Here is a 57671-nt window from a genome sequence, read left to right as displayed (position 1 = left end):
AGCCTATGCCGCCTACCAATATTGGAAACACCAGTAACTATGTCAGGAGCGAAAATACACAAGCTTGTAGGATGCCTAATGGCATAACGATTTTAGATTTTAGATTTAGGTCTAGGGTGCGTCCGGGATAAAATTTGCTCGGTGTAAAGTTTATTTGCGCCTACCTACCTACTTAGGAGAATTCTGCCAATTAAACCAGCCTCTCTTTCGGAATCCCGCTCTAGCAGCCGCCAAATGTGCTAACGTACAATCAAAAATCCCCAAATTTCAACTATCGGGAGATAGATAACTGTGTCCGCTCAAGCACCTCCAACTCCCCATTACAAATGGTTTAGCTGCATATCTAGCACTGTTTTCAGCGCATTGTGCCTGTTGCCTCTTTTGGGCGCTGCGGGATACGCCCAAACTCCCCAAAATAGACCCATCAAAATCGGCGTAGTGCAGCGGTTTGGTACCAAAGCAACCGACAAACTGACGCTGAAAGCATTACCGGGCGACAGCTTAACTTTGCGTTACAAAACTCCTCAAGGCATAGAAACCAAAACTGCTGCTAGCGTCAAGTTAGAAATAGCCCCGAAACCTCTGGAATCGCCCTTAGTAGAAGAACGAGTTGTTCTGAGCTCCCACCGCAGTTTCGAGAGTGCAGAAGATAGCGCCAATCAGTGGCGCGCCCAGGGAATTGAGGTAGAAATTGCTCAACCTTTTCGCTGGCAAGTTTGGGCAAAAAGAGATGTTTACAACTCTCCTTTGGTGCGGCGCTGGCTGTTGCAAAGTTTGCAAGCTCAAGGGAACACAACAGCTTTTTTGGATTCCAAAGTTTTAAAACAAATACCCCAGGCATTTTGGGTTTTAAACGGCTTTCGTTTCAACCGCAATGAGTTGGATGTGACGGCCGGGAAAAATGTGATTGAGGTATTGGAACAAACCACCCAAGAGGCGACAGCTATTGAACCAGAAAAAGCAATTCAACAAACTCACCGTTATGGCGGCAGTTTGCACCTGCAAAAAAATGCTTACGGCACTTATACTTTGGTAAATAAAGTGCTGACCGAAACTTATTTGCGGGGTGTTGTTCCTCACGAAATTGGGGCTTTTTCGCCTTACGCTTCGATTGTCGCTCAAACTATTTTAGCGAGAACCTACGCCCTGAGAAATTTGCGCCGGTTTGCTGTGGATAATTATGAGTTGTGCGCTGATGTTAACTGTCAAGTTTATAAGGGTTTGACGGAGGTTTACCCGCAAAGTGATAAGGCGATCGCCCAAACGAGCGGTTTGGTGCTAACTTACGAAAATCAGCTAGTAGACGCGCTCTATTCCGCGTCTAGCGGCGGCGTGACAGCCTCTTTTAACGATGTGTGGGAGGGCGCGGAACGTCCATATTTGCGATCGATCGTCGATTCGCCTAATAATATTTGGGATTTGTCCAAGCAGAGTTTGTCTGACGAAAACAATTTCCGCCGCTTTATCAGTTTGCAAAAAGGGTTTAATGAGGAAAAACAAGACACTTTTCGGTGGCGCGAACCTGCTTCTTTGACAGCGATTGGTGGATTTCTCAAACAGTATCTTCAGAAGAAACAGCACCCGCTGGCTAATTTGAAAACTGTCACTCAGGTGGAAGTTGTGGAAAGGTCGCCCGCAGGTCGAGTTTTGAAAATGAAGGTTCAAACTGACTTGGGCCCTATCGATATCAACAAAGACGAGATTCGCAATGCTTTTTACCCGCCGATTAGCACGCTTTTTTACCTAGAACCAATTTACAATCCAGACAAAACTCTCAACGGTTATGCTTTTGTCGGAGGCGGTTTCGGGCACGGGGTGGGAATGAGTCAGACTGGTTCTTACAATTTGGCTAATTTGGGCTGGAATGGATCTCAAATTCTGGGCTTTTATTTTCCCGGCGCTCAAGTTGTGCCGCTCAGCGATAACATTACATTTTGGCAACCATAAAATTAAACTCCCAAAATTCAGTGAGGACTTGCGTAAAAACTATCGAATGCAAGCAGGAGCAATGCAATCTCAATCCCGGATTTTTCCGAATCTTTAGCGCAAGTCCTAAAATTTTGAGATTTTAGATTTTAGATTCTAGACAGGATTTTACGAGTTAACTAAAATCTGCTATCTAAAATCTAAAATTATTCGGTCAGCTATCGCCTCAAACTGCTATTAATCAATAGCTTGGAGTTAGAGCAGATGACTGACGGCCCCCTTTTTAGTACAGCTCTTCTTCTTTGTGAGTTTCTATCGTACAGTCAGACTGGGGATAGGCGACGCAGGTGAGGATCATTCCGGCCTCGATTTGGTCGTCGTCCAAGAAAGATTGGTCGGATTGGTCAATTGTGCCTGATATCAGTTTGCCGGCGCAGGTGGAGCAAGCTCCAGCGCGACAAGAGTAGGGGAGGTCTAGTCCTGCTTCTTCCGCAGCATCGAGAATGTAAGTATCGTCCTCAACGTCAATGGTCGTGTTAAGTCCTTCGGCTTCGCTGATGAGGGTAACTTTGTAAGTTGCCATGCACTAAATCCTCTCAAAAATTCAACAAGATTGATAATTTTTCCTAATGCAACCTTCAAGGCTCTATGAGCTTTGAGGTTAGGCATTAGGTTCGTTCCCTCTATGATAGTAGGGGATAGAAGCCCGGTTGCAACACTCATTTACAAAAAATTTGAATCGGATTAGTTATCACTTTTTTTAATTTCATCTTTATTACTTATACCTACTAAAGTCGGCGATTTAAATCATCGGCACTACACAAACAAAGTCCGCGCAACGCGAGACTAAATATCAGTCGTAAAACTTTTAGATTTTAGACTTGGGATTCTAGATTGGTTTCACAGTTAATCTAAAATCTGCCATCTAAAATCTAAAATTATTTGGTCAGCTATCTGCTCAAAGAGTTACGAATTTCTAGCTGGGAGTGACAGACTGATACTTTTAATCCAGACAATCTCCGACAACCTGAGAGAATCCAAATATAGCACACTCGTCAGACAGGTCTGAGAGTATGGTGGTATCCCACAAAGCTTTAAGGAAAATCCCTAAAGCGCTACTCAAACGAGGTGTTTTCTAACCACAGTTGGGGCCTTTAAAAATTTTAGAGCCACCTAACTTTTATGGCTCTCACCGTATTTTGCACAAATCAAGGAGGTGTATTCTTCACTGGTTTTGACCAACCTCGAACCGCAAGGATTACAGAGATGCTCTCACGCCAAAGCTTGAGAGAAGTGAGAGAAAGTCCAAGTCATCATTACTGATGGTGTTATGCAGGCTACTTCAGTCTACACCAATTGTCATGAGTATTAAGTAAAAGTCTAGGAAAATATCATCCTAGTAATTGCTCCTAGGGGATTGTTTCAGTCTTAGATACAGAAACCCGGTTTCTTAACATAATTGCCGTATTTCAGCTTAATTCTGGAAACGAGCAACCGGGTTTCTTAAGGTATCGCGCGGAGCGTCCTTTTTTAGTACAGCTCTTCTTCTTTGTGAGTTTCGATCGTACAGTCAGACTGGGGATAGGCGACGCAGGTGAGGACAAATCCGGCCTCTAGTTGGTCGTCATCTAAGAAAGATTGGTCGGATTGGTCAACTTTGCCTGCTGTGATTTTGCCGGCGCAGGTGGAGCAAGCTCCAGCGCGGCAAGAGTAGGGAAGGTCGAGTCCTGCTTCTTCAGCAGCATCAAGAATGTAAGTATCGTCATCAACGTCAATGGTCTGGTTAATTCCTTCGGCTTCGCTGATGAGGGTAACTTTGTAAGTCGCCATGCACTAATCCTCTCAAAAATTCAACAAGATTGATAATTTTTCCTAATGCAACCTTCAAGGCTCTATTAGCTTTGAGGTTAGCTCTTAGGTTTGTTCCCTCTATGATAGTAGGGGAAAGAAGCAAGGTTGCAACACTTATTTACAAAAAATTTGAATGGGATTAGTTATAACTTTTTCTAATTTCATCTTTATTACTTATACCTATGTTGGGTTCAGCCTTGTGATACTGTTGCCGCAAGACTTGCGCTAAACCACCGGGTTTCTAGGAAAAATCCTATTTTGAGCCCTACAGCACAAAAACCGGGTTGTTGGTATGCCGTGTGTCGATCGAGTTTCAGCAAGACTGGCTGCAAGGCAAGTCCCTGCCGGCGTTGAAATGTATAGTTAGAATCGCATCAAGACTTGGGTGTTGAAGGCTCGATCGAATAAATCGCACCACAACCACAGCTTAAAATCGGGGCGATAGAACCCTAAAGCCCTGCACCGCAAGTCTGTAACTATCTAAAATCTTAAATCTCAAATCCCATGACTAATATTGATACTCGCTTTGGTTTTTCGGTTAATTCTCCAATTCGCGTGGGGATTGTGGGTACTGGTTTTGCCGCTAAGTTGAGGGCGGAGACAATTCAAGCTGATGGGCGATCGAACTTGGTAGCAGTTGCGGGCCACTCCCCGGATAAAACCGCAGCATTTTGTCAAAGGTTCGGGGCAGAAGCTGCGGTTTCCTGGCGCAAGCTAGTAGAAAGAGACGATTTGGATTTGGTAATTGTGTGTACGGTGAACCAGGATCACGGGGCGATCGTCCTGGCCGCGCTCGAAAATGACAAGCACGTTGTGGTGGAATATCCTCTATCTTTAGACGTATCTGAAGCCGAAAGGGCGATCGAACTTGCCACCCAAAAGCAAAAACTCCTCCACATCGAACACATCGAACTGTTAGGCGGTTTGCACCAAGCCATCAAAGAATCTTTGCCATTAGTCGGTAAAGTTTTTTACGCCCGCTACATTACTATTACTCCTCAACATCCAGCGCCACAGCGGTGGACTTATCAACATTCCCTCTTTGGCTTTCCGTTAGTTGGTGCAATTTCGCGACTGCACCGATTTACCGATTTGTTCGGGGAAGTGGCAAGCGTTAACTGTCAAGCTCAATTTTGGGACAGTCAGCCGGATTTCTACAAAGCTTGTTTGTGCAATGCACAGTTGCGCTTTGCCAATGGCCTTGTCGCTGAAGCTGTTTATGGAAAAGGAGAGACTTTTTGGCAGTCGGAAAACATTTTCACCATCTACGGAGAAGCAGGAACGCTGGTTTTCACTCCCGAATCCGGTCAATTAATTCAGGGAGAAAATCGCCGGAACCTCAAAGTAGGAACGCGGCGCGGTTTGTTTGCCAAAGACACCGATATGGTGTTGGAATCTTTGTCAAAGGGTACACCTTTGTACGTGGATAAGGCTAGTAGCTTGTACGCTTTGAAGGTGGCCGATGCTGCGAGGCGATCGAGCGAGAGTCGGCAAAATGTGGTTCTTGTAAATTCGTAAAAAGCTAGCGAGAACAAGGTTATTTAATTGGCGGAATAATCCAATATAATTAAGATTTTGCACCCTTCTCAATTACCTATTTAGTAACGGGCCATAGAGCTTGTTACACAATAAAATTCCTTCTTTGTGGAACAGGGCCGAAAGCGTGTTATTGAGAAGGGTGCAAGATTTGAGATACAGCGGTTTCCGCTGTTATGAGGTACACTAAAATATCATTGTTGTAGTCAAACCTAATGCAAGCGTATTCTCTCGCTCTCCGGCAAAAAATAGTCAAGGCTCATGGGGCAGAAAAGATGTCAACCGAGGAAAGTAGCTACTAGATTTGGGGTCAGTAAAAGTTTAGTCCAAAACTGGTGAATCTTCAAAAAACCGAGGCTAATTTACAGCCGAAACAGAGAGGCAAACCGCAATTGAGTCATCTGACAAATGCCGAACTATTCGTCAAAGCACTGGTGGCCAACCATCCAGATGGCACTGGGGTAGAGTTGTGTGAAGTATTTGCTCATCAGACTGGAAATTGGGTGAGCAGAACGGCCATGTGTCGGTATTTGCAAAAGTTAGGATTAAATCGTAAAAAAAACATTGTATAGTAGCCAAGGCGCAACAGAAATAGTCCAAAAATTAAGAGTAGAATATTGGGAAACGCTCAAACATATTGAGCCAGACAACCTGGTATTTTTGGATGAAACTGGGATTCTACGCTCGCTTGACCAGAACTCATGCCCGTTCGCAACCGGGGACAATAGTATCCTTATTTAAACCATTTTATCGAGTCGCAAAGATTACAGCTATAGGTGCAATTAGTATCAACAAAATGCGGGCAGTAATTACAATAAATGATTTAATGGATGGAGCAGCATTAGCCGTATTCATTGATAAATCTTTGTGTCCTGAATTATGGGCAGGAGCAGTAGTAGTGAAGCATAATTTACCGCTGATAAACTAGCATCAATTGTACCATTGATTGAAGCTGTAGGCGCGAGTGTTATTTATTTATCTCCTTACTCGCGCCTATTTTAACCCTATTGAACTCTGGTGGTCAAAACTCAAATTTTTTGGCCGAGATTCGCTCCAAATAACGCATCTATGATTGATACAATAATAGCAGTTGCCCTCAATTTAATAAATCCTCAACCTTTAATAAATTGGGAAAGCAAGCTGTTGCTATTGTACCTCATAACAGCGGGAAGCGCTGTATCTGGATGAGACATTAGTGCGGTTTAGTCTAGTGTCCGGCGAGTAAAGAAAGCGATCGCCCAAACAAATCCTTTTTTAGGAAAAATGACCGCGATCGCCTATTTCCTCCCCATAGTTTCTCCCACTTAATTTAGGCAGACCAAGCTTCGCGAAAGTCAGCATAGAGGGTCAATCCACCATCAATATAGAGCGTTTGTCCCGTAATGTAAGCCGCTTCATCTGATGCGAGAAAGGCAACAGATGCCGCCATTTCCTCCGATGTGCCTGCCCGTCCCATTGGGATATGGCTTTCGACTACTGCCTTTTGTTCTGGATTGTCAGTCCAGCTTTCATTAATCGGTGTAATTGTTGCACCGGGCGCAATAGCATTGACGCGGATGCCTCGGTTTGCGTATTCCAACGCTAGGGTTTTAGTCAGATTTCCCATGCCGCCTTTGCTGATGGAATAGCTGATATACATCGGGCGGGGGATGATTTCATGCACACTGGAAATATTGATAATCACCCCAGGGCGCTGCTGCTCTAACAGATGCTTAATGGTTTCCCGCGCACAGAGATATGCACCTCGCAAATTGACGGCAATTATGCGATCGAATTCATCGGTTGGCACTTCATGGGATGCGCTTTCTGTTTGAATCCCAGCATTATTAATCAGGATATCCAGACTACCAAATTTATCAATAACAGTATTCACCATACGAAGGATGTCGTCTTCTTTGGAGACATCTCCCTGAACTAATAGCGTTTCAACCCCGCATTCCGATGCTTGTCCACAGGCTTTTTGCAGAGCTATTTCTTCAGTATCTTCTGCCTCTTCTAAGCTTTTGCGATAGTTAACGGCAATGTTGCAACCTTCTTGAGCGAGACGAATGGCGATCGCCTGCCCAATGCCTGAACTCGCTCCAGTAATGAGTGCGTTTTTTCCCTTTAAACCTTTCATAATTTCTCTCCCAGAGATTCAAAAAAAAATGTTGTAATCGAAACCTCAAGCCAACTAGCTTCAACATCAACCAGAAGGTTGTTGTGTCTTTCCCCCAGGTATTTTATCAATATCCAGGAGGCTGATTATTACGCCTGCGATCGGGATCGACAGAAAAACTCTGACCAATCCAGCGACTCGCAGCCCCACTAATAGCGCAAAGAACATAATGACTGGATTTATATTAATGGAGCCTTGCATAATACGGGGCATGAGTAAGTTTTCTTCAACCTGCTGTAAGACAATGCAACCCACTCAAACTTTCAAGCTGAGCAGAATTCCTTGAGGCAGAATAATCAGGCAGATGAGGCTAATCTCAATCGTTGCGCCAATACCGGGAATCAGGTCAAATGCGCCTGCCACTGCAGCCATGAGCCGTGCATAGGGAATATCCAGCCAAATAAACACCAGAAAGGTAGAAAGGCCGAAGAAGAGTGATAATAGCAACCTACCCCAAAAGAAACCCAAAAAATTCTTTTGAACTGCCCTGGTCAAATCATCGCGTAAGCCGGGTGGAAATAGCCTCATTATCAGATTCCATAGTAGTCTACCATCTAGCAGCGTAAAGAAGCCAACCACCGCAATCACAATCACATCTAGCAAGTTGAATAACACATTTTGCTGGAACAACCCCTGCCACTGATGCCGAGGGCTTGTTCGCGCAGTTGTGTCTCAAAGGTGCTGAAATCGACTGTAATATTGCGCTTTTGCAGAAACGATTGGAGTGTTTCCAACAGTGCGATCGCCGAGACTAAAAATTGAGGAGCCTGTTCCAATAACTGCTGTGCTTGGGAAATGATAGCTAGTCCTAACGTTGCCATTAACCCACCTAGAATCAACGAGGCAAGTAAAAACACCAGCACAACCGCTACTTAACGAGGGATGAAACGAGATACAAATTTGACTGGAGAGTTCAGCACAAAGGCGAGAATGGCTGCAAAAATAGAAACAATCAGAACCGTTTCAAAATAGGCCAACACCTGCACGATCGCCCAGCCAAGCGTCCATAGTAGCAGGTAGCGAATGAGTGGAGGATTGTTCAGGTGTTCCCACATCCGATTGGTGTTAATTTTTGGATTGTCAATTACAGCCTGTCAACCTCTCCACCCTTCTTCATCGGCCTGATTCATACCAATTTAATGTGAAGTTGCACATATCTCGCTCCCCCTCGCATACCCCCTACTCCCCCTGATTGTTGGGGGACGAAAGATCGGAATCTTGTCCCCCCTTTGTAGGGGCGGTGCCAAGAGTGCCCGCCCTCTTGGCTAGGGGGGATCGGATTCTACGGAGCCTCATAAAAAATTGGTATAAAGGTTTTGCTATACCTTATTGATTTGATTTATGCTTACCTAATTATTGAAGTTTCCCTACAATCAGACCGACAAGCACAATCAGACCTAATGCTCTACGAAAGTAATTAACTCCTTGAAATAATTCTTCCCAAGCCCAAGTAAACAAAGAGCCAAAGGCTACTAGCTCCAACCCTAAATTAATTTTACCTGTTGTAACAATGAGCGTTAATAAACTAGCTACAATCCCGACACTCAGTGGTAGATTTGGCATCTGAGCTATAACAATTTGGCCTTCGCTGTCGCGGAATGTGCGATCGAACAATGTGTTTTCCATGATTTTCTCGTGTCAATGTAATAAATAGAACCAGGTTAACATTCAATACTGCGGGCATTTTTGGCAACGATACTACAAGCTTTACAGGGCAAGGCTCATAAAAAAGTCAAATTAAATGCAAGTCAGGAGTGGAGATGACATTGATTTAATTATCTGCTGGGGCTCAAAGTATTTAGAAAATCAGCCATTCCGCCCTATAAAAAATGTCCGCACTCTTGAACAGTTAAAGATTTGAGTTAGGCTTGATAAAGTTGGGTTTTTTGATTTCTAATCATAAATTTATTCTGTTGATTTTTTCCCGCCTTCTAAAATTTTTTGCGTTGAATGGTTGTACGGTAGTTTTATAGTAAAATTAAAGAATTTAAATATCCTCTCTCGCTTGGCAGAGTTTAGATTAGAATATTATCTATAATTGGACAGACATAATCGTTTGTCTACTATCGCATCGAGAGCGCTCGACCTGATGCTCAAATCAAAGGTCAGCAATTCACAGCTCTAAACCTTTTCGTGAAGCAGGCTTTAATCTCAGTTAGCAGTGCAGTAATTTCTGTTTGCAGAGCTTGAATAGATTTTGTACCCGCTATTTCTGCTCGATCGCTCTGGGCATCCTGACTCACAAAAAATGTAGCCAGCGTTGCTCTCAAATAACCGCATAGCGCGATCGCACACAACGCCAGCAAAAAACAAAGCACCCGCCCTTGGGCTGTTTTCCGAAAGTCATCAGAGCCGATCGTGCTCATCAACATTCCCGTCAACCACAGCGCAGTGCCATAGTCATTAATGCCACCAGTACCATTAGGAAGTTCGCGCTCAAACGCATAAATTCCAGCCACTCAATTATGGGGACGATCGCTATCAGTTCAGAACCCGCATTTTGAAGCTAGTCCAGGCTTCCGGTGATTCAGCAGACGCACCATACAACCGCTATGTTTAAGCCGTCAAGATAGTAAAAAAGTCCTGCTTATTTACCATTTTTTTGACCAAATGGATCGAAACCAGCAACTTCTGCCAGCGTATAAAGTGGCCGGCCCTTCACCTCCTCATAAATCCGCCCTATATACTGGCCCAAAATCCCAATACTGACCAACTGCACCGCACCCAAAAAGAAAACCGCCATAATCACAATTGTCAAACCAGTTAATGCCGAGCCCGCAGAGAAAAGACGCCAATACAAAACCAAAAAAGCCATCAAAACAGACACGAAAGCCGAAAACAAACCCAAATAAATCGACAGTTGCAGAGGGACTTTTGAAAAAGATACTAAACCATTCATCGCCAAACTTAAAGATTTTCTGAAGGTATACTTAACCTCGCCTGCAAAGCGCGGATCGCGTTCAAACTTAACCGCCGTTTGTTTAAAACCAATCCAAGCCCGCAGTCCCCGAATGTAACGATTGCGTTCTGGCATGGCGTTGAGTACATCCACCACGCACCTATCCATCAAACAAAAATCTCCGGTATCTATCGGAATATCAACATCAGCAAGATGGCGCAAGATGCGATAATACATATAAGCCGGCAACCGCTTAAACCAACCTTCTTGACGGCGTTGAGTGCGTTGAGCGTAAACAACTTGATAGCCCTGCCGCCACTGTTCTACCATATCTATAATTAGCTCTGGCGGGTCTTGCAAATCGCCGTCCATGATGACTACAACTTGACCTCTAGAAAAGTTTAAACCTGCAGTTACAGCTATTTGATGACCGAAATTGCGGGCAAAACTGAGGTAACAAATTCGCGAGTCTTTTTCGTGCAATTCTCGCAAAAGTTCGAGAGAGCGATCGCGGCTACCATCATTGATTAAAATTAATTCTACTGGGCCGTCCATTCGATCCATCACGGCACTAATTCGCCGATACAATTCAGCGAGATTTTCTTCTTCGTTATAGATAGGAATTACCAAGGAATACTTAGGTGTATCGTTCATTGCAGTTTCTGTTTAAAAATCGGCTTGCTTTTCAACCGTTAAATCAAAAGTTTCTTTTTCCCCCAACACGCTGGCTGCTTCACGAGAGAGGTTCGACAGGTAATTTCCCTCTTTGAGCCAGACAACAGCAGCCCACAACATAGCCGCGTACCAAAACTTATCTATTTTCTTAAATCCGAAAAATAAAAGATACCATAAGACTGACGCACAGCGAAAACATCTGTTATCATAGATGTTTAGTTCAGACTATAAAAATAACAATCATAACCCATAGATTCAAAATTGCATGACAAATTCCAATTATCTTTGGCAAGCAAATCAAGACTTAAGCGAAGCTTGTCTGCAACATCCCTTTGTCAGAGGCATTGCTGACGGCAGCCTCCCCCAAAATAGTTTTGCATATTACGTTGCACAAGACGCATTTTTTCTGGGAGCCTTCGCTCGCGCTTACAGTATCGCTGCGGCAAAAGCACCCGACTGGGAGGGGTTTGAAATTCTCCACAATCTCGGCAGCGGTGTTTTAGAAGAACTTCGGTTGCATCAAGGATATGCAGACAAATGGGGTGTAAATTTGCAAGAGGCAAAACCGGGAATTGCTACCCGCCGCTACACAGATTTTTTATTAGCGACAGCCTGGGGAAGCGGTGTCGGTTTGACAGTAGCCGCGATGACTCCTTGCTTGCGGTTGTATGCTTTTTTGGGACAGCAGCTAGCTAAACCTAATATACCGGAACACGCCTTTAGCGACTGGATTTCCACCTATAGCAGCCCGGATTTTGAGATTTTAGCAAAACGGCTGGAAAGTTTAGTCGATCGCTACGCAGAAGCTACGCCGGAAGTAGAAGCAACCTATCACTACGCCATGTTGTGCGAAAGAGACTTTTTTCAGGCAGCTTGGGAAATAGAGTAAATTAAGTTTGGGCAAAAGATATTAAGAGCGATCGCCCCTAAGCTACCCACAGCCAACTAGCAAACCTCACGGAAAAGCGCAGCAGAAATATACCAAACAATCCCATCAACCCGTAACCCCAACGAGGTCTAGCCGCCAATAACAAGCCAAGACCTATTGACAGCGGCACAATACCGTAAGCGTAGCGCTCTACAGACTGTAAAGCTCCCGAAGTAACCAGCAGGGCCAAAGAGCAAAAACCGAAGCAAAGGATGGTAATGCTCAACCTTTTTCGTAAATACCACAACAAATAGCAACCGCCAAAAACCATCCCAACTTTAGTAGCAGCGTACAAACTGAAACTGAAAAACTCCTTAAATATCTCCAACCAAGTAGGCTGAACCCATGCTTTTTGGATGTGAATAAATGCTAAAGGATCTTCCAAATTAATAGCACAGTATAAAATAAATGAAAAGAACCCGATCGCGCTAGCAAAACCAGCAGCATAAGCGAGGGGAGGTCTTTTTTCCCTCCAAGCTGTCAGCAAAAAAGTAGGTATCAGGGCTACTCCTGGCCCTCTAGTAGCAGTCGTCAAAGCTCCCCAAAAAGCCGCCCAAATATACTCGCCCCTCTCAAAAGCTCGTAAAGCCGATGCTGTCAGGAACAAAAACAATCCTTCTGTATACATGACAGTGCAAAATAGTGAGAACGGACACCAAGCTAACACAGCAGTTGTCCACTTCGCTGCACCAGCATCGTATCGCTCCTCTACCCAAAAGTACACCAGCACTAAGGCAGCCAAAAACGCCAAAGAGTTGATTAATACCCCTGCTGCGTCGGCTCGCATTCCGAGGGTCATCAGCCCCCGAATTAGTAAGGGAAAAAGCGGATAGAAGGCAACGGAGTGCTGCTGCCCGTCATTTGCATAGCTGTAGCCTAAATGAGCGATTTGGGTGTACCATTTACCGTCCCAGTGCGAAAACAGTTCCCAGCCGCTTTTGGGAAGGAAGCCACTGACTAAACCCAGAACCGGCCAATTGTACACTGGTGGCTCCTTGCAGACTAAAGGGGCAATTACCTGCATCCCGATCGCAATTATCGATCGGCTCAGAAACCACATAGCAATTACAAAAATTAACCCGTCCCTGCTTTTCGAGCGCGGACGGTGCGGAATTACTTCTAGCCCTAAATCAGTATTTGTCATTGCTCAAACAGCGAAAGACTGTAGATTTAAAATTAAAGTATAGTCCGCTGCCGAGCGATCGCCAAATATATACGTAAGTACAGCCGTACTGCTAATTTTAACGTCCGAGTTTATTGGGAATCCCTTCGCAGCCGCCGGGAATAGTCTCTCTAGACTTCGATCCGCACCAAGCGCAGCAGTAATAGCGCTGATCCTCCGACAGCCGCTTGACACCGGTGAAATCAGCGCGTTCAACTACAGCGCCGGTATGTTCGCCCGTTTGATAGTTGGGAAATTCGGTACGGCTGCGGGGAGATGCAGTTTGTGCCGAGCCGTAGAATAGTGCGGCGGCTCTCATGTCGGCGCGAGCGAGATTGGCGTCGTACAATACAGCGCGCGAGAGGTTGGCTTTCACTAAATCGCACTTGCTGAGATTGGCGCGGACGAGGTTGGCTTCGCTCAAATCCGTCCACCGCAAATCAGTGCCAGCCAGGTCAGCACCCGCTAACATGACATTGAGATCGATAACGCGGATACCGTGATCTCTATCTTCAGCGTAGCCGCCGTCGCCGTCAAGGATGGGGCGGCCTAAAAGCCGATCGCGCTTCAGCGGAGTAACCAATCTCGACTGCGACAAAAACCGCAGAATTTTAGCTTTACCTTCAGCATCTACACTGCTCATAATCGCAGCGGTGCGGCCTTCTGCGATCGCCCTTTCCTGCGGCCAGTCTTCCAAAAACCCTTGTTCGTCAAGGGCTAAGTCCGAAACCCCTTGAAAATAAGCATCGATCGTTTGCTGCTGCGTAATTCGATTTTGCTGAATCGTCAAATCTTTCGAGATCACGTACTGCCGCCAAGCCACGTAAACGCCCAAAATAGCGATCAAAATTTGGCCCAAAGCGCCGATCAGCTCGCCGAGAGCGCCGATGGCGTCCCAGTTGATTTGGATGTTGCGGCTTCCCGGTTCAGTATTACTACCGCTAAGCATCAGCAAGCCCACAATCCCAGCTAAAAGCCCGAAGCAGGCGACGATCAGAGTGCGCCAAGTCGGCGGAATTACCTGCGCCCAGATTTTGCCCCAACTCGGCCACATCAGCCGCAGCGATATGCCGATCGCACCGACAGCGCCCATTAAGCCCAGCCAAATGTTGTCATTGGCGAGCCCAAAAATCATCGCTGCGATCAACCCCAGCGTCAGCACCGATCCCGACTTCTCAGTAGTCGTTTGTTCCGGCTGCTGCGGCAAAAACACCTTGCGAGTTGGAGGCGGCGGCACCGGTTTTTCGGGTTCAGCAGTAGCGACGATTGTCCCTGATTCTGGTGGCACAGTAGGGTTCGCACCGTTCTGACTTTCTACAGTCACGTTAGACTCAGGGCGATTGGGTTGAGAAGAGTTGTTTTCTGGTGTCATGCGTTGAGGCAAATTCTAATTTTAGCCGGTCACTAAAACGATTTTAACTAACCTAGCAGTATTCTAGATAATATTACAATATAAATCTCCACTAATTACCCTCAAAGAGGTAACATACTATGGCCCTGGTACTTCCCAATCTGCAAGCAAAACAAAGGGGTCAAGTTCTTACAACAATCGCCGTCACGAATCGCATCGATCTAGTTATGGCTGAACGGGGATTTATTTCTGCGGAGGAAGTTCGATCTGTTACCCTCGATAACGTTGTTGTCGATACCGGAGCAACTCTGCTTTCCTTGCCAACTCCCCTTATTAGCCAACTAGGTTTAAGACAAGTAGGAGAAAGAGATGTAGAAACATCGGCTGGCATCACAAAAAGTCGAATTTTGGCAGGCGCTCAAATTATTGTAGAGGGGAGAGAAGGCAGATTTGATGGTTTAGAATTGCCCGAAGGCGTTTCTGCTGTTTTGTTGGGCGTGATTCCAATGGAAGAATTAGGATTAGAACCAGATTTGAAAAATCAACGGCTGCGAGTATTGCCGATGAACAATCAGCAAACATATTTGATGGGTTAGTCGATCGGCGTTTACCGTAGCACAAACCTCTGGCCTGTGATTCCTATTATGTCCCGTCAATCGATTTTAGATTTTAGATTTTAGATTTTAGATTTTAGAATTGAAGCATTGACTTGCGCGAGATAAATACGTTCGGCAAGTTTCATCGGCTACAGGTTTTTTATTTCTGGGTACTGAGTCTGCGAAGGAATGAATCCGGGGGCTTATATCCTGGATATTTTCGGTCAATTAGCCGCCCTCAAAAATGTTTGTAATGAGGAATTTAGTCCTCAAAGTTATATGACGACTTTAGTCCTGACTACAAACTAATTTTATTTCGTTGGTAGTGAGGACATAATATCATGGGGTCTTAATTTTTATTAATACAAAGAAACTGGGTCTTTGGGTAGAGGTAAGTTTTGGGCGCTACATCTAGCGAGCCAAATAAGCCTTGAGCAAATACACGCCAACCGTCCCAAACATCAAAACAACTAACCCTAAAAGTAACTCCATACTCAACCTTTGAGCATTGCCCAAAGCGACAAGAATTTGCTGCCGCACCACAAACGCCAACAGCCAGCAAATCTCCGCCTTCAGCCAAACCAAAAGGCCTCGCCCCAACAGATATTGCCGGCGAGCGTTCTCAGAAGTAATCCGTACCGGATAATTAAAAGTATGCGGATAGCGCGATATCGCAGTTAAAACCGCAAAAATAATGGCAGCCACCGCCGGCCCGATCCAAATCGTCACCTTGTCGCCCCAACCATCAGCCAGCCCCCCCAAGCCGAAATGAATCGGAATTCGATCGGGCAAAACGGCCCAAAACTTGACGATGAGCAAAACAGCCAGCAAAATCGCGATCGCCGCTAAAAGCTCTACCGCCAGTAAAACGGGCGAAAGCCCCAGAGAAATAACCGGCCGTTGGTTTGGTGCGTTTCCAGTCATGGCTACTGAAAATTAGATTAATATTGACAATAATAGTATTGGTTCCAATTCCATTCCCCAACAGCTTTCGTTGGGGGTTTCCAAACATCCCGCGAGGTTCTATGACGGCTCAGGTCTTGATTGAAAAGAAAAAGTTAGAAAAACCGCCCCTAACAATACACACATTAGGCGATCGCGTCCTGCGGCAGCCAGCCAAGCGCGTCAAAAGCGTCGATGCAGAAATTCGGCAGCTAGTCCGAGAAATGCTGCAAACCATGTACAGTGCGGATGGCATCGGTTTGGCAGCCCCCCAAGTCGGAGTCAACAAACAAGTAATCGTCCTCGACTGCGACCCGGAAAACCCCGCCACACCCCCAATGGTTTTGATCAACCCCACCATCAAAAGTAGCAGCAGCGATATCTGCATCTTGCAAGAAGGGTGTTTGAGCATTCCGGGAGTTTATTTAGAAGTCAAACGCCCAGAAGTCATTGAAGTCTCCTACCGCGACGAATACGGCCGCCCACAAACCCTGATAGCAACAGACTTACTGTCGAGGGCAATTCAGCACGAAATGGATCACCTCAACGGAGTGCTGTTTGTAGACAGAGTAGAAAACAAGCTCGCACTGAATGAAGCATTAGTCAAGCAGAAATTTTCGCCAAAGGCAGTAAAATCAGTATGATGGCAGGAACTCCGAAAAGTGGTTTACTATTAGCTCTTTCGTGCATCACTGCGATCGCGGCAGTCGGCTCCATCTTTGAGCTGTCATCCGGAGAAGCTCAACTTGGCAATTTAGTCACGGGCATCATCCTCGCCCTGAGCGTACCGCTAACTGGCATATTTTTCTATGCTGCCGTTCAGGATGCCAGGGCCAATCTATAAGCAGAGTTATTAGTCATTAGTCATTAGTAATTAGTAATTAGTAATTAGTAATTAGTAATTAGTAATTAGTAATTAGTCAGCAGCTAACAACCAATAACTGTGGAATAAAGACTGCTCAAAAATAACATCAGCTAACAGCTCGCGAGCTCATGACCAATGACTAATGACTGATGACTAATGACTCATAACTCATGACTAATGAAATCGGATTTCTGCGACAAGTGCCAGCCAAAGACGCTGTGGGAACCCCAGCATCCAAATACCAACTTTCTGAAGATGGGGAATTGGTCATCGGACGCGATCGCAATTGTCAAATAGCTTTAGAGTCGATCGCCCACGGCATGGTTTCCCGTCGCCACGCCATGATCCGTCCCCTAACCCAGGGTACTTTGACGAGATGGGAAATTTGCGACCTCAACAGCGCTAACGGAACTTATATCAACGGAAAAAAGCTCTCTGGCTGCCAAACTTTAGAAACAGGCGATCGCATCAGTCTCGGCCTTGACGGCCCTGAATTTATATTTGAATCTCCCGTAACCCCTTACCAAAATCAACCCGGATTAAGAGCACCACAAACGGGCAATTTTGCTGGTATCGAAAAAGATGCTCTCACTTTAACTCAATTATTCCCGATCGCCTCCACTGGCAAACAATTAAGCCAAAAAGCTTACTTATATCCAGGTATCGCCACAGTTATTGTTGTCGTGTCGATGTTTGTCGCCGTTGGAAATTCCGCAGCATTCAACTTGCTGCTGTCAGCTTACCTCGCCGGTGCGGCTTACTACTTTATCTATCAACTGTGTGGCAAACACAAGCCTTGGTGGGTATTGCTTGGTTCGGCTTTAGCTACAGTCCTGATTCTGAGCAGCCCCTTATTAATTGGATTTATATTCGTATTTAGAGAAATTTTGCCCGGCCGCCTGCCAATCGAAGGCGAAACAATCAGTTTTTTGCCTTTTTTGACCAGAATGTTTTTCGGGGCGGGTCTGATGGAAGAATTGCTGAAAGCCGTGCCCGTTTTGGGAGCCATGTTGCTGGGAAATTGGCTGAAAAATCCGTGGCGCGATCGAATCGGCGTTTGGGAACCTTTAGACGGAATTCTGTTAGGAAGTGCCTCGGCAGTCGGCTTTACACTGTTAGAAACTCTGGGGCAGTACGTTCCCAATGTCATCCAAAATGTCACCCTGCAAGCAGGGCCGGACGCCGGACAATTAGTAGGATTGCAGTTGCTAATTCCCCGCATTTTGGGTTCCGCCGCCGGACATATGGCTTACAGCGGCTATTTGGGATATTTTATCGGTTTGAGCGCCCTCAAACCCAGGAAGCGCTGGCAAATTTTGGGCGTAGGTTATTTTAGCGCTTCCGCACTTCACGCTTTGTGGAATGCGTCGGGAGCCGCCAGCGTACTTTTGCTGGCGTTGGTGGGAGTTTTGTCCTATGCGTTTTTGGTAGCGGCGATTTTGAAAGCCAGAGCTCTGTCTCCGAATCGAGAGCAAAATTTTGCAACTCGAATATTTTATGAAAAGTGACTGCTGAGTGCTTAATTGTTGAGGTGCGATCGCGCTTCAAACTGCCATTTTTTTCTTGTGTTTTAACCAGGTTAAACCTGCCAATGCTAAAGCTGTGCCCCCAACGGCGATCGGTTCGGGAACTGGTTCGGCTGCGGTATCCACTAGAGTGTAAATTTTTTTGAAGTCAAAGATTGCCGAATGTAAATAACCGAACTAATACGGATGCGTCCTCTGTTGTATTTGTATAATTTATGACTTTCACTATTACTTTTGAACAGAAACCCGAAAAATGTTTGAGCGTAACCGCCAAATATTCCGACGGGTTTGTGTTGTTGGGATGCTGCAGGCGATCGTCCCGCTCTGTATACACACTTAATAAATTTTGTCAATACCCAATTACCAGACATTTTACCCCAGTATTCTGCCCTTGCGTATGATTCGCTTCTGCTTAATTCCCGGATGCGATAATCGCAACTGAACTTAGAAATTCTTCACAAATAGTTTGACTGTGGTACTATCTGGATGGCTGTGAGTAGCTGAGGGAAGCCAAGGGGCTTGATTCCTGTGGTGGTGGAGGAGAATCCAGGAGTGCTAGATAGGATGTCATTGGGATACGCAAACGTTTTCGCCCAGCGAAGTCAACCTGAACCCCTCCGCATTGGGGTGATTGGGGTTGGCAATATGGGCCAGCATCACACGCGAGTTCTGAGCTTGCTAAAAGATATCGAACTCGTGGGTGTTGCAGACATAAATGTAGAGCGGGGAATAGATGTAGCAAGCAAATACCGGGTTCGCTTCTTTGAAGACTACCGAGATTTGCTCGCCCACGTAGATGCAGTTTGCGTCGCCGTTCCAACTCGCCTGCATCACCCTGTGGGGATGTCTTGTCTCCAAGCGGGTGTTCACGTTTTAATTGAAAAGCCGATCGCGGCTAGCATTGCCGAAGCCGAATCTTTGGTCAACGCGGCTGCTGAGGCCCACCGGATTTTACAAGTGGGTCACATCGAGCGCTTCAATCCAGCTTTTCAGGAACTCGGCAAAGTGCTGAAAACTGAAGAGTTACTGGCATTGGAAGCTCACCGGATGAGTCCCTATTCCCAGCGGGCTAACGACGTATCGGTAGTTTTGGATTTAATGATCCACGACATCGACTTGCTCCTGGAATTGGCAGATTCCCAAGTGGTGAAGCTGACGGCCAGCGGCAGCAGGGCCTCAGATTCAGGTTATTTAGACTACGTGACAGCGACGTTGAACTTTGCTAACGGCATTGTGGCCACCCTGACTGCCAGTAAGGTGACGCACCGCAAACTCCGTTCAATCGTGGCTCACTGCAAGAATTCTCTGACAGAGGCAGATTTTCTCAACAACGAAATCTTGATTCACCGGCAAACAACCGCCAATTACGTGACGGATTACGGTCAGGTGCTTTACCGTCAAGATGGGTTGATCGAGAAAGTTTACACCAGCAATATTGAACCGCTCCACGCAGAATTGGAGCATTTTATTAATTGCGTGCGGGGTGGAAATCAGCCTTCTGTGGGAGGAGAACAAGCTCTCAAAGCTCTGCGGCTTGCGAGTTCGATCGAGCAAATGGCTCTCGACGGTCAAGCTTGGTATCCGAAAGAGCTAGAGTCTACTTTGCAAGTTAGCTAAATCGAGACAAATCTTGTCGTTTCCGGGTGCTTTTACAGTTTGGGTTTGTTGTTTGTTGAAGAGAATAACTGTTCCCATGCAACCGGATTCGATGTCAGCCGATTTGACATTTGAGACGGGGGCGCGAGCATTTCGGCGAGCGCGAGCATCGAGCCGCGCTCACTCGATTCGCGCGAGCGTCGAAGGATTTTAGACTTTAGATTGACTCTGCAGATGAATCTGGGGGCTTGAACTAAGGTTTAAATTTTTTTGCTCTCCACAACAGGAGTCGGGGGCAATTGTCCGTCTTGAGGTGAGGTTGATTAACAGTAAGACTTTTTCTGACATTTGCTAACAATCACTTACATTTGCCTTCTTGTCTTCATGTCATATAGAATGAATTTAGCCACTCAGATGTAGGTGAAAAACCTTGGTAGTACGCAACCGCTATATAAATAAGTTGCCTCTACATTATCAAAGCAAATAATCAGATTGGCTAAGAGCTGTAAGCGATAACCAAGCTGAAGGCAAGAATATAAGTGCTTGTAGAAATTTCTACGGGCATCGGTTGATACGCCTTTGTTGAGATATGATCTCAACTTATGTATTTGTTAGCAAATGTTAGCAAAAAAGTATCGGTTAGGATTTATCAGAAAATTGGGTTGAAAACCCTGTCCTTGTAGGACGGCTTTTTTCCATTGTTAAGTAAAATAACAAATCCATCTTAACAAATGAAGATGGTAGAATAACCAAATCAGACAAGATGTAAAAACCTACCCCCGGACTGGGGGAAAGTCTACGCCCAAAACATTTTTGAGGAGATATGACTACGCACTCTTTTGTGCCCAGAGTAGTCAGCCTGGGAACCCTAGCTATAGGGATATTAAGACTGAAATGTCTTAAGAATCCCCGTGCCTTAAGGCCGGAGAGTGTCAAGCCAAAAAAGAGCGACTATTTGACGACTGATGGTGTTGCTAACTAGCTGATTTCCTTGAGGACTCAGGTGAATGCTGTCTCTATACAAAGTTGGAAATTCGGCCGCACAATTGAAAATGGGAAGAAAATCTATGTAAGTAATTTTCTCTGTTTCTACGAGTTCGGCGAGACGCGCTCTAGCCTTGACTTCCCAGTCGCGAGGGCCCGGGCCGCCGAGTTCGCCCCGCTTGGGCGTGACGGCTAGCAAAAACTCGATGTTGGCGGATACAGCTATTTTCTGGATTTGGCTAATAGCCTCTAAGTTGCAGCCTACTACATCGCCGCTTGTGGCTCCGGGTGCGGCCAATTGAGGAGTCGGCACTGCAGGTAGCAGGTAGCGGCTCAATAACTCTAACGTAGCCGATCGGGGTTTGCGATCCGGGTAAGATCGATCGCGTCCCACAACCAGATCACAGGGAGCCGATGCAAACAAATCGTCCGTATTGAGCAGCAAAACCAAAGCCTTTGCCCCAAAAACACCGAACCGCTTGGCGTAAGCAAGTTGATTCCTCGGCCCCCAAGAATTGGCTGAGGCGTTGAGAACTTCAAAATTTAAATAGTTGACTTGTGAACATAATTGTGCATCGCTCGCCAGATTCTGTACTTGCAGTCTCAAATTCCGAGCCATAATTTCCGAGATCGTATCTGTCTGATGTGTCCACCAACCGCCGCTGGCGACAGAATCTCCCAACAGCAAGACGCGCAGAGTTTCTGGAGGGGCGATCGGGGCGATCGCTCCGCTACGCATCGAATACTCGTTAATCTCAATCCGGTTGCCCAAGCGGCGCACCTTCTGGTTGGGCGCCAACAAATAGCCGCACTCGGCATCGGCAATATAAATCAAGGGATTACCAAAACCCAGCAGCACCCGCAGCAGCACTTCGATTGCCGCCCCCAATGCTGCGGTGACAGCCAAAATTATGAGAACAACTTCCACCAGTCAACCTCGATAGAGAAGGAAAAACCCCTGCCGACACCAAGGTATAAAAAAGAATGCAACTGCAGTCAAGCTTTCAACCCCGATTGTAGTCAGTCGATTTGAGATTAAAGATTAAAGCATTGACTCCACAGATGAATCTGGGAAATATCCCTAAAATCTAAACTTTTTTGCTTTCCAGGACTCCTGTCTACAAGCAAGTATCCGTCTTTGAGTGAGGTGAGGTCGCCTTTGTAAAATCTAAAATCTAAAATCTAAAATCTAAACTGTTATGGCTGCGGGCTTTGAGCAACTTGGCGACCCGATTAAGTCAACCGAATCGCCCCCGTCGATATAGAATTCTAGAATATACCGTGACTCATCCGCCGTCAGCAGTCAGTGAACTTGGTGGTTTCAGGAAAATCCGTGGACTTAAAACAAATATTCAAAACGCCGAATCCCATAATCGGTGTCGTACATTTACAGCCTTTGCCAACTTCTCCCCGCTGGGGCGGAAACCTCAAAGCTATTATCGGAAGAGCCGAGCAAGAGGCTACAGCGCTGGCTTCTGGTGGCGCAAACGGTATCATTGTCGAGAACTTTTTCGACGCTCCTTTTGCCAAAGACAGCGTAGATCCGGCTGTGGTAAGTGCCATGACGCTCGTAGTTGAGAGGCTAACAAATCTCGTGACGCTGCCGATCGGCGTTAACGTGCTGCGAAACGACGCCCACAGCGCGATCGCCATCGCCTCCTGCACAGGAGCTCAATTCATCCGCGTCAACGTCCTCAACGGCATCATGGCTACAGACCAAGGCTTAATTGAAGGCCAAGCTCACCAGCTACTGCGCTACCGCCGGGAATTGGGCAGCGATGTCAAAATATTAGCAGACGTGTTAGTCAAGCACGGGCGACCCCTAGGCAGCCCCAACTTGACCACAGCCGTCCAAGAGACGATCGGGCGAGCTTTAGCCGACGCCGTAATCCTTTCCGGCTGGACAACTGGTAGCCCTCCCAATCTCGAAGACTTAGAACTCGCGAGTGCAGCAGCAGCGGGAATTCCAGTTTTCATCGGCAGCGGCGCCTCGTGGGAAAACATTTCCACCCTCATGCAGGCCGCTGACGGCGTAATCGTATCGAGTTCCCTGAAGCGAAACGGCCGCATCGAGCAGCCCATCGATCCGATCCGCGTCAGTCAGTTTGTAGAAGCCGCCCGCCGCAGCTTGTCACAGAAAGAGCCCGAACAGGAAAATAGAGATGCTAATGGCTCAAGAGGGCCAACACCGGAACCGGGCAAAGTCACAAGTAAAACGTAAAATAGGAATTGTTGACTGTTGACTGTTGGCAGTAGTCAGTTGGCAGTAGTCAGTTGGCAGTAGTCAGTCATTAGTTAACAATTAACAGTCATTAGTCAACAGTCAACAGTCAACAGTCAACAGTCAACAATTCCCAATTCCCAAATTACCAAATCAAAAAATGATTCGCCGACGTTCAACCCCTTGGATTCATCGCTGGTCTAGGACTGTGATGGCAGCGATCGCAGCCATAGGCGTCGTAGAAACGGCCTATCTCACGATCGCTAAATTCACGAATGGCTCGGTCATTTGTCCCACCAGCGGCTGCGATAAAGTTCTCAACAGTCCCTACGCCACAGTCTTTGGCACCGTGCCTTTAAGTTTGTTAGGCTGTCTGGCTTACCTGAGCATAGCAATCCTGGCATTGGCTCCCAAAGCTGTAAATCCCGCCACCAATAAAGGACTGCACTCTCAACTAGAAAAAAACACTTGGCAAGCGCTATTTATCATCACCGCTGCGATGGTAATTTTCAGCAGCTATTTGATGTATTTGATGGCTTTTGAAATTCAGGACCTGTGCATTTACTGCGTCACTTCTGCCTTATTTGCGCTGTCGCTGTTTGTGCTGGTGCTAGTCGGGCGCGAGTGGGAAGATATCGGGCAGTTGGTGTTTACAGGCATTTTGGTGGCAATGGTGAGTTCGATCGGCGCCTTGGGACTTTATAACAGCGTCAAGTCACCTCCTCCTATTGTCTCTACCCCCGGAATTGTACCTCCTGCCGTCACTACAACCTCCGGCCCGGCACAAATTGCTTTGGCCCGCCACCTCCGACAAATCGGCGCTAAAGAGTACGGCGCTTACTGGTGTCCCCACTGCCACGACCAAAAAATGCTGTTCGGCAAAGAAGCAGCCAAAATAATTGATTATTTTGAATGCGATCCCAGGGGGCAAAATTCCCGCGCCCAAATTTGCCAAGCTGCTGCGGCGAATGTTAAAGGTTTCCCGACTTGGGAGATTAATGGTCAGTTTTATGCAGGGACACAATCTTTGGATAAACTCGCTGATTTATCGGGTTACACGGGCTCCCGCAACTTTCAAAACTAACAGGAAAGTGGGGGATTATAGATGACAGATTTTAGATTGATGGGCAGGAAATATCCTGGTTTTTAACTTAGTTTAGCGTGGGTTCGTGCTGCGAAATCAATCTAAAATCTTGCATTTATTATATCAATAAAAAAATAGTAAAAATTAGTTAAGCTGTCACGCATTTAAATTGCATATTCAGGGCGGGCTCTTAGGCCCAACCCCTACTCCCCACAAGACTTAGATTATTTTTTGACATTCAATTTAAATGCACAACAGCTTAGAACGAAAAAGTTTAAAACAAGTTGTGGGTTTTTAGTATTTAGATCGGCGAATAACTACTAAAACTTTTACAGAAAAATGCAATAAACCGGGTTTCTGCTTCCAGAATGATTGTTGAAATGACATATTTTGGTTGCGAAACCCGGTTTCTGCTGTTGCAGCCCGATCGCACCGAAAAACCAAAAAATTCGATAATCTAAAATCTAAAATCTAAAATCGACTCGCCCGCACCGAAAAACCAAAAAATTAGATAATCTAAAATCTAAAATCGATTCGCCCCCACCGAAAAACCAAAAAATTAGATAATCTAAAATCTAAAATCGACTCGCCCCCACCCAAAAACCAAAAAATTGGATAATCTAAAATCTAAAATCTAAAATCTAAAATCGACTCGCCCCGAAGATGTAAAACCTATAGGTAGTAGTAGTTTAGATGCTCAAAGGGCGAGGCCCAAATCCCCAAAATATGCTAAAAACTATCAAAAAATGGGTCGATCGAGAACGCCGAGTATTGATTACTGCGAGTGCGGTTGCTAGTACGGTGATTGTAATGCGCTGGTTCGGATTTTTGCAGGTGTGGGAATGGGCTGCTTTCGACCACTTTGTGCGCTGGCGGCCGGCCGAACCCATTGACTCGCGCATCGTCATTGTAGAAATTAAGGAAGCTGACTTGCAAAAATACGGCTACCCAATTTCGGATGCTGCCTTGGCCCAATTGCTGCAAAAATTGCACGCTGGCAAGCCGCGGGCGATCGGCCTCGACATTTACCGAGATTTGCCAACTCAACCGGGTAACGCCGAATTGCTCAAAACTTTTAAAACTATTCCCAACTTAATCGGCATTGAGTTGATGGCAGACGAAACTAGGTTAGGAGTTCGCCCGCCTCCGGTACTTGACAAGCTCGATCGAATCGGTTTCAACAACGTTGTCATCGACGCTGACTCAAAAGTGCGGCGAACTTTGCTCTACGCTTGGCCCGGAGACGGCAAAACTCATCAAAGTTTCGCACTCAGACTGGCTTTGCTTTACCTCAAAAGCGAAGGGATTTCCCCTCAACGAGCCAGAGTCAATCCTAAATACTTGCAGTTAGGCAAGGGGGTTTTTCGGCCTTTTCAACCGAATGATGGTGCTTACGTTCGATCGGACAGCCGTGGCTATCAAATTTTGACCAACCTGCGCGGCCCGCGAGGCAGTTTTCGCACTGCATCGATGGGCGATGTGCTTTCTGGCAAAGTACCTGCTGATTTTGTACGATCGCGCGTTGTCTTGATCGGCTCAAATGCCCCCAGCCTCAAAGACTTTTACCAAAATTCTTACAGTTCCGGTTGGTTTAGTCCTCCCCAGCAAATACCGGGAGTCGAGCTTCAGGCTCATTTCTTGAGCCAAATTTTGAGTGCAGCCCTCGACGGGCGCGGCGGTATCAATGTCTGGCCAGAGGCTGCGGAGTTGCTGTGGATTTTACTGTGGTCTTGGGCGGGTGCAAATGTGAGTTGGAATTTGCGATCGCTTGGTCGATCGGCTTATTGTTTATTAAGTATCTGTATAGGTCTGAGTGCCACTTTATACTTAGCATTCTTAGCAGGTTGGTGGCTACCGTTAATTCCTCCAATCCTCAGTCTTGTGGGTTCTGGTGCTGCTGTTGTGGGTTATCTGGCTCACTTGCAAGAAGAATTAAAACGGTCTAAAGAATTTTTACAATCGCTAATCGATACAATTCCCGACCCCATTTTTGTCAAAGATCGAAATCACCGCTGCGTAGTTTTGAATCAGGCATATTGTCGGTTTATTGGCTATCCTTTAGAAAATTTAACTTGCCGAACCGATTACGATTTATTTCCCCAAGCCGAAGCCGAGATATTTTGGCAGCAAAACGAATTAGTATTTCAAACTCACCAGCCGCGAGAAAATGAAGAATATTTTACTGACGCTAACGGAATTACGCATCTGATTGCGACTAAAAGATCCCTGCATAAAGATGCTGCCGGCAACCTATTTTTAGTCGGAGCAATCAGAGATATTACCGAGCGCCAACTTCGGCAAAATGCCCTCGAACAAAAAAATGCTGAGCTCAGCCACCAAGCTTATCACGATGCTCTTACCGGTTTGCCCAACCGCCCAATGTTCTACGAATGCTTGCATTCCTCTCTAGAAATAGCCTCCAGCAATCAGGAATTGGTAGCTTTACTGTTTTTAGATTTAGATGGATTTAAATCAATCAACGACACTCTCGGACACAATGTGGGCGATTTACTCTTAAAAACAGTTGCCAGTCGGCTCAAAAAATGCTTGCGGGGCAGCGATACCATCTCGCGGTTGGGCGGCGACGAGTTCACAGTCATTCTGCCCGCAATTCCCGGCCGCGAGGAAGCTGCGAAAGTAGCTGAAAAAATTTGCGACGCCATCATGCAGCCTTTTATTTTAGAAGAACATACAGTTTCTGTAACTACAAGTATTGGCATTAGTTTATATCCCATTGACGGTCAAGAGCCAGATATTTTAGTTAAGAATGCCGATGTTGCGATGTATCGTGCTAAGGAACGCGGGAAAAATCAATATCACTTTTATTAATTAAGATTAGTTAAAAACATAATACAACTGTAGGTAAAGTCCCCACCCCTATCTGGATAAGTCATTTATAATTTTTCAATTTTTTTATCTAAAATCTCAATAGTTCGGACAAAATTTGAGCCATTTTTAGACCTCAAACCTTAATGGGCCCTGAGGGAGATATTATCAGGCGTCCCCTGTGCAGCTAACTTAAAAAACTAGCTCGCTCCTTAAACTGTAAGCCCTCTAAGCTTTTTGAAACCGTTCAAAAAAATGTCCAAAGTAGTGAAATCTAAAATCACATAATTTTAAAGCATCTCATCTGTCATCTGTCATTAGATAGATTTAGCCAAAGATAAAACTTATGAGAGCAACTTGCCGTCTCATCAAAATGTTACAAAATATTAAAATAAATCACAACCTGAAACCAAATTCAAGTCGCCAAAAAGCCTTAATATAAAAAAACTTATGTAAATTTACTAAAATTAATTAAAGTAAATGTAAAGATATCAGTGGAAATACGGAAATTGATAGATATAATAGGTGGTACGGACGTGCATCTACTCCAGTGATTTAAATAAGGCTGTGAATACTATGCGTACTTGGATTCAGCTCACAACAACGGCAACCCTGGCTGCCTGCCTGCAAGTGAATACAGTCGGCCCCGCAAATGCGGCTCGACTTGCCAGCAACTCAACTAGCAACTTAACAAAAGCCCGTAGCGCGGGCAATATCCCGACGGCATCGACCCCCAGAGTTTGGACAGTTACACCAACCTCTAGGTTGGGAAATCCCCAACAATACGAACCAGACCCGAACGGGAGCCCCAAAAGTGACGGTACGGGAACGCGCTGACCCCAAATTTTCAATCAATTTTCAATCTTCAATTCGCGGAGATTTGTACCAATTAAATTGGTTAATTAAAGTATGGCTGCACCAATCCGGATCGGTGAGGGGATAGTCCACTCGGTAATGACCGCCGCGACTTTCGGTGCGAAACGCAGCACTTTTGACAATTAAATAGCCGATATCCAATAAATTCCCAACTTCTCCCCAATTTCGCAAAATTGAGCTATTCTGGGCCTCAGCAGGGGAAAAATCAATAATTTGTCCGGGCCGTAAATTATCAAGGGTTTGACTCAAAGGCAACGAAGCAAATTCTTGCCGCCAAATCTCAAGTTGGACGATCGCCCTTTCCAAATCCCGCTGTCCCCGGCAAATTCCCGCACTCTGCCACACCAAATTCCGCAATTCGACCCGCAACTTTTCGATCGCCTCAATATCCTGTTCAGAAATCGATTTTTCCAAAATTTCCCCCGCCTCGAACCGATCGGCGAATGCCTCGGGCCTTCCACCTTCTAGCTGCAAAAGTCCCATCTGCGCCCCAAAAACCAGACATTCCAGCAGCGAATTGCTCGCCAACCGATTAGCGCCGTGTACCCCCGTGCTCGCAGTTTCTCCCACCGCGTACAAACCCGGAATCGAAGTTTGGTTAAACTTGTCAGCGACAATTCCTCCCATCCAGTAATGGGCTGCGGGCGTCACCGGCACCGGTTCGGAAAAAATATCAATTCCCCAGTCAGCGCACACTTGAATAATATTTGGAAACCTGTACCGCAGTCGATCGACCGCAATCGGGCGCAAATCCAGCCAAACATGAGGTTCCCCCGTCTTTTGCAAGTGGCGGAAAATAGCGCGGCTGACAACATCCCTAGGGGCGAGTTCCCCGCTGGGGTGAGAGTCAAAAGCAAAGCGATATCCCTTACTGTCAACCAAATGAGCTCCTTCTCCCCGCACCGCTTCGCTAATGAGAAACCGAGGCGCACCCACTTTGCTGAGTGCCGTCGGGTGAAACTGCACAAATTCTAAGTCTCGCAGCAGCGCCCCGGCGCGCCACGCAATTGCCACCCCGTCCCCGGTACTTACCGACGGATTGGTCGTTTGAGCAAAAACCTGTCCCCCGCCGCCTGTCGCCAGCACCACCGCTTTGGCCTGCAGCCACTTGACTTGTGAACCGCAAATCGAGCTAATGCCCTGACAGCGCCCGGTTTCGTCTAGCCACAGACTCAAAGCAAAGGCAGGAGATACGAGTTTAATGTTTTTGCGGCTTAATACTTTTGCTGTCAGCGTACTGATCACGGCTTTGCCCGTAGTGTCGGCGGCGTGGAGCACTCGGCGGCGGGAGTGGGCTGCTTCTAGGGTGAGGGCTAAATCTGGGCCGGTGCGATCGAATGCAACGCCCATTTTCACCAGGGAGTCAATGCAAGCACCAGCTTCCTCGACTAAAAATTTCACCGCATCCAAATCGCAAAGACCTGCTCCCGCAGCCAGTGTATCCTGAACGTGCAGCGCTGCGGAATCTTCAGGGGCGATCGCCGCGGCAATCCCTCCTTGAGCCCAATCGCTGGCAGAAACAGGCAGGGTATTTTTATTGATCAAGCCCACCTGCAAATGCTCTGGCAGGCAAAGTGCCGTGTACAAACCCGCCGCGCCAGCACCTATTACCAATACGTCAAATTTGTCAGTCATAAGTCTGCCGCCAGTCGATTTTAGATTTTAGATTTTAGATTTTAGATCTTAGAATTGAGTCTACAGATGAATCTGGGGACTTGAACTAATGTCAGTCAAGGGATTTTAGATTTTAGATTTTAGATTTTAGATTTTAGATGAATCAGGGGAACCCGCTGATTTCAATCTAGCGAATTTTGGTCGGCTTTTGCCGAATGGTGGTTGAAAGTAAGTCTTGATAAATTAAAGGCAGAAGTCATCAGCCTAAGAGAAAAAAAATCTTTTCTTTCGGCCGAATCCCTTCTGCCCAATGACTTCTGCCTTCAAATGAGGCCCGCTGCTACCTAGTCGTAGAGACCGTTATTCAACCTGGTGTCTCCTTCAATAAAGACTGATTCGACATCAGTTACGGTGAATTTGTCCAAGTTAGCTTGCAGCACTTTTTTCTGAGCTTCCGTCAAGTCTGAAATGTTGAGTACGTCCTCAACTTTTTCGTAAGGAGCGTTCTTAATAATTAGTCCAGCTAAAGTGGGATACAACCCTCGATATTGGCGAAAGTCCCGGACGGCGCTGTTGTTCAAATCAAGTTTTTTGCCGTATTCTGTGGCAAGCTTCTCATCGGCGCGATTGGTTCTAGCCGGAGCTTCAACAGCTAGGAGCGAGGATGATGGCAAGACGATACGGCTTAATGACGCCGCGATCGCGCTTTGGTCTCCAGCCCATGCAAAGCAGCCCAGCACTAAGCCCAATACTGCCAATAGACGACCCAATCGTTTCATGAAGTTTTGTCTCCCAATTTCATACACAGCATTTATGTAGAGACTACCATTTTGCTTATGCAGTTTTTCAGACAAATCCGCAGCAGGCAGATATCTGTTATAAAATTTACCTTTAGGTATTGACAACTGTGAGGATATATGATATAATGCGCTTTTTTAAGCATCGCAGGCAAGTTTATCTAAGGCACTCCAAATTAAAAACTCGGACTGCCATTTTAAAGGGTTAATTTTTGCCCTGCACCCAATTTTCTAGCTATCAAGAACTCTTTCCTTTCGTTTTGAGAAAAGCGTTCAAGTCAGCATAAGTACCGCCGTAAGCCACGCTGGGATGGTCGTAACCCTTCAAAGCAACGGTGTGCTGCTCGAAAGCGCCCTGGGCCCCCAATTGCGTCAAGTATTTGTAGGTAGTTTCTCCCACAGCGATATCCTTACCGATTTGCTTAGTGCAAGATTCAAGGCGAAATGCTGCGTTTACAGTATCTCCCAAGGCGGTATAGTCCGATCGATCGCTGCTGCCAGAATTCCCCACCATTGCATAACCGGTATTGATGCCGGCCCCGACTCGCAAAGGAAAAGGCAGGGGGTAACGGCTGCTGAGTTCGTCTGTTGCCTTGTGCAGTTCGCTCAAAGCTTGGCAAATCCGCATCATTTCCTCGCTGCTGACACCGCTGGTTTTGTGGAACCAGACGGCCATGATGGCATCACCGATGTATTTGTCCACCCAACTGCCGTGTTCGCGAATGATCTGTCCTGCTTTGCGGAACCAATTGCCGATGACTTCCGAGAGGAGGGTTTCGTCTAGCTGTCTAGTCAAAACAGTAAAGTCTCGGATGTCCATTACCATGACGCTAATCAGGCTACGCACCGTCAAAGTCGCCGTAAAATCTTCAGAGTCTGTCTCGTGTATTGGAGCGTGTCGGTGGCCGGCGCTTGGGTTGTAGAAGTCCAATTCGGTTTGACCGAAAATAATCCGATCGCCATTTCGGAGAGTGACAGGAATACTGACCCGCCGCCCGTTGACAAAGGAACCATTGCGGCTGCCCAAGTCGATCAGGTAGAACTCTCCTGTCTCCATTTGCTGTAACATCGCGTGATTACGGGAAATCCAGCGATCTGTCAGTACAAAATTATTGTCATCGCTCCGCCCTACTGTCCAGCAATTGCTGCCGGAGAGCGGCAAGTAGCGATTGCCGCCTTCTGTGCGAAGTACCATATGTGGATTGGGTTGCACTCGTCACAACAGTCCTAGAAACGACACAAAATTAACCGATTTGAGATTTGAGACTTCAGATTTTAGATTTTTTAGTCCATCATCGATGCACCTAGCCCCTGCGGGATTGGTCAACCATAAATTCGATCGAGCGAGCGAAGGTATTTATGATTCCATCTACCAAAGCAGCCCGTAAAAACAGACTGTCTACCAAGATTGTACCTGATAATACTGCCTGCCCCGGAGCGAAGACAACTTTTATTTATTTTGATGGGCCAGAAAAAAGAGGGAAAATGCCTCTCTGGCTAGGCGGCTAGCCTGTACACACAAGTCCGAAATCTTTCAACACCATTCCTGAAACCCAAGTTTCGCATGAATCTCAGAAAGGAAGCTTATTTTCCTGAATTTTAAGTTATTGATTCGGCCAAACGAGAAATCAAGATTTTAGGAAACAGCGTTTCTCCAATATGGGTCAGCGAGCAACTTGTCTGTAGACGGTAGAGCTAGGCGGGGGGTAGGGGGTGTGAGCTGCTAAGCTGTGTTGCATCTAGATTGCCTATGGTATTAGAGAGGGAGAGGGGGAGAAGGGGATCGGGGGAGAGGATTTGACGATTTTTGATCGGGGATCGAAATATACAATTTAAATGCACAACAGCTTATGCAGATCCAGAGTTCTGTGAACTACTCATTATGGTGTAGCCTTCCCATTTCAACCGGAACAGCCGATCGTACCGAAGACCTCCTTAATAACAGATTCTCTCAGTATTTTTACTTAATAATCCGAGATTGAGCCACCGCCATCAACTCGAAATAACCCATGTGACTGTTGAGGCTGCGGAATGGGAGTCATAAATTCACCTAAATTGACCTTTTGTTCCGGATGAACATAGTTAGGTCTAGTAAAGTGTGTAAGCCTATACCACGACCAAAAGTTTGGTGTGATTGATTACTGCCTTTGCAACCACAATAAAGACGGTAAAGCGCCAGCAATGGCTACCTAATCAATGCTTAAAATCCTACAGAGCGTCGCGATCTAGGTTCGTAATAACTTATTTGTCAAGGTTTGTAATGAGACTCATCGAAAAATTCTGCATTCATAAGTTAGTAGAATCCCAAGTAAGGCAAACACCAAATGCTATTGCTGCTCTTTTTAGCACCGAGCAAATAACTTATCAACAATTAAATAATAAAGCCAATCAATTAGCACATTATCTGAAAAGCTTAGGCGTTAATTCAGAGACGCTGATTGGAGTATGCGTTGATCGATCGCTGAATATGTTAATCGGACTTCTGGGAGTCTTAAAAGCCGGTAGTGCTTACGTCCCTCTTGACCCAACTTATCCCGAAGACCGGTTAGCTTTTATGTTGGAAGACTCCCAGCTTCCGCTACTACTTACCCAAACCCATCTTCTCAGCTCCCTACCTAAAAGAAATGGTATGCGAGTGGTATGTTTAGACTCAGATTGGCAAAAAATTGAGCAATTCAGCCAAGATAATTTAGATAGCGAAGTCACGCCCGATAATTTAGCCTATACAATATACACCTCTGGCTCAACGGGTAAACCAAAAGGCGTGCAAATTATTCACCGTGCTGTAGTCAATCTTCTGCTCTCGATGAAACAAGAACCAGGATTGACAGAGCGAGATGTACTACTAGCAGTAACTACGATATCCTTTGATATTGCTGTTTTAGAACTTTTCTTACCATTAATAGTTGGTGCTCGCGTTGTGATTGTTAGTCGCGCAGTCGCCATCGATCCAATCAAGTTATCTAAAACAATCACTGAATCGGGCGCTACAGTCATGCAGGCAACTCCTGCAACCTGGAAAATGCTATTAGCCGTTAATTGGCAAGGCGATCGCAATTTAAAAATTCTTTGTGGAGGAGAACCTCTCACTCGACACTTAGCTAATCAATTACTAGAGCGAAGTTCCTCCCTTTGGAATATGTACGGGCCGACTGAGACAACTATTTGGTCAACCATTCATCAGGTAGAAGCTGGTGAGGAAACCATACCAATTGGTCGCCCCATTTTAAATACTCAAATTTATCTGTTCAAGTATCCACGCCATTCTCACAACGATAATCTTGAGCTTGTTACTGATGGCTCTGAGGGAGAGATTTACATTGGTGGTATGGGAATAGCGAGAGGTTATTTTAACCGTCCAGAGATAACTGAGGAAAGGTTTATTGATGATACTTTTAACAATGAACCGGGCGCTCGTCTTTATAAAACAGGTGACTTAGCTCGTTATCTTCCCGACGGTAATATTGCCATTATTGGGCGGAGTGACTACCAAGTAAAAGTTCAGGGACACCGAATTGAATTAAAAGATATTGAAGCAGCCTGTTTCGATATTCCTGCGGTGAAGGATGTGGTAGTCGTTGTTAGTAATGATGCTCAGGGACACGATTACTTAGTTGCTTATGTTGTGATGAATTCACAAGCATTAAAGCAGAGTTCAGCAGGCTTCCGAGCAATGCTAAAAGAAAAATTGCCGGAGTACATGATTCCTGCGCTTGTGGTCTTTATGGATGCTTTGCCATTAACACCTAATTGTAAAGTAGATCGACAGGCACTACCGGCACCAACTCTGGATAATGTTGAAAATTTTGTTGCTCCACGCACGGAAATAGAGAAACAATTGGTTGAAATTTGGACTTATGTTTTAGGAGTGCAAATTGGCATCCATCAAAACTTTTTTGAGTCAGGCGGAAATTCATTACGCGCCGCCTTATTACTAAATCGAGTATCGCAAGCTTTCCCAGTGGAATTGTCTTTAGATTGCCTGTTCAAATCTCCGACAATTGCCGGATTAGCTGAAGTAATTGAGGCTGTGCAGTCTTCTGGATCTACGGCGATTTTTGAAACAAATATTGCTGAGTTATCGGCTGATGCAGTCTTAGATGAAACTATTCACCCCTTGACAATTAACAGATTTCGACCGAAGCACATTTTCTTGACAGGGGCAACGGGTTTTGTTGGTGCTTTTCTATTGCACGAATTGTTGCTGCATAATCCCCAAGCGACTATTTATTGTTTAGTTCGTGCTGATAATTTGGAATCCGCGCTGTCTCGACTGCGTAGCACTCTGCAAAATTACGAAATTTGGGAAGAAGAATTTAGTTGGAGAATTCTCCCCATAGTTGGAGATTTATCAAAGCCATCTTTGGGACTGTCAACACCCAATTTTAGTGAATTAGCAGATGTCATTGATGTGATTTATCACTGTGGTGCTTATGTCAATTTGGTTTATCCCTACGCTGCGTTACGGGATGCAAATGTGGGCGGAACAAAGGAGATATTGCGTCTAGCCACCCTGACTAAAATTACACCTGTCCACTATATTTCTACTCTGGATATCTTTCAATCGTCGAACTATGATGGTATGAAATTAATTGCCGAAACAGACGAGTTATTAAGTGCTGAAGGATATTCAGATGGTTATGCTCAAAGTAAATGGGCGGCAGAAAAATTAGTTATGGCTGCCCGCGATCGCGGTTTACCAGTTTCCATCTATCGCTTGGGCATGGTGACAGGTCATAGCAAAACAGGTGCTTTTCAACTCAGTAATACGATTTGTTTGATAATCAAGGGCTTGATTCAATTAGGGTATGGCCCTGAATTAGATATCAAGATGAGTCTCGCTCCTGTGGATTATATAGTTCAGGCGATTCGGTATTTATCGCATCAACCCGAGTCTCTTAACAAGACATTTCATGTATTAAGCCCCCATGTATTATCGATGAACCAACTTATCTTGAATCTTAACACCCTTGGTTATGCCCTCCCTTCTATTCCTTACCCGCAGTGGCAGGCAAAACTACTCAATATGTCTCCCGATAATGCTTTAACTCCGATGGCTTCTCTCTTTGTAAAAAAAATATCTAATAGCCCAAAAACTTTTATCGAGACAACATCTTTTGTCTGTCAAAAGTTTGATGACCGCAACACTCAAGATGGACTTGTCGGTACTGATATTCTCTGTCCTCCCATTAATGATTCCGTATTAAAGGCTTATTTATCATATTTCCATCGTCAAGGTTTTTTGTGATATAGTAAAACTAAATGATTTGTCCCACTCTTGTAGGGTAGTGATCCGTGCGTACCCCATCGATCGGGTTAACCACAGGGGAATTACCCTACCCAAAGTTACAGAATTCATTGAAAAATGCTATATAATAGTTATTTTACCTTGTTTAATTTTTGGTTAGGTAGAGGATAATAATGAAGAGAAATTGGCTCCCGAACTTAAAATTGTCTGAGTCTCTCCTCTCCCAAACTCGCAACACCAGAAATAGACCCAAAGAGTCGCTGACCAAACAAACACTCTTGAAGATAGCTTTGGGTATGGGGATGGTTGTTATCGCCTCCACAGCTATTAGCTATTTCCAAATAATCTCACGAATTACTGCTAATTCACTCACGCAGTTAGAGCAATACATAAAATTACGAGCCACACGCGAAAGAGCAATATTTATATTAGCTGAAGAGAACCATAAGTTGCTCAAACAAGCTTTATTAGAGCAACTAAAAGCAGAAGCCAATCGCGATCCTCAAGCTGAATTCGATGAAAACTTTGTCAGATATCCAGATGGCTCAATTCGCAATCGCCCTGAACTATTTCAAATAGAAAAAACTGCGGGCGTCTTCCTAGGAAAAAATGTCAATCTTGATGTTGAAATGCAGCGCCGAATAGTTGCTTTCTATAAAACAATAAATGCTTATGGCCCAGCATGGCGCAATCGCTTAGCTAACACCTATACGCAAATTCCTGAGAATGGTATGATCATGTATATGCACCAGTATCCCTGGGCGCTTAAAGCACCTTCTAGGGACTCGTTCCGCGTCACAGATGATGAGTCATTCCAAATTACCCGCCCTATCTACGCTCCCGAACGCAAAACAGTCTGGACAGGCATTTATTACGACCAAGTAGCTGTAGCTTGGATGGCATCCTGTGTGACACCATTAGATGTAGATGGCAAGCATATTGCTACAATCGGGCATGATATTTTAATAGAGGATTTGCAGAAACGGACTATTAATGAAGGACTCAAAGGCACATACAACATGATTTTTCGAGCCGATGGGCGGCTAGTAGCTCACCCAGAACTTATGCAAAGTATTCAAAAAGGAAATGGACAATTCTCCATCGCCCAATCAGGAGATGCTCATCTGCGGCGAATTTATGAATTAGTCATGACTCATAAACAGGAAAATATGATTATTGACAATCCTGACTATGATGAATACTTGGGTATTACTAGAATTGATGAGCCAAATTGGTACTTGGTCACAGTTTTCCCCAAATCTCTGCTAACCCAAGAAGCCTTAGCTACTGCTCGCATGATTCTAGTGCTAGGGCTAAGTGCATTACTGATTGAAATTATTATTGTGTTCTTAATTTTACGGCGAGAAATTTCTACACCCCTCAATAAATTAATCGCTGCAACTGAGAGTATTGCTGCAGGAAATCTTGATATTCAAGTTAATGTCAACCGCCAAAATGAATTGGGTCGTTTGGGATATGTATTTAACAAAATGGCTCAGCAAGTCCGCGAATCTTTTGCCGCGCTTGCGAAAACTAATGAGGAATTGGAACTGCGAGTTGAAGATAGAACTGTAGAGCTTAAACAAGCGAAAGAAGTTGCCGATACAGCTAACCGTGCTAAGAGCGAGTTTCTGGCTAATATGAGCCACGAACTGCGGACACCTCTCAATGGTATCTTAGGATATGCCCAAATTCTCCAGCGCTCGAAACACATAGTTGAGTCAGATCAAAAAGGAATTAATATTATTAACCAATGTGGCTCTCACCTACTGACTCTGATTAACGATATCCTTGATTTTTCTAAAATCGAGGCCCGGAAAATGGAAATATATCCTACAGATTTTCATTTTCCCGCTTTTCTGCAAGCAGTCGTTGAAATTTGTCGAATTAGGGCCGATAAAAAGGGAATTGATTTTATCTATACCATCGAAGGTCAACTCCCCGTTGGCATTTTTGCGGATGAAAAACGCTTGCGACAGGTATTGATTAACTTATTAGGCAATGCTATTAAGTTTACGGAACAAGGTAGCGTGCAATTTATAATTAAATCAAAACTCTTGGAAGATGAGGTCAGGGAACGACCTTTATATCGAATTATGTTTCAAGTGGAAGATACTGGAATTGGGATAGCGAGCGATCATGTTAAAAATATCTTTTTGCCCTTTGAGCAGTCTGGTAATATGAAGAAGCAATCAGAAGGGACTGGACTAGGATTAGCTATCAGCAAAAACATTATTGATATGATGGGCAGTACGTTGGAAGTTGAAAGTGAATTAGGCAAAGGTAGTGTTTTCTGGTTTGAGATAGATTTACCCGAAGCTAAGGAATGGGCAAAAAATTCTAAAACTTCTGAGCAGGGCCTTATTATTGGTTTTAAGGGCGATAAGCCCAAAGTTCTAGTAGTAGATGACCGTTGGGAAAACCGTTCTGTTATTGTCAATTTACTCAGCCCTATTGGATTTATAGTTTATGAGGCTGAAAATGGCCAAAAAGGACTTGATAAAATTGCTGATGTTCAACCAAATCTGGTGATTACTGATATTGTTATGCCGATAATGGATGGCTATGAAATGGTTAAAAGTTTGCGACAATTACCATCATTTGCTAATTTATCAGTGATCGTGTCTTCAGCCAGTGTGTTCGAGTCCGATCTGCAAAAAAGTATAGAGATTGGAGCTAATGAATTTTTGCCCAAACCTATCGAAGCTGATAGCCTGTTAAATACGCTCAAATCTCTACTGAAATTAGAATGGATATATGAAGAGAAATTACAACCGCCAAGCACAAGAGAATTGACCAAAGAAGTGGTTGAGATTGTGCCACCTTCGCATGAGGACTTGCTAATATTGTATAATCTTAGTCGTAAGGGATTGATTAACGATTTACTACAAGAGTTGACGAGGATTGAACTGATAGACAAGGAGTTTATCCCTTTTATTCAACATCTGCGCGAATTTGCTAAAGCTTTCAAGCTAAAACAGGTGCGAACTTACATAGAGCAATACCTAAATACTCCCTAGCCCCAAAAAAGTTGTAAATTTATGTATCCCATCCCCAGTAAGTTATGTATGACTGAAAAGTCAGAAAATCAATCTATTTTGATTGTAGATGATAATCCCAATAACCTAGAAGTTCTAGCCCACATATTGACCGACGTGGGTTATCAAGTTTCCGTTGCTCTTGATGGTGAAACTGCGATTGAACAAGTAGAATATCATCCGCCCGAACTAATTTTATTAGATATAATGATGCCGCCCGGTATTGATGGATTTGAGACTTGTCGGCGATTGAAAGCCAATCCCTTAACCTGCGAAATTCCCATAATTTTTTTAAGTGCTTTATCTGATTCACATAATAAAGTCAATGGATTATCTGTAGGAGCCGTAGATTATATTTCTAAGCCTTTCCAAAGTGAAGAAGTTTTAGCGAGGATTAGAATTCATTTAAAATTATATCATCTAACTAAAAAACTCGAACAACAGAAGCAACTGCTAGAAGAAAAAGTGGAATTACGCACTGTAGAATTATTAGCAGCTAAAGAAGCAGCCGAAGCAGCCAACATTGCCAAAAGCCAGTTTCTCGCTAACATGAGCCATGAGCTCCGCACCCCTCTCAATGCGATTATTGGCTATAGCGAAATGTTGCAAGAAGAAGCCGAAGATTTAGATCAAAAATTTTTTATCCCCGACCTGAAAAAAATCAACGGTGCAGGCACACATTTACTTGGACTAATTAACGACATTCTTGACTTGTCGAAAATTGAATCGGGGAAGGTTGAAATTTACTTAGAAACCGTTGATATCTCAGATTTAATTAGGGAAGTCATCACGATGATTAAGCCACTGGTGGAGAAGAATGCTAATGTATTGGTAGTTAACTGTGAACCCAATTTGGGAGATATGAAAACTGACTTAACTAAGGTACGTCAGAGCTTATTTAATCTGCTTAGTAATGCCAGCAAATTTACAAAAAAAGGCATAATTACTATTAAGGTAGAAAAAAGATATAGAAAATCTGGAATAGCCGATGGAGAAGAACAGAAATCAGCCATTCCCTATATTTTATTTAAGATAAGTGATACTGGCGTTGGCATAGCTCCAGAACGAATGGAAAAACTGTTTCAACCATTCACCCAGGCTGATGCTTCAACTACACGAGAGTATGGGGGGACTGGATTAGGGTTAGCAATTACTAGAAATTTGTCTCGGATTATGGGTGGAGATACGTTGGTTGAAAGCGAGGTGGGTAAGGGTTCTACTTTTACTCTTATACTGCCTGCAGAAGTGATACTCCCCAAGTAAAACCCGTGTTCATAATTGCACTGTAAAAAACAATTTTTAGAAAAGTGCCTATTTTACATCCGCCCATTTTTATGACGGTCGGCGATTTTTAAGAAATCGGGCAAAAGAGCAAGAAGCTGTGGCGTGTCAAAGTTTATTCCAGCAGAAACGTTTTGAATAATATTAATAATTTTTTAGCATACCCCGAATCGGACTGATTAAGTTCTGTTGTTCTGAGATTAACTGGTGGTAAGGAGCCTAGGGAACCACTAAGAGTAAAAATCCTCTATGCTAGAGTAAGCTGCTAAATGCCCTATATCTCGCTTTTGACCGAAAGCATCCAGGATACCAGCCCCCGGATTCATTCCGAAAGCAGACTCAGGACCGGTGAAATAAAAAACCTGTATCCGATGAAACTTGCCCCCCGAATTTCTCTCGCGCAAGTCAATGCTTCAATTCTAAAATCTAAAATCTAAAATCTAAAATCTAAAATCGATTGACGGCTTAGTTGAGGCAATCGTTGCGACATTTATGATGATTTATCAAATTTTTAAAACGAATTTTATTTATTGTTACCGTCTTGTGATAGCTGAGAGATTGGTTATTTCTGGCCTGTCCAACTCCTTCTCCAGCTAGGAGTGAAGACCACAAACAGGACGGCAAAAAATAACCCTGGCTTTCATTCCACCGCTAAGATGAGTACAGTTATAGCGGGGGACTTCCCGCCGAGTAAGTTAAATTGGAAGAGAATTGTATGTTGTCGAAAAGAATTTTACCTTGTCTGGATGTGAAAGCCGGTCGCGTGGTCAAAGGTGTGAATTTTGTCAACCTTAAGGATGCTGGCGATCCGGTAGAAATGGCTCAGGTTTACAATGATGCGGGTGCTGACGAGTTGGTGTTTCTGGACATTACGGCGACTCACGAAGACCGGAATATTATGATCGATGTGGTGTACCGCACGGCCGATCGAGTATTTATCCCTTTGACGGTGGGCGGCGGCATCCAATCCTTAGACACAATTAAAAGTTTGTTGAGGGCGGGCGCTGATAAGGTGAGTATTAATTCGGCGGCGGTGCGCGATCCGAGTTTAATTGACAAAGCTAGCGATCGATTTGGCAATCAGTGCATTGTAGTGGCGATCGACGCTCGCAAACGGCAAGACGCAGATAATCCTGGTTGGGACGTGTACGTGCGCGGAGGGCGAGAAAATACCGGCAAAGATGCGATCGCCTGGGCCAAGGAAGCCGAACAGCGTGGCGCCGGCGAAATTCTGGTGACAAGCATGGACTCGGACGGCACTCAAGCCGGTTACGATTTGGAATTAACTCGAAGCATTGCCGAAATTGTCGAAATTCCCGTCATTGCTTCCGGCGGCGCCGGCAACTGCCACCACATCTACGAAGCCGTGACACAGGGCAAAGCAGAAGCAGCCCTGCTGGCTTCCCTGCTGCATTACGGGCAACTCAGTGTAGGAGAAATTAAAACTTATCTAGCAAAATGTCAAGTTCCCGTGCGACAGCAGCAGCCATTAGTTATTAGTCATTAGTCAGTAGATAGTCGGGCGCATCTTAATATCTTGCAACATTTTCAACAAATCGCTCTGGGGGTTGACTCACGGGCCCTCTCACATTGCAAACAGGTTAAATAAACCCGCCGCCACCCCACGATCGAACCAGTTACTGAGATTTATACCGCTATGTGAGGCGCATCCGAAGGCACTTATAGAGAATTTTTTTGATTCTCCACAAGTGCCTTCTACATAAATGTCTTGGGGCGATCGACTCCTGTCAACTAGAAATATTCCCTGAGAAGGATTTCAAATCCCAGCTTTTTCAGCTAAATATAATATGTTAGCTCAATTTGAAAGAAAGCAACGGTTGCTCTTCTCAAACTTGAGTTAAAGATTGTGCAGAATTTGAGTGAGCTTCAGCCTGTTAACAATCTTAGCGATCAAAACTTCTAAAAACGGAGAAATTTTGTATGTCTTTTATCAGCTTTAACTTCCCTGCCAAGCGTTTAGTCCGCAGTTTAATAGCTGTTTGTTTTTGTGCTTTGATGTTTGTTTCTAATGCTTTCCCCGCTTTTGCCGTTACTAGCAGCCCCACCAAAGGTGAAGACCAACTTTTAGGGATTGAAAAAGAATCTCAAGAAGCTGTACTGAAAAAACCAATGTCCTTGGAAGAAACTCAAGAAAAAGCCAGCAAAGGGCCTAACGAAGTTCAGGGAGACGCTGACATTGAAAAAATGAAAAATCCTTCCAATACACAAGCTACATCCTTTGAGCAACAAGTCAAAAAAGCTGTCAACAAAATTAAAGACTAACTCAGCGCGCAGTAGTCAGCGGACAGTTGTCAGTTTGACACTCCCCTGCCTAAAGGCGAGGGGATTCTTAATTCAGCGACTGACCTTTAAGTGTTACGTCCTTTCGGCAATACTCAAACCTTTTAACCGTGGGAATTCCACCAATTAACGAGCCTGATTCGCAGCCACCCCAGAGGGTCTATCTCCAAAAGCTTACTAGGATACTGACCTAGAGTTTGGGTGTGCCCCACCCTACTTAACAAGACTAGAATAGTTTGTTTTTCTGGTTTTGAGACTGTGTTAAGCCTCTAGCTGTTTAAAGAGTTTTCGCCGCTCTTTGCCCCCCGGTTTATGCCTAAAAGTGTGTCTCATGTCCCGTTTCACGATGGCAAAGGAGTTTAACCTCGACTATTGCAGTATACCACGATTACTGGAATTGCCAGAAGTTTTAGGAATAAATTAAAGCCGTCCTAAAAGGACGGGGTTTTAGACCCAACTCCTTTGATAAAAGATTAGGGACACGGCGTGGTGCCGTGTCCCTAGATTTTTTTTTGTAGAGACACCGCACCCCGCCACCTCCTTTGAAAGGCAGTATCCAATCTAAATTTAGCTTTAGTTTTCAGAATTCGTCTTAGATGGAATAAAAAAGTGGAAAGGACTTGGCATCTTTCGGCTTTACGAACACTCTTTGCTGGGGCTGCAAGAGCAAGCTATCGAATCTTTCTCTAGTCAAATTAGCGTTTACTACTTGACCGTCATCTAAGGTTAATTCTACCTGTATTTCCCATCCCAAATGAATCAAGCGACTGATTCTTGCAGGCACTGTTGCACTATTTTCTGTAGTTTCAATTACTACGTCGTGAGGGCGCAAGAAAATCTCTGGGTTGGCTGAGTCAAAGCCGTTGTCTTGAAACATTCTTGAACTGCTGGGCAATACATTGACTGGACCGATAAAACTCATTACGAAAGCACTAGCGGGATGGTCGTAAATTTCTGCGGGTGTGCCAACTTGTTCGATTTTACCTTTATTCATTACTGTAATTCGATCGGCAACTTCCATCGCTTCTTCTTGATCGTGCGTCACAAAGACTGTGGTAACGTGAACTTCGTCGTGCAGTCGCCGCAACCAAGCGCGCAAATCTTTGCGAACTTTGGCATCGAGAGCTCCAAAAGGTTCGTCTAGCAGTAACACTTTCGGTTCCACAGCCAGGGCTCTGGCGAGGGCCACCCGCTGCCGCTGGCCCCCTGAAAGTTGCGACGGGTATCTATCGCCCAATCCTGCCAATTGCACTAAATTCAACAATTCTTCTACCCGCGATTTGACTTTCGCGGGTGGTGTTTTCTGAATTTGCAGCCCGAAAGCGATGTTTTTTCGCACTGTCATGTGCTTGAATAGCGCGTAGTGCTGAAACACGAACCCAATTTTGCGGTCTTGGACGCTAGTATTGGTCGCATCTTGGCCAGTTAGCCAGATTTTGCCAGAGTCGGGCATTTCTAAACCGGCAATCAGTCGCAGCAGTGTAGACTTGCCGGAACCAGACGGGCCCAGCAATGCGACTAGGGAACCCGATTCAATTTCTAAGCTGACTCGATCGAGTGCTTGGAAACTGCCAAACTGTTTTGATATGTTTTCTACAACGATGGCCATAGGTAGGAAGAAGGAAGAGGTTCGAGGTTCGAGGTTCGAGGTTCGAGGTTCGAGGTTCGAGGCAGGATACAGGAAGCAAGAGGCAAGAGGCAAGAGCGAAAAATGTTAATCTCCGGTTTGTGGATAGGTTAATGTAAGTTTTTTTATAGCACGATCGCACATCAGTTTGTTAATTTTAGGGTTTTGGCGATCGGTCAGTCGATTTTAGATTTTAGATTTTAGATTTTAGATTTTAGATTGGCGTTGCATATTGCGGGCTGATTTTGATTGTTTTGTGGGATGGGCCCATGAGCCCGTCCTGTGTATTTTCATAGCAGGCGGGACGCCTAACCCTACTCCCCACAAGAATCATCCTCAAATTATGCAACGGCTTTAGATTTACTTGCAGCTTTGAATCTGGAAGATGCAACTTTGGTCTAAAATTTTGGGCTCTCCAGAAAAGGAGTCGGGGCTTTGTATCGGTTTTTGGGCGGTGTCAAACAGCCGAAAATTAACAAAAATGCACCTCAAAAAAAAAACAACACAATTCTTTGCTACCAAAGTTGGCGTTTGGTACTACAATGCAGCAAAAGTTCAAGCGTTTTTGACTTCAACGGCTGAGGGGATAAAGGAAAATGGGAGATGTTGGACGTGTGCCTGTAGGAATTATCGGCGCTTCAGGGTACGGCGGCGTGCAACTTGTGCGACTGCTGGCAGATCACCCGGCGGCTGAAGTAGTTTATTTGGGCGGGGATAGCAGTGCAGGAAAACCTTATTCCAGCCTTTATCCGCACCTGACTAACTGCATTGATTTGACCGTCGAGGCGATCGACCTAGACAAAATAGCGGCAAAATGCGAAGTTGTGTTTCTGTCGCTGCCGAACGGTTTAGCTTGCAAAATGGCACCGACGCTGATAGAAAAAGGCTGCAAAGTCTTGGATTTGTCGGCTGACTACAGATTTGAAAATCTGGAAACTTACAAAGCTTGGTACGGTGGCGATCGATCGGACTCTGAACTGGCTGCAACGGCTGTTTACGGTTTGCCAGAATTGTATCGCGATCGAATTAAAGACGCTCAGTTAGTAGGCTGTGCAGGCTGCTACGTCACTGCTAGTTTATTGGCCCTGGCACCTTTGCTCAAACAAGGCCTCATTGTGCCAGAAACAGCAATTATCGACGCCAAATCCGGTGCTTCGGGAGGGGGCCGCAAAGCTGAAGTTAATCTCTTGTTGGCTGAAGCAGAGGGTTCTCTGGGCGCTTACGGCGTTGGGCGCCACCGCCACACGCCAGAAATCGAGCAAATTTGCAGCGATTTAGCGGGACACGATATTAAAGTTCAGTTTACTCCTCACCTAATTCCGATGGTGCGGGGAATTCTGGCGACTGTGTACGCAACTTTGCGCGATCCGGGTTTGGTGCGGGAAGATTTAATCACAATTTTCAGCGCTTTTTACCGCAATAGTCCTTGGGTAAAAGTGTTACCGGCTGGAGTTTATCCCCAAACAAAATGGGCTTGCGGCACAAACCTTTGTTACATCGGTGTGGAAGTCGATCCGCGTACTGACAGGGTGATTGTGCTATCGGCGATCGACAATTTAATTAAGGGACAAGCCGGTCAAGGCATCCAGTGCATGAACTTGATGATGGGTTGGGAAGAAACTTTGGGTTTGCCACAATTGGCTTTCTATCCTTAATTGGGCATGGGTAATTGGTAATGAGTAATTGGGATTACTGTCAACTTAAGTTTGAAACCATTGATAAATCTCATTTGTAGCCGAGGCCTGATCCCCCTAAATTCCCCTTAAGAAGGGGGACTTTGAATGCTTCTTGTTCCCCCCTTCTTAAGGGGGGCTAGGGGGGATCGAGCCTTGGTGGTAAACAGCCATATGTGACTACGTTTGACCTGGTTGTTGATACCAATTACCCATTCCCAATTACCCATGACCAAATTTTACTTGGGCCCGTAACCGATCGACCCAGCATAAATTGCCCGATCGCCCAATTGGTCTTCAATCCGTAACAAACGGTTGTATTTGGCAACTCGTTCGCTGCGACACAAAGAACCAGTCTTGATTTGGCCGGCGCGAGTCGCTACGGCTAAATCGGCAATGGTGGTATCTTCAGTTTCACCGGAACGGTGGCTGATGATCGATCGATAGCTGTTCCGTTTGCCCAGGTCGATCGTATCCAAAGTCTCTGTCAAAGAACCAATTTGATTCAGCTTAATCAAAATCGAATTGCTAGCTTTCAAATCAATTCCTTTTTGCAGCCGCGTGCGATTAGTAACAAACAAATCGTCACCAACCAACTGAACTTTGCTGCCCATTTTCTGCGTCAGCGCTACCCAACTGTCCCAATCGTCTTCATGCAAACCATCTTCAATGGAAACAATGGGATATTGACTCACCAAACCATCCAAATAATCGATTAATTCTGCCGGCGAATGAGCCACACCGTCGTAAGTGTACTGCCCATCTTTGTAAAATTCGCTAGCAGCCACATCCAAAGCTAAAGCAACTTGTTCACCCGGTTTATAGCCAGCTTTTTCAATAGCTGCAATCAACAAATCCAAAGCTGCTTGATTGGATTTAAGATTAGGCGCAAAACCGCCTTCATCACCCACACCAGTCAGCAAACCCTCAGCTTTTAAGACTTTACTCAAGGATTCAAAAACCTCTGCACCCCAGCGTAAAGCTTCTTTAAAAGAAGGCGCACCCACAGGGACAATCATAAATTCTTGAATGTCCACATTATTGTTAGCGTGAGAGCCCCCGTTGATCACATTCATCAAAGGCACGGGTAAAACGTTCGCCAAGGGCCCGCCCAAGTAGCGGTAAAGGGGGAGTCCTAAAGTCTCGGCGGCCGCCTTTGCTGTGGCTAAGGAGACTCCGAGAATGGCATTTGCGCCGAGGTTGGATTTGTTCGGGGAACCGTCCAAGTCAATCATGGTTTTGTCTACCAGCGCTTGGTCGATCGCATCTAGATTAGCCAAAGCGGGGGCAATTTTGTGTTCGACGTTAGCGACGGCTTTTAGGACTCCTTTGCCACCATAACGGCTTTTGTCGTCGTCGCGGAGTTCGTGGGCTTCAAAAGAGCCTGTAGACGCGCCGCTGGGGACTTGGGCGAGTCCGACAACACCGTTGGCTAGGTAAACTTCAGCTTCAATGGTGGGGCGGCCGCGGGAGTCGAGGATTTCTCTGGCTTGAATAGATTCGATCGCAGTGTCTAGCATATTAATTATTCCGGACTTAATTCAAGGTTTCATGACAATTAGCAGTCTCTGGGTTTTCCCACGCTGACTGCTGACGGGTAATAGAGTACGCGATCCCCAGAATAATTGGTGCACAGTTCAAAATATTTGCGGATTTGGACGAGCAGATTGGTGTCAATAAGCTATGCTTGTTGAATAAACACCTCCGGCAAGTTTGACAGTAATTTGATTGTTTTAACCCCAGATTCCCGCAGATTTCTTAATTGGAACCTTTGTTAAAATCAGAAGGTCAACAAAGTCCATCAAAAAAGGAGAAACTTAGGATGTTAGAAACAAATTTCGGAGAAATTAGAGCATTAGCTGAAAATTCAGACCCTATTATTGCCGATCCCCCAAACACCAAATTACTCACAGGGCCATTGCCAAATCCAGCCAGCGACCCCAACTTTTTTGACTTAACTCCCAATGACGACGCAGTTCAATTAGCAAATGGAATTCTGCGGAATACTCCCGGAGGTTTGCGGGCCTTAGCTGGTAACGATTTTGTCAGAGGTTCCGGTGGGGCGGAACTGATGAACGGTAACAGTGGCACAGATACTTTAATCGGGGGTTGTGGCAGCGATACTATTCGTGGCGGCCAAGATTTTGACATTCTTTATGGAGAATGCGGCAGCGATTTTGTCAGCGGAGATCAAGGTGATGACTACGTTTATGGAGGCACGGCAAATGACTTGATTCGTGGCGGTAAAGGGAATGATGCTTTAGTAGGAGACAGTGGAAACGATACTCTAATCGGTGATGCTGGAATTGATAGACTTTGGGGAAGTGAAGGCGCAGATTTGTTTGTTCTCCGCACAGAAGTGGGAGCAACTTCGGGGGAAATTGGTTCGCTTCAACCGCCTCCTAGTGGCAATTTTGATGTAGATGAAGTGCCTGCCGATTTTATTCTCGATTACAATCCGGCTGAAGGTGATGTAATTGGATTGGCGTCTGGATTGACGCGAGATGATATTGTTTTGAGCGAAAGGTTTTTAACAATTGGTGATGCCAGAGATTATGACAGCAGCGGGCCTTTTCCTCCGGGAATTCCTCGCACTGCTGATTTTAGAGTGTTAAATACTAAGGCGACGGTGATTCGGGAAGCTAGCAGTGGCAATATCTTGGGTTTGGTGAAAGATGTTTCACCCGGTCAACTTCAGTTTACCTCTGTGTCTGACGGGACGATCGCCCTTGGATAATCCGCACCCTACAATAGACATCTCCAAAATATAAACTCAAGGGCGGGCGAGACGCCCACCCCACAAAACAAACTTTCTTGTGGGGTGGGCGTCTCGCCCGCCAACCCGATGTGCATAAGCCGGGTAATTTGTTTGTTGGAGGTGTCTAATCTTTAAGATTGCCAGAAATCGGCCACATCATATCCCATTTCGGTGAGCATTTGCCGCAGCAGAGGTAAGCTCAAACCGATCACATTTGTGTGACATCCTTCGATTTTTTCGACAAATAAGCCACCTTTACCTTCCAGTGCAAAACAGCCTGCACATTGCAAGGGTTCTCCGGTAGCGACGTAAGCCGCAATTTGGCGCGAGGTAACTTCCGCAAACTGAACTTTTGTAACTTGATAGCGAATAGTCGATCGCGACCTTGCCTCATCAAAGTCATCGAATCTAGTATCAATTAAAGCATGACCCGTATACAATTCGCCCACCTTACCGCGCATTTTCTGCCAGCGCGAGATTGCTTCTTCCGCATCCTTGGGTTTGCCGTGAATTTCGCCATCTATGAGCAAAATTGAATCGCATCCCAACACCAAACACGCTTTTGGATTGGAGATTTGGGGGTGAGAATTAGCCAGTAAAAACTTAGCTACAGCCTCAGCTTTTCCCTCTGCTAACACCTGCACTAAATTAGTGGCATCTTTCATTTGTATTTGCCCTTCATCAAAGTCGCTGGGGCAAATCACAGCTTGAATGCCGGCATTTTCTAGCAGGCGGCGGCGTGCAGGAGAAGCTGAAGCTAATACAAAAGTTGGAATTTTCATAAGTTAAGAAGTTAGTTGACAGTTGACAGTTGACAGTTGACAGTTGACAGTTGTCAGTTGTCAGTTGTCAGTTGACAGTTGTCAGTTGGCAACTAACCCATGCCCCATGCCCCATGCCCCATGCCCTATGCCCTAATAAACAGAGAAAGATTTAACAACTTTCTCAAAAGCTTCTTTTACCTTGGGCCAGCGTTCTTCGGTAGTGGAAACGTTAAGTGTAAAAAGTTTGCCGCGGCTGACTGCTACACTCGCTAAGTTGTGCCGTTCTTGGTTTGGCAACTTAACGGCGTATTCTAAAATGTAATAGTTTTTCGATCGCGATTCACGAGCTTCTGCATTGACTAATTCAGCTTCGCGGCCCGAATCAGCCGGGGCGATCGCACTTTTGCTGAGCTTGTATCCCACATCCGTCGGCGTTCCCAAATCCGCCAGAGTTTTGTCCTTCGCGACTGGACTGATTACCACGCTGACATTCTCGGTTTGCTGAATCAAATCGCGGAACACCACATCGGGCCCGTTAGAAACCGCGATCGGCAGCCAGCCGTTAGGATAGAGAAATTGATAGCCGTCGCCAGTATCAACGTAGCTTTTGAGCCCGGTGACTTTAGACACACAACCGGTCAAGGTGAGGCTTAGAACCACCAGAAGTATTGCCGCAATTCGTTTGAGCATTCTTTTTACGGGTAGGGTGACAGTAAAATATTTAATTTTAATTGTCTCACCAAACCTTGCCCCTAAAAATAGTTAAGCTATGGATCGCTGTTTGTGTAACGCCAGCGATCCATAGCCAAATAGTTTAATTGTTAACAAAATCATTACAGGTGAGTCAGCCAGCTAATCAGCCCGTGCTTGGTCGAAACTTCTAAAGCCAAGAGAGAAACAAAGCCAATCATGGCAAGGCGGCCGTTTAAGCGTTCGGCGTAGGGGGTAAAGCCGGTGCGGGGTTCGTCATCGACGTATACTTGCGGCTCGATCGCAAAATTGTTCATTTTGCCTTGGTCGTCCAGCATTAAGCCTCTGTTACTCATGTTTTTTTTCCTAAATGGTTTTTAGTGTACTGTAACTAAATGTAACAGACTTGTGAAGATATGTAAAGGATTGTGAGAAATTTTTTTTAAATACCCCGATCTGACACCAGTTTATAAAAAAAATGCAACTGTAGGCAAGCTCTAAACCCTTATCTAGTCAGTCTTTCCCAAATCTAAAATCTCAAATCTAAAATCTAAAATGGTATGACTGTGGGTAGACTCTGGGCCCCGGAGGGGAGAGGATAGAGTTGAGAGGCGCGAAAGTCGATGGTGTGTGGCAAATCCAGTCTGGGTTTGACGAAAATTGTGCAACGGAGGAAAAAGTTATGCGGGCCAGTCTGGAAATGCGGTGGTTTTATGGCGGTGCGCTGCCAAAATCGATCGGTCAATGGTTTGGAAGCGAGAGTCTCGGCGGGTATCTCTCGCCCCCGGAAGAGCGGGAAGACTTATATTTGCTGATACCGGGGTGCGACTACTTGGGAGTAAAACTGCGCGGGAAAAATTTACAGGTAAAGTGGCGGCAAGCAGAATTGGGGGCGATGCAGTTCGGCAACCGCTGGGAAGGCAAAGCCGAGAAATGGCTGAAGTGGATTTGTGCCGACACGGTAGCGCCGGTGCCGGCGGATATTCTGGCGACAGGAAAGTGGGTGGGAGTCAAGAAAAAGCGAGCGCAGCGTCTTTACCAAGTTTCTGCCCCGGGCGCGCTAATGTCCGTCCCTGTGGAAGCACCAATTCCCCAAGGCTGTATTGTAGAAGTTACTCAGTTGAACATTAACGGTAGTGCGTCGTGGACTTTGGGATTTGAAGCCTTTGGCGGCGAAAGTTTTTTGACTGAAAGTCTGGAAACAGTAGCTAATTGGACTAGCAAGAGCTATCAGGCGCAAAAGTTGAAAGCTGAGGATTCTTTCGGTTATCCGAATTGGCTGGCCAGTAAGGGGATCTGAGATTTTGTAGATAGTTTGGATATACGCAAAGAAACTTTCAAACCCAGAGCCCCCTAGGACGTGTTTTCTTTCCCCGGAAACAGTCCGTTAGTATCTCTTAATCTGCGTTCAACCGCGTATATCCGCCACTATCTGCGGTTGAAATTTCTTCCTACTTTTTTCAAATCCGTATAGAGCACCCCTCACCCTCACTTTTTATCCTGAATTTCTGCTGTTTTAGCTGTTACACAAGCCGGCGATCGCTCGTCAACTCACGAGGTGTAGATTGTCAATATATTGTAAACCTTAATGTTGTGATTTAAAAATTATCAAAAAAACTTATGTTCTAAAAAAACCTACCGTGATTATGGTAGAGTTACATAGCATCTAAATTTGACTAACGCATTCCAACCCAAGGCCAGTGAAAGCTCACTTCATATCAGGACTACCCCGATCGGGCTCTACTTTACTGGCTGCACTACTACGACAAAATCCCCGCTTTCACGCAGCTATGACTAGCCCAGTGGGGGGATTAGTCGATCGAATGTTGGAAGCGATGAGCGAAGACAATGAGTTTTCCGTGTTCATTTCCCCCGAACAAAAGCGGGCGCTGATTCTGAGCATCTTTTCTGCGTATTACCACCCGCAAAATGAAAAAGAAGTGATCTTCGACACCAATCGTCTTTGGTGCAGCAAATTACCATTAATTCAGGAACTATTTCCCGGATCTAAAGTCATCTGCTGTGTCAGAAACATCGCTTGGATTATGGACAGCATCGAGATATTGATTCGGCGCAACGCCTTTGATGTTTCCCGGTTATTTAACAATCCAGCGGAACGGGCTACAGTCTACAGCCGCACCGAAGCATTAAGCCAAGGTTCGCGTTTAGTCGGTTATGCTTACAACGCTCTCAAAGAAGCTTTTTACAGCGAACAAAGTGCATCTATTCTACTGGTAGACTACGAGCTATTAACTATAAACCCGGCGAAAACAATGTCGCTAATTTATCAATTTCTGGGCGAAGAACCTTTTGAGCATGACTTCGAGAATGTTCAATATCAAGAGCCCGAATTCGATAATCGACTCAACACAAAAGGATTGCATCAAGTGCGCGCAAAAGTCGAGTTTAAACCGAGAAAAACGATTTTACCGCCCGATTTGTTCGATCGATTTGATGGCTTATCATTTTGGACAGAGCAGACAAATAGTTGTGCCAGCGCTATTGTAGCGAAAGCGAAATAAACCTTTAGCTGTGTAGGTTGGGTTGAGGAACGAAACCCAACGTCCTGGGAATGTTGGGTTTCGTGCCTCAACCCAACCTACGGAAGCTGTGTAGTTGAGGAACGAAACCCAACGTCCTGGGAATGTTGGGTTTCGTGCCTCAACCCAACCTACGGAAGCCTTGAATATATAAACACTAAATCCTCAAAATATCACCAACCATGAACTTACCAACTGCCAACAAGCAAATTATTTTCGTAGACTCTTCTGTACAGGATTATCAAAGCCTGATTCAAAACATCGATGCCGCTCAAATTTTCATTTTAAATGAAAATTTGAGCGGCATCGAGCAAATTACCAATGTCTTAGCCAATCAAAAAGATATTGAAGCCGTGCATATCCTTTCTCACGGCAGCGAAGGCAGTTTAAAACTCGGTGCAGACGTACTGAAGGGGAACGATATAGAAAATTTCAGCAGTCAGCTAAAACAGTGGGGAAATGCCCTAACTGAAAACGGAGATCTCCTATTATATGGATGCGATGCAGGAGCAGGAGAAGCAGGCCAGAATTTTGTCAAGCGATTGAGTGAAATCACAGGTGGAGATGTAGCTGCTTCAAACAATTTGACGGGAAATGCAGTTAAAGGCGGCGACTGGGATTTAGAAATAGTAACGGGCCAGATAGAAGCCGCAGTGCCGTTGAATCCAGACGCAATGGCAGATTATGAATATACACTAGCTAACTTTGATGTCACGGTGGCAACCGATGATGGCACTGGCACTGTAGCAGGCACATTGAGCAAAGCAATTTTAGATGCGAATGCCTTAGCCGGAGATGACACCATTACCCTCACCACAAATGTCACTGTTACAGGGGTAATGCTGACCCTAGTTAACAGCAACATTGATTTTATTGGCAATAACTTTAGTGTCGATGGCGGGAATGCTTTTCGTCCCTTCTTTGTCAAGTCGGGAACAGTCAATTTCCAGAACTTAACCATTACCAACGGTCGGGCGAAAGGGGGCGATACCGGCAATGCTGGTGGCGGTGCTGGGATGGGTGGCGGTCTATTTATCTATAATGGTACGGTCAGCGTCAGCAATGTCACCTTTAGCAACAACCGAGCGCAGGGAAGTGGTAACATTGGTGGCCTCTACGGTGGCGGCGGGATGTTTGGTAACGGCGGCGGAGCATTCGGTGGCGGCGGCGGTCTGTTTGGCAACGGCGGCAATAACGGCGGTAGCGGTGGCATTGGAGGCTACGGCGGCTCTGGTGCTTATGGAGGTTTTGGTGGTAACAGTGGGGGGGGTGCTGGTGGCTTCGGTGGCGGTGGCGGCGGTGGCGTTGGGAGTCTTGGTGGTGCTGGGGGCTTCGGCGGTGGCGGTGGCGGTGGCCTTGGGGGTCTTGGGGGCTTCGGCGGCGGCGGCGGTTACAACGGCAATGGTGGCTACGGTGGCGGTGGTGGCACCCCTGGTTTCGGGGGTGCTGCCGGCAATGGTGGTGGCGGCGCCGGTATGGGGGGTGCCATCTTCATTCGCCAGGGCTCTTTAACCCTCAACAACGCCACCTTCAGCAGCAACACCGCCACTGGCGGCACAGGCGGGAACCCCGGCCAAGGCAAAGGTGGGGCAATTTTCGCCATGCAATCCCTCACCAACACCAACAGCAACAACCAAGGGATGCCGACTGCGCTACCTACTGTCACCACATTGGGAGCAACTTTCACCACCAACACAGCAGCCAACCAAGCAGGCACTCCCGGTGCTAACACCCCCGCCAACGGTGTCGGCAACAGCCAAGACAATAACGATGTTTACGGCACTATTATTCTCGGCAACACCGTCAACCTCTCCGTCAGCAGTAACGCAGGCACCGAAGCAGGCACAACCCTCATCACCGTCACCGCCACAGCATCCCAAGCAGTTGTCGGCAATCAAACCGTTAACTTAGGTGTCACAGGAACAAATATCACCGCCGGCGACTACAACCTCAGCGGCACAACCATCACAATTCCCAACGGACAAACTACAGGTACTGTCACTTTCACTGTTGCCGATGATGCCTTAATTGAAGGCAGCGAAACTGCAACTCTCGCTATCAGCAATCCTTCGGCGGGAATATTTTTGGGAACAACCACTACTCAAAATATTGCGATTACCGACAACGACTTCCCCGCAGTCAACCTTTCAGTTACTCCCACCACCGGCACAGAAACAGGAACCACAGCAATCACCGTCACCGCCACAGCATCCCAAGCAGTTACAGGCGCTCAAACCGTTGATGTGGCTCTTTCCGGTACGGCACTTGCTGCTGACTTCACAGGCACAATTCCTACTAGCATTACCATTGCCAACGGTCAAACTACAGGTTCATTTACCGTCAATATTATTGATGATGCACTCATAGAAGGAACCGAAACAGGCACTTTCACAATTTCCAATCCTTCTGCTGGCTTGACATTAGGAACTACCACCATTGGTAACGTCACAATTACCGATAACGACTTCCCCGCAGTCAACCTTTCAGTTACTCCCAGCACCGGCACCGAAACAGGAACCACAGCAATCACCGTCACCGCCACAGCATCCCAAGCAGTTGTCGGCGCTCAAACCGTTGATGTTGCTCTTTCCGGTACGGCACTTGCTGCTGACTTCACAGGCACAATTCCTACTAGCATTACCATTCCCAGCGGTCAAACTACAGGTTCATTTACCGTCAATATTAATGATGATGCCTTAATTGAAGGAAGCGAAACAGGCACTTTCACAATTTCCAATCCTTCTGCTGGCTTGACATTAGGAACTACCACTACTGGTAACGCCACAATTACCGATAACGACTTCCCCGCAGTCAACCTTTCAGTTACTCCCACCACCGGCACCGAAACAGGAACCACAGCAATCACCGTCACCGCCACAGCATCCCAAGCCGTTGTCGGCAATCAAACCGTTGATGTTGCTCTTTCCGGTACGGCACTTCCTGCTGACTTCACAGGCACTATTCCCACTAGCATTACCATTCCCAGCGGTCAAACCACAGGTTCATTTACCGTCAATATTGATGATGATGCACTCATAGAAGGAACCGAAACAGGCACTTTCACAATTTCCAATCCTTCTGCTGGCTTGACATTAGGAACTACCACCATTGGTAACGTCACAATTACCGACAACGACTTCCCCGCAGTCAACCTCTCAGTTACTCCCAGCATCGGCACAGAAGCAGGAACCACAGCAATCACCGTCACCGCCACAGCATCCCAAGCAGTTGTCGGCAATCAAACCGTTAACTTAGGCGTAACAGGAACAAATATCACCGCCGGCGACTACAACCTCAGCGGCACCACCATCACCATTCCCAGCGGACAAACTACGGGTACTGTCACTTTCACTGTTGCCGATGATGTGTTAATTGAAGGAAACGAAACTGCAACTTTAGCTATCAGCAATCCTTCGGCGGGGATAGTTTTGGGAACAAACACTACTCAAAATATTGCGATTACTGACAATGACTTCCCCACAGTCAACCTCTCAGTTACCCCCAGCATCGGCACCGAAGCGGGAACCACCAGCATCACCATCATCGCTACAGCCGCAGCACCTGTAGTAGGCAATCAAACCGTTGACTTAGCCTTAACTGGAGTAGCAACTGCTGCTGATTTCACTGGCACTATTCCCACCCAAATCACCATCGCCAATGGCACAAACAGCGGACAAGTCACCTTCACCATTACCGATGACCAAATTGACGAAATTGACGAAACTGCCAACCTCACCATTAGTAACCCATCTGCAGGCATCGTATTAGGAAGCACCACCACAGGTAGTTTCACCATCACCGACAACGACATCGCCGGATTTGACATCCTCCCGATTAGCGGCAATACCAGCGAAACAGGAGCCCAAGCCACTTTTGACATCCGCCTGAGAAGCCAACCAACAGCTAATGTCACCATCGGTTTAACCAGCAACAACAGCGCAGAAGGAACGGTTTTACCTGCTAACCTCACCTTTAATTCAACTAATTGGAACGCTTACCAAACCGTCTCCATCACAGGTGTAAACGATTTAGTAGCTGACGGCAATATTAACTACCAAATTATCACCGCCCCCGACACCACCACCGCCGACACAAACTATAACAATCTCAATCCAGCCGATGTCGCCCTCACCAACACCGACAACGACACTCCGGGCGTTACCGTCACTCAATCTGCTGGCAGTACGGAAGTAACAGAGGGTGGCAGCACGGATACTTATACCTTACAATTGAACACCCTCCCCACGAGCAACGTTCAAATTACTGTAACGGCGGATGCTCAAGCGCGGGTTAGCCTGGATGGAACGAATTTTGCCGCCTCGCAAACTTTAACCTTCACAAATGTTAACGGCATCACTCCCCAAACAGTCACCGTTCGTGCTGTTGATGATACCGTACCGGAAAACAACCATATCGGTGCACTAACCCACGCTATTACCAACAGTGCCGATCCTAATTATCCAACAACATTGGCGATCGGCCCGGTGAATGCACAGATTACCGATAACGATATTACTTACAGCGTCGTCGGCAGTAGCGTCACTGTGACTGAGGGAAACAGCGGTACTCAAGTGGTAAGTTTCACCGTTACCCGTACCGGAGAAATCAACCAAAGTAGCAGCATTGATTTTAGTTTTGCCGGAGGCGCAACCGCTGGCGTCGATTACAATAACCCCATTGTTACCGGCACCGGAGTAACTGCTACTGGCAGTACGATTAGTTTTGCTGCTAATGCTACCACAGCTACAATTGCAGTGGCCGTTGTGGGCGATCGAATTGTCGAACCTAACGAAACTGCTTCACTGACTCTGAGCAACGCCACTGCCCCAGGAACTGCTAACATTATCGGTTCTGGGGTAACAACTACGATTCAAAACGATGATACTGCGGGAATTTCTATTAATCCAACTGCCGGATTAACAACGACGGAAGCGGGGGGAACTGCTAATTTTACAGTAGTTCTCAATAGCCAGCCTACAGCAGATGTGTCGATCGGCATTACTTCCGATAAAACCGCAGAAGGGACAGTAGATAAACCGAGTTTAACTTTCACCTCGGCTAACTGGAACGTTCCCCAAACCGTCACTGTTACCGGAGTAGATGACTTAGTAGTAGATGGGAACGCTGCCTACAACATTGTCACCGCTGCTGCTACCAGTACCGATACCAATTACAGCGGTGTTAATGCGGATGATGTCGCAGTTACTAATACTGATAACGACACTAAAGGCATCACCGTCACTCCCACCAGCGGTTTAACCACGACGGAAGCGGGGGGAACTGCTAATTTTACAGTAGTTCTCAATAGCCAGCCTACAGCAGATGTGTCGATCGGCAT

At 45.8% G+C, this 57671-nt stretch carries 47 protein-coding genes and 1 pseudogene (1 of these 48 running past the window's edge); 25 read left to right on the top strand and 23 right to left on the bottom strand.

Annotated elements, in window-relative coordinates; translation table 11 throughout:
• Together QUB16_RS04690 and QUB16_RS04685 are read left to right on the top strand one after the other, a co-directional pair.
• A protein-coding gene (locus tag QUB16_RS04690; RefSeq protein ID WP_333314368.1) for a M20 family metallopeptidase crosses the window boundary here: on the top strand, positions 1–37 show its 3' end. 1142 nt of this gene lie to the left of the window's left edge; only the last 37 of its 1179 coding nucleotides appear in the window; its start codon lies off the left edge, out of view; its stop codon occupies positions 35–37.
• A gap of 254 nt (positions 38–291) precedes the next feature.
• The gene (locus tag QUB16_RS04685; RefSeq protein WP_333314367.1) at positions 292–1947 is read left to right on the top strand and encodes a SpoIID/LytB domain-containing protein; all 1656 of its coding nucleotides are present in this window, start codon (positions 292–294) and stop codon (positions 1945–1947) included.
• A gap of 262 nt (positions 1948–2209) precedes the next feature.
• On the opposite strand, the gene QUB16_RS04680 is transcribed toward QUB16_RS04685, so the two are convergent.
• Both QUB16_RS04680 and QUB16_RS04675 read right to left on the bottom strand, forming a co-directional pair.
• Positions 2210–2509, bottom strand: coding sequence for a ferredoxin (locus tag QUB16_RS04680; RefSeq protein ID WP_333314365.1), 300 nt, complete (start codon positions 2507–2509; stop codon positions 2210–2212).
• Between the two features lie 947 nt (positions 2510–3456).
• On the bottom strand, positions 3457–3756 hold the full coding sequence (locus tag QUB16_RS04675) for a ferredoxin (protein WP_333109642.1): 300 nt from the start codon (positions 3754–3756) through the stop codon (positions 3457–3459).
• Positions 3757–4281: 525 nt separating this feature from the next.
• Between QUB16_RS04675 and QUB16_RS04670 the strand changes: the two genes are divergently transcribed.
• The 3 genes from QUB16_RS04670 (at position 4282) to QUB16_RS04660 (ending at position 6241) form a co-directional block, all read left to right on the top strand.
• The gene (locus QUB16_RS04670) at positions 4282–5295 is read left to right on the top strand and encodes a Gfo/Idh/MocA family oxidoreductase (protein WP_333314363.1); all 1014 of its coding nucleotides are present in this window, start codon (positions 4282–4284) and stop codon (positions 5293–5295) included.
• Positions 5296–5648: 353 nt separating this feature from the next.
• Positions 5649–5885, top strand: a complete 237-nt coding sequence (locus QUB16_RS04665; protein WP_333314361.1) for a hypothetical protein — start codon at positions 5649–5651, stop codon at positions 5883–5885.
• Between the two features lie 92 nt (positions 5886–5977).
• The gene (locus QUB16_RS04660) at positions 5978–6241 is read left to right on the top strand and encodes a hypothetical protein (protein WP_333314360.1); all 264 of its coding nucleotides are present in this window, start codon (positions 5978–5980) and stop codon (positions 6239–6241) included.
• Between the two features lie 381 nt (positions 6242–6622).
• On the opposite strand, the gene QUB16_RS04655 is transcribed toward QUB16_RS04660, so the two are convergent.
• The 8 genes and pseudogenes from QUB16_RS04655 to QUB16_RS04620 all read right to left on the bottom strand — a co-directional run bounded on the left by QUB16_RS04655 (position 6623) and on the right by QUB16_RS04620 (position 11165).
• Entirely contained in the window at positions 6623–7432 is an 810-nt protein-coding gene (locus tag QUB16_RS04655; RefSeq protein WP_333314358.1) for a glucose 1-dehydrogenase, read from the bottom strand.
• A 66-nt stretch (positions 7433–7498) separates the two neighbouring features.
• Positions 7499–8050 (bottom strand): annotated as a pseudogene (locus QUB16_RS04650) (AI-2E family transporter).
• 17 nt (positions 8051–8067) lie between these two features.
• Positions 8068–8292 carry a hypothetical protein gene (locus QUB16_RS04645; RefSeq protein ID WP_333314357.1) on the bottom strand — a complete coding sequence of 75 codons (225 nt, stop codon included), beginning with the start codon at positions 8290–8292 and terminating at the stop codon, positions 8068–8070.
• 51 nt (positions 8293–8343) lie between these two features.
• Positions 8344–8526 carry a hypothetical protein gene (locus QUB16_RS04640; protein ID WP_333314355.1) on the bottom strand — a complete coding sequence of 61 codons (183 nt, stop codon included), beginning with the start codon at positions 8524–8526 and terminating at the stop codon, positions 8344–8346.
• Between the two features lie 298 nt (positions 8527–8824).
• Positions 8825–9097 carry a hypothetical protein gene (locus tag QUB16_RS04635; protein WP_333314354.1) on the bottom strand — a complete coding sequence of 91 codons (273 nt, stop codon included), beginning with the start codon at positions 9095–9097 and terminating at the stop codon, positions 8825–8827.
• A 479-nt stretch (positions 9098–9576) separates the two neighbouring features.
• Positions 9577–9930 (bottom strand): ion channel, encoded by a 354-nt coding sequence (locus tag QUB16_RS04630; RefSeq protein WP_333314353.1) that lies wholly within the window; start codon positions 9928–9930, stop codon positions 9577–9579.
• A 128-nt stretch (positions 9931–10058) separates the two neighbouring features.
• On the bottom strand, positions 10059–11024 hold the full coding sequence (locus tag QUB16_RS04625) for a glycosyltransferase family 2 protein (RefSeq protein WP_333314351.1): 966 nt from the start codon (positions 11022–11024) through the stop codon (positions 10059–10061).
• 12 nt (positions 11025–11036) lie between these two features.
• The gene (locus QUB16_RS04620) at positions 11037–11165 is read right to left on the bottom strand and encodes a hypothetical protein (RefSeq protein WP_333314349.1); all 129 of its coding nucleotides are present in this window, start codon (positions 11163–11165) and stop codon (positions 11037–11039) included.
• A 145-nt stretch (positions 11166–11310) separates the two neighbouring features.
• Here QUB16_RS04620 and QUB16_RS04615 point away from each other — a divergent pair, with 145 nt between their 5' ends.
• A complete protein-coding gene (locus QUB16_RS04615) occupies positions 11311–11934 on the top strand; it encodes a TenA family protein (RefSeq protein WP_333287755.1) in 624 nt (207 codons plus the stop codon).
• Between the two features lie 37 nt (positions 11935–11971).
• Here the strand turns inward: QUB16_RS04615 and QUB16_RS04610 are convergent, their stop codons facing one another.
• Positions 11972–13117 (bottom strand): mannosyltransferase family protein, encoded by a 1146-nt coding sequence (locus tag QUB16_RS04610; RefSeq protein ID WP_333314348.1) that lies wholly within the window; start codon positions 13115–13117, stop codon positions 11972–11974.
• Between the two features lie 97 nt (positions 13118–13214).
• Positions 13215–14507, bottom strand: coding sequence for a pentapeptide repeat-containing protein (locus tag QUB16_RS04605; protein ID WP_333314347.1), 1293 nt, complete (start codon positions 14505–14507; stop codon positions 13215–13217).
• A gap of 119 nt (positions 14508–14626) precedes the next feature.
• On the opposite strand from QUB16_RS04605, the gene QUB16_RS04600 reads away from it, so the two are divergent.
• The gene (locus QUB16_RS04600; RefSeq protein WP_333314345.1) at positions 14627–15082 is read left to right on the top strand and encodes an aspartyl protease; all 456 of its coding nucleotides are present in this window, start codon (positions 14627–14629) and stop codon (positions 15080–15082) included.
• Between the two features lie 411 nt (positions 15083–15493).
• On the opposite strand, the gene QUB16_RS04595 is transcribed toward QUB16_RS04600, so the two are convergent.
• Positions 15494–16006: a DUF1648 domain-containing protein gene (locus QUB16_RS04595; protein ID WP_333314343.1), complete on the bottom strand. Its 513-nt coding sequence runs from the start codon at positions 16004–16006 to the stop codon at positions 15494–15496.
• A gap of 101 nt (positions 16007–16107) precedes the next feature.
• Here QUB16_RS04595 and def point away from each other — a divergent pair, with 101 nt between their 5' ends.
• The 3 genes from def (at position 16108) to QUB16_RS04580 (ending at position 18397) form a co-directional block, all read left to right on the top strand.
• A complete protein-coding gene (gene def / locus QUB16_RS04590) occupies positions 16108–16668 on the top strand; it encodes a peptide deformylase (protein ID WP_333164427.1) in 561 nt (186 codons plus the stop codon).
• On the top strand, positions 16668–16868 hold the full coding sequence (locus QUB16_RS04585) for a hypothetical protein (RefSeq protein WP_199292547.1): 201 nt from the start codon (positions 16668–16670) through the stop codon (positions 16866–16868). The genes def and QUB16_RS04585 overlap by 1 nt, the downstream gene beginning before the upstream one ends.
• A gap of 191 nt (positions 16869–17059) precedes the next feature.
• A complete protein-coding gene (locus QUB16_RS04580; protein WP_333314341.1) occupies positions 17060–18397 on the top strand; it encodes a PrsW family glutamic-type intramembrane protease in 1338 nt (445 codons plus the stop codon).
• 36 nt (positions 18398–18433) lie between these two features.
• Here the strand turns inward: QUB16_RS04580 and QUB16_RS04575 are convergent, their stop codons facing one another.
• Positions 18434–18541 carry a PEP-CTERM sorting domain-containing protein gene (locus QUB16_RS04575; protein WP_333314339.1) on the bottom strand — a complete coding sequence of 36 codons (108 nt, stop codon included), beginning with the start codon at positions 18539–18541 and terminating at the stop codon, positions 18434–18436.
• A gap of 438 nt (positions 18542–18979) precedes the next feature.
• On the opposite strand from QUB16_RS04575, the gene QUB16_RS04570 reads away from it, so the two are divergent.
• Complete coding sequence (locus tag QUB16_RS04570; RefSeq protein WP_015178266.1) at positions 18980–20032, top strand: Gfo/Idh/MocA family protein; 1053 nt, start codon at positions 18980–18982, stop codon at positions 20030–20032.
• Positions 20033–20927: 895 nt separating this feature from the next.
• Here the strand turns inward: QUB16_RS04570 and QUB16_RS04565 are convergent.
• Positions 20928–21923 carry a GDSL-type esterase/lipase family protein gene (locus QUB16_RS04565; protein WP_333314337.1) on the bottom strand — a complete coding sequence of 332 codons (996 nt, stop codon included), beginning with the start codon at positions 21921–21923 and terminating at the stop codon, positions 20928–20930.
• Positions 21924–22328: 405 nt separating this feature from the next.
• Between QUB16_RS04565 and btpA the strand changes: the two genes are divergently transcribed.
• The 4 genes from btpA to QUB16_RS04545 all read left to right on the top strand — a co-directional run bounded on the left by btpA (position 22329) and on the right by QUB16_RS04545 (position 27963).
• Positions 22329–23216 (top strand): photosystem I biogenesis protein BtpA, encoded by an 888-nt coding sequence (gene btpA, locus QUB16_RS04560; protein ID WP_333057464.1) that lies wholly within the window; start codon positions 22329–22331, stop codon positions 23214–23216.
• 160 nt (positions 23217–23376) lie between these two features.
• Positions 23377–24300 (top strand): vitamin K epoxide reductase family protein, encoded by a 924-nt coding sequence (locus QUB16_RS04555; protein ID WP_333314335.1) that lies wholly within the window; start codon positions 23377–23379, stop codon positions 24298–24300.
• A gap of 693 nt (positions 24301–24993) precedes the next feature.
• Positions 24994–27129, top strand: a complete 2136-nt coding sequence (locus QUB16_RS04550; protein WP_445251096.1) for a CHASE2 domain-containing protein — start codon at positions 24994–24996, stop codon at positions 27127–27129.
• Between the two features lie 564 nt (positions 27130–27693).
• Positions 27694–27963, top strand: a complete 270-nt coding sequence (locus tag QUB16_RS04545; protein WP_333314332.1) for a hypothetical protein — start codon at positions 27694–27696, stop codon at positions 27961–27963.
• A gap of 21 nt (positions 27964–27984) precedes the next feature.
• Here the strand turns inward: QUB16_RS04545 and nadB are convergent, their stop codons facing one another.
• From nadB to QUB16_RS04530, 3 genes are all read right to left on the bottom strand, one after another.
• Positions 27985–29637: an L-aspartate oxidase gene (gene nadB / locus QUB16_RS04540; RefSeq protein WP_333314330.1), complete on the bottom strand. Its 1653-nt coding sequence runs from the start codon at positions 29635–29637 to the stop codon at positions 27985–27987.
• A gap of 323 nt (positions 29638–29960) precedes the next feature.
• Positions 29961–30395 carry a photosystem II complex extrinsic protein PsbU gene (gene psbU, locus QUB16_RS04535; RefSeq protein ID WP_333314329.1) on the bottom strand — a complete coding sequence of 145 codons (435 nt, stop codon included), beginning with the start codon at positions 30393–30395 and terminating at the stop codon, positions 29961–29963.
• Positions 30396–30651: 256 nt separating this feature from the next.
• A complete protein-coding gene (locus QUB16_RS04530; protein WP_333287793.1) occupies positions 30652–31608 on the bottom strand; it encodes an adenylate/guanylate cyclase domain-containing protein in 957 nt (318 codons plus the stop codon).
• Positions 31609–32673: 1065 nt separating this feature from the next.
• On the opposite strand from QUB16_RS04530, the gene QUB16_RS04525 reads away from it, so the two are divergent.
• The 5 genes from QUB16_RS04525 to QUB16_RS04505 all read left to right on the top strand — a co-directional run bounded on the left by QUB16_RS04525 (position 32674) and on the right by QUB16_RS04505 (position 42263).
• Positions 32674–35661, top strand: a complete 2988-nt coding sequence (locus QUB16_RS04525) for an amino acid adenylation domain-containing protein (RefSeq protein ID WP_333314327.1) — start codon at positions 32674–32676, stop codon at positions 35659–35661.
• A 173-nt stretch (positions 35662–35834) separates the two neighbouring features.
• Positions 35835–38681 carry an ATP-binding protein gene (locus tag QUB16_RS04520; protein ID WP_333314325.1) on the top strand — a complete coding sequence of 949 codons (2847 nt, stop codon included), beginning with the start codon at positions 35835–35837 and terminating at the stop codon, positions 38679–38681.
• 48 nt (positions 38682–38729) lie between these two features.
• Positions 38730–39962 carry a response regulator gene (locus tag QUB16_RS04515; RefSeq protein WP_333314323.1) on the top strand — a complete coding sequence of 411 codons (1233 nt, stop codon included), beginning with the start codon at positions 38730–38732 and terminating at the stop codon, positions 39960–39962.
• 733 nt (positions 39963–40695) lie between these two features.
• Positions 40696–41487, top strand: coding sequence for an imidazole glycerol phosphate synthase subunit HisF (gene hisF / locus QUB16_RS04510; protein WP_333314322.1), 792 nt, complete (start codon positions 40696–40698; stop codon positions 41485–41487).
• Positions 41488–41921: 434 nt separating this feature from the next.
• Complete coding sequence (locus tag QUB16_RS04505; protein ID WP_333314320.1) at positions 41922–42263, top strand: low temperature-induced protein; 342 nt, start codon at positions 41922–41924, stop codon at positions 42261–42263.
• 610 nt (positions 42264–42873) lie between these two features.
• On the opposite strand, the gene QUB16_RS04500 is transcribed toward QUB16_RS04505, so the two are convergent.
• Positions 42874–43890, bottom strand: coding sequence for a sulfate/molybdate ABC transporter ATP-binding protein (locus QUB16_RS04500; RefSeq protein WP_333314318.1), 1017 nt, complete (start codon positions 43888–43890; stop codon positions 42874–42876).
• A gap of 614 nt (positions 43891–44504) precedes the next feature.
• Between QUB16_RS04500 and argC the strand changes: the two genes are divergently transcribed.
• A complete protein-coding gene (argC, locus tag QUB16_RS04495; protein ID WP_333314317.1) occupies positions 44505–45563 on the top strand; it encodes an N-acetyl-gamma-glutamyl-phosphate reductase in 1059 nt (352 codons plus the stop codon).
• Positions 45564–45820: 257 nt separating this feature from the next.
• Here the strand turns inward: argC and eno are convergent, their stop codons facing one another.
• Positions 45821–47101: a phosphopyruvate hydratase gene (eno, locus tag QUB16_RS04490; protein ID WP_445251095.1), complete on the bottom strand. Its 1281-nt coding sequence runs from the start codon at positions 47099–47101 to the stop codon at positions 45821–45823.
• Between the two features lie 302 nt (positions 47102–47403).
• Between eno and QUB16_RS04485 the strand changes: the two genes are divergently transcribed.
• Positions 47404–48318, top strand: a complete 915-nt coding sequence (locus QUB16_RS04485; RefSeq protein WP_333314315.1) for a calcium-binding protein — start codon at positions 47404–47406, stop codon at positions 48316–48318.
• Positions 48319–48470: 152 nt separating this feature from the next.
• On the opposite strand, the gene QUB16_RS04480 is transcribed toward QUB16_RS04485, so the two are convergent.
• The 3 genes from QUB16_RS04480 to QUB16_RS04470 all read right to left on the bottom strand — a co-directional run bounded on the left by QUB16_RS04480 (position 48471) and on the right by QUB16_RS04470 (position 50149).
• Positions 48471–49121 carry a nucleoside triphosphate pyrophosphatase gene (locus QUB16_RS04480; RefSeq protein ID WP_333314312.1) on the bottom strand — a complete coding sequence of 217 codons (651 nt, stop codon included), beginning with the start codon at positions 49119–49121 and terminating at the stop codon, positions 48471–48473.
• A 132-nt stretch (positions 49122–49253) separates the two neighbouring features.
• The gene (gene psbP, locus QUB16_RS04475; RefSeq protein ID WP_333041087.1) at positions 49254–49793 is read right to left on the bottom strand and encodes a photosystem II reaction center PsbP; all 540 of its coding nucleotides are present in this window, start codon (positions 49791–49793) and stop codon (positions 49254–49256) included.
• 143 nt (positions 49794–49936) lie between these two features.
• Complete coding sequence (locus tag QUB16_RS04470) at positions 49937–50149, bottom strand: high light inducible protein (RefSeq protein WP_190659021.1); 213 nt, start codon at positions 50147–50149, stop codon at positions 49937–49939.
• Between the two features lie 272 nt (positions 50150–50421).
• Between QUB16_RS04470 and QUB16_RS04465 the strand changes: the two genes are divergently transcribed.
• The 3 genes from QUB16_RS04465 to QUB16_RS04455 form a co-directional block, all read left to right on the top strand.
• Entirely contained in the window at positions 50422–51093 is a 672-nt protein-coding gene (locus tag QUB16_RS04465; RefSeq protein ID WP_333314310.1) for a hypothetical protein, read from the top strand.
• Positions 51094–51493: 400 nt separating this feature from the next.
• Positions 51494–52315 carry a sulfotransferase gene (locus QUB16_RS04460; RefSeq protein ID WP_333314309.1) on the top strand — a complete coding sequence of 274 codons (822 nt, stop codon included), beginning with the start codon at positions 51494–51496 and terminating at the stop codon, positions 52313–52315.
• A 200-nt stretch (positions 52316–52515) separates the two neighbouring features.
• The coding region (locus tag QUB16_RS04455) for a DUF4347 domain-containing protein (protein WP_333314308.1) at positions 52516–57671 on the top strand (5156 nt) is incomplete at its 3' end.

The organism is Microcoleus sp. D3_18a_C4 (genome assembly GCF_036702415.1).
GTDB lineage: Bacteria > Cyanobacteriota > Cyanobacteriia > Cyanobacteriales > Microcoleaceae > Microcoleus.
This window is presented reverse-complemented; position numbering and strand designations above follow the sequence as displayed.

Excerpts from the sequence above, each read along its gene's own strand:
- QUB16_RS04680 (WP_333314365.1), bottom strand. The coding sequence starts at position 2,509 with ATGGCAACTTACAAAGTTACCCTCATCAGCGAAGCCGAAGGACTTAAC.
- QUB16_RS04675 (WP_333109642.1), bottom strand. The coding sequence starts at position 3,756 with ATGGCGACTTACAAAGTTACCCTCATCAGCGAAGCCGAAGGAATTAAC.
- QUB16_RS04670 (WP_333314363.1), top strand. The coding sequence starts at position 4,282 with ATGACTAATATTGATACTCGCTTTGGTTTTTCGGTTAATTCTCCAATT.
- QUB16_RS04660 (WP_333314360.1), top strand. The coding sequence starts at position 5,978 with ATGAAACTGGGATTCTACGCTCGCTTGACCAGAACTCATGCCCGTTCG.
- QUB16_RS04655 (WP_333314358.1), bottom strand. The coding sequence starts at position 7,432 with ATGAAAGGTTTAAAGGGAAAAAACGCACTCATTACTGGAGCGAGTTCA.
- QUB16_RS04645 (WP_333314357.1), bottom strand. The coding sequence starts at position 8,292 with ATGGCAACGTTAGGACTAGCTATCATTTCCCAAGCACAGCAGTTATTG.
- QUB16_RS04640 (WP_333314355.1), bottom strand. The coding sequence starts at position 8,526 with ATGTGGGAACACCTGAACAATCCTCCACTCATTCGCTACCTGCTACTA.
- QUB16_RS04635 (WP_333314354.1), bottom strand. The coding sequence starts at position 9,097 with ATGGAAAACACATTGTTCGATCGCACATTCCGCGACAGCGAAGGCCAA.
- QUB16_RS04625 (WP_333314351.1), bottom strand. The coding sequence starts at position 11,024 with ATGAACGATACACCTAAGTATTCCTTGGTAATTCCTATCTATAACGAA.
- QUB16_RS04620 (WP_333314349.1), bottom strand. The coding sequence starts at position 11,165 with ATGTTGTGGGCTGCTGTTGTCTGGCTCAAAGAGGGAAATTACCTGTCG.
- QUB16_RS04615 (WP_333287755.1), top strand. The coding sequence starts at position 11,311 with ATGACAAATTCCAATTATCTTTGGCAAGCAAATCAAGACTTAAGCGAA.
- QUB16_RS04610 (WP_333314348.1), bottom strand. The coding sequence starts at position 13,117 with ATGACAAATACTGATTTAGGGCTAGAAGTAATTCCGCACCGTCCGCGC.
- QUB16_RS04605 (WP_333314347.1), bottom strand. The coding sequence starts at position 14,507 with ATGACACCAGAAAACAACTCTTCTCAACCCAATCGCCCTGAGTCTAAC.
- QUB16_RS04600 (WP_333314345.1), top strand. The coding sequence starts at position 14,627 with ATGGCCCTGGTACTTCCCAATCTGCAAGCAAAACAAAGGGGTCAAGTT.
- QUB16_RS04595 (WP_333314343.1), bottom strand. The coding sequence starts at position 16,006 with ATGACTGGAAACGCACCAAACCAACGGCCGGTTATTTCTCTGGGGCTT.
- def (WP_333164427.1), top strand. The coding sequence starts at position 16,108 with ATGACGGCTCAGGTCTTGATTGAAAAGAAAAAGTTAGAAAAACCGCCC.
- QUB16_RS04585 (WP_199292547.1), top strand. The coding sequence starts at position 16,668 with ATGGCAGGAACTCCGAAAAGTGGTTTACTATTAGCTCTTTCGTGCATC.
- QUB16_RS04580 (WP_333314341.1), top strand. The coding sequence starts at position 17,060 with ATGACTAATGAAATCGGATTTCTGCGACAAGTGCCAGCCAAAGACGCT.
- QUB16_RS04570 (WP_015178266.1), top strand. The coding sequence starts at position 18,980 with ATGTCATTGGGATACGCAAACGTTTTCGCCCAGCGAAGTCAACCTGAA.
- QUB16_RS04555 (WP_333314335.1), top strand. The coding sequence starts at position 23,377 with ATGATTCGCCGACGTTCAACCCCTTGGATTCATCGCTGGTCTAGGACT.
- QUB16_RS04550 (WP_445251096.1), top strand. The coding sequence starts at position 24,994 with ATGCTCAAAGGGCGAGGCCCAAATCCCCAAAATATGCTAAAAACTATC.
- nadB (WP_333314330.1), bottom strand. The coding sequence starts at position 29,637 with ATGACTGACAAATTTGACGTATTGGTAATAGGTGCTGGCGCGGCGGGT.
- psbU (WP_333314329.1), bottom strand. The coding sequence starts at position 30,395 with ATGAAACGATTGGGTCGTCTATTGGCAGTATTGGGCTTAGTGCTGGGC.
- QUB16_RS04530 (WP_333287793.1), bottom strand. The coding sequence starts at position 31,608 with ATGGTACTTCGCACAGAAGGCGGCAATCGCTACTTGCCGCTCTCCGGC.
- QUB16_RS04525 (WP_333314327.1), top strand. The coding sequence starts at position 32,674 with ATGAGACTCATCGAAAAATTCTGCATTCATAAGTTAGTAGAATCCCAA.
- QUB16_RS04520 (WP_333314325.1), top strand. The coding sequence starts at position 35,835 with ATGAAGAGAAATTGGCTCCCGAACTTAAAATTGTCTGAGTCTCTCCTC.
- QUB16_RS04515 (WP_333314323.1), top strand. The coding sequence starts at position 38,730 with ATGACTGAAAAGTCAGAAAATCAATCTATTTTGATTGTAGATGATAAT.
- hisF (WP_333314322.1), top strand. The coding sequence starts at position 40,696 with ATGTTGTCGAAAAGAATTTTACCTTGTCTGGATGTGAAAGCCGGTCGC.
- QUB16_RS04505 (WP_333314320.1), top strand. The coding sequence starts at position 41,922 with ATGTCTTTTATCAGCTTTAACTTCCCTGCCAAGCGTTTAGTCCGCAGT.
- QUB16_RS04500 (WP_333314318.1), bottom strand. The coding sequence starts at position 43,890 with ATGGCCATCGTTGTAGAAAACATATCAAAACAGTTTGGCAGTTTCCAA.
- argC (WP_333314317.1), top strand. The coding sequence starts at position 44,505 with ATGGGAGATGTTGGACGTGTGCCTGTAGGAATTATCGGCGCTTCAGGG.
- eno (WP_445251095.1), bottom strand. The coding sequence starts at position 47,101 with ATGCTAGACACTGCGATCGAATCTATTCAAGCCAGAGAAATCCTCGAC.
- QUB16_RS04485 (WP_333314315.1), top strand. The coding sequence starts at position 47,404 with ATGTTAGAAACAAATTTCGGAGAAATTAGAGCATTAGCTGAAAATTCA.
- QUB16_RS04480 (WP_333314312.1), bottom strand. The coding sequence starts at position 49,121 with ATGAAAATTCCAACTTTTGTATTAGCTTCAGCTTCTCCTGCACGCCGC.
- psbP (WP_333041087.1), bottom strand. The coding sequence starts at position 49,793 with ATGCTCAAACGAATTGCGGCAATACTTCTGGTGGTTCTAAGCCTCACC.
- QUB16_RS04470 (WP_190659021.1), bottom strand. The coding sequence starts at position 50,149 with ATGAGTAACAGAGGCTTAATGCTGGACGACCAAGGCAAAATGAACAAT.